The organism is Amycolatopsis sp. NPDC051373, from assembly GCF_040689465.1.
GTDB lineage: Bacteria > Actinomycetota > Actinomycetes > Mycobacteriales > Pseudonocardiaceae > Amycolatopsis.
In genome coordinates this window covers 1-45859 of sequence record NZ_JBFBAE010000023.1, presented here as the reverse complement: position 1 = coordinate 45859, position 45859 = coordinate 1, and the positions used below count along the sequence as shown (strand labels likewise).

At 70.1% G+C, this 45859-nt stretch carries 44 protein-coding genes and 5 pseudogenes; 21 read left to right on the top strand and 28 right to left on the bottom strand.

Translation table 11 applies throughout. The features are described 5' to 3' along the window. Positions 1-349: 349 nt before the first annotated feature. Positions 350-1534 carry a chromosome segregation protein gene (locus AB0383_RS35145; protein WP_364185323.1) on the bottom strand — a complete coding sequence of 395 codons (1185 nt, stop codon included), beginning with the start codon at positions 1532-1534 and terminating at the stop codon, positions 350-352. Between the two features lie 224 nt (positions 1535-1758). On the opposite strand from AB0383_RS35145, the gene AB0383_RS35140 reads away from it, so the two are divergent. Beyond that, complete coding sequence (locus AB0383_RS35140) at positions 1759-2127, top strand: SPW repeat protein (RefSeq protein ID WP_364185321.1); 369 nt, start codon at positions 1759-1761, stop codon at positions 2125-2127. 10 nt (positions 2128-2137) lie between these two features. After that, the gene (locus AB0383_RS35135; RefSeq protein WP_364185319.1) at positions 2138-2710 is read left to right on the top strand and encodes a TetR/AcrR family transcriptional regulator; all 573 of its coding nucleotides are present in this window, start codon (positions 2138-2140) and stop codon (positions 2708-2710) included. Here the strand turns inward: AB0383_RS35135 and mce are convergent. Then, positions 2707-3165: a methylmalonyl-CoA epimerase gene (gene mce, locus AB0383_RS35130; RefSeq protein WP_360591619.1), complete on the bottom strand. Its 459-nt coding sequence runs from the start codon at positions 3163-3165 to the stop codon at positions 2707-2709. The genes AB0383_RS35135 and mce overlap by 4 nt on opposite strands. Before the next feature lie 154 nt (positions 3166-3319). On the opposite strand from mce, the gene AB0383_RS35125 reads away from it, so the two are divergent. Beyond that, positions 3320-4510, top strand: coding sequence for an acetyl-CoA C-acetyltransferase (locus AB0383_RS35125; protein WP_366189589.1), 1191 nt, complete (start codon positions 3320-3322; stop codon positions 4508-4510). A 54-nt stretch (positions 4511-4564) separates the two neighbouring features. Here the strand turns inward: AB0383_RS35125 and AB0383_RS35120 are convergent, their stop codons facing one another. Next, the gene (locus AB0383_RS35120) at positions 4565-5569 is read right to left on the bottom strand and encodes a hypothetical protein (RefSeq protein WP_364185315.1); all 1005 of its coding nucleotides are present in this window, start codon (positions 5567-5569) and stop codon (positions 4565-4567) included. 124 nt (positions 5570-5693) lie between these two features. Here AB0383_RS35120 and AB0383_RS35115 point away from each other — a divergent pair. After that, a pseudogene (locus AB0383_RS35115) lies at positions 5694-6402 on the top strand (peptidylprolyl isomerase). A gap of 65 nt (positions 6403-6467) precedes the next feature. Here AB0383_RS35115 and AB0383_RS35110 read toward each other — a convergent pair. The 11 genes and pseudogenes from AB0383_RS35110 to AB0383_RS35060 form a co-directional block, all read right to left on the bottom strand. Continuing rightward, positions 6468-8099, bottom strand: coding sequence for a cation acetate symporter (locus AB0383_RS35110; RefSeq protein WP_364185314.1), 1632 nt, complete (start codon positions 8097-8099; stop codon positions 6468-6470). Continuing rightward, a complete protein-coding gene (locus AB0383_RS35105) occupies positions 8096-8455 on the bottom strand; it encodes a DUF485 domain-containing protein (RefSeq protein WP_364185312.1) in 360 nt (119 codons plus the stop codon). The genes AB0383_RS35110 and AB0383_RS35105 overlap by 4 nt, the downstream gene beginning before the upstream one ends. Before the next feature lie 71 nt (positions 8456-8526). Beyond that, positions 8527-10269, bottom strand: coding sequence for a cation acetate symporter (locus AB0383_RS35100; protein ID WP_364185310.1), 1743 nt, complete (start codon positions 10267-10269; stop codon positions 8527-8529). Then, entirely contained in the window at positions 10270-10617 is a 348-nt protein-coding gene (locus tag AB0383_RS35095) for a hypothetical protein (protein ID WP_364185308.1), read from the bottom strand. It lies immediately after the preceding gene. A gap of 37 nt (positions 10618-10654) precedes the next feature. Then, positions 10655-11410, bottom strand: a complete 756-nt coding sequence (locus tag AB0383_RS35090) for a LytTR family DNA-binding domain-containing protein (RefSeq protein ID WP_366189588.1) — start codon at positions 11408-11410, stop codon at positions 10655-10657. After that, entirely contained in the window at positions 11407-12465 is a 1059-nt protein-coding gene (locus AB0383_RS35085; RefSeq protein ID WP_366189587.1) for a histidine kinase, read from the bottom strand. Before AB0383_RS35085 ends, AB0383_RS35090 begins: the two co-directional genes overlap by 4 nt. Positions 12466-12572: 107 nt before the next feature. Beyond that, a pseudogene (locus AB0383_RS35080) lies at positions 12573-12795 on the bottom strand (sugar ABC transporter substrate-binding protein); the annotation flags it as partial. A gap of 75 nt (positions 12796-12870) precedes the next feature. Continuing rightward, a pseudogene (locus tag AB0383_RS35075) lies at positions 12871-13095 on the bottom strand (ABC transporter permease); the annotation flags it as partial. A 20-nt stretch (positions 13096-13115) separates the two neighbouring features. Then, a pseudogene (locus AB0383_RS35070) lies at positions 13116-13417 on the bottom strand (ATP-binding cassette domain-containing protein); the annotation flags it as partial. Positions 13418-13422: 5 nt separating this feature from the next. Next, positions 13423-14460: a class I mannose-6-phosphate isomerase gene (locus AB0383_RS35065; RefSeq protein ID WP_366189586.1), complete on the bottom strand. Its 1038-nt coding sequence runs from the start codon at positions 14458-14460 to the stop codon at positions 13423-13425. Next, positions 14457-15440, bottom strand: coding sequence for a LacI family DNA-binding transcriptional regulator (locus tag AB0383_RS35060; protein WP_220237528.1), 984 nt, complete (start codon positions 15438-15440; stop codon positions 14457-14459). Before AB0383_RS35060 ends, AB0383_RS35065 begins: the two co-directional genes overlap by 4 nt. 322 nt (positions 15441-15762) lie before the next feature. On the opposite strand from AB0383_RS35060, the gene AB0383_RS35055 reads away from it, so the two are divergent. The 3 genes from AB0383_RS35055 (at position 15763) to AB0383_RS35045 (ending at position 22148) form a co-directional block, all read left to right on the top strand. Then, positions 15763-18999 carry a GH92 family glycosyl hydrolase gene (locus AB0383_RS35055; protein WP_366189585.1) on the top strand — a complete coding sequence of 1079 codons (3237 nt, stop codon included), beginning with the start codon at positions 15763-15765 and terminating at the stop codon, positions 18997-18999. 76 nt (positions 19000-19075) lie between these two features. After that, positions 19076-21475: a GH92 family glycosyl hydrolase gene (locus AB0383_RS35050; protein WP_366189584.1), complete on the top strand. Its 2400-nt coding sequence runs from the start codon at positions 19076-19078 to the stop codon at positions 21473-21475. Positions 21476-21776: 301 nt separating this feature from the next. Continuing rightward, the gene (locus tag AB0383_RS35045) at positions 21777-22148 is read left to right on the top strand and encodes a DUF3817 domain-containing protein (protein WP_364185294.1); all 372 of its coding nucleotides are present in this window, start codon (positions 21777-21779) and stop codon (positions 22146-22148) included. 95 nt (positions 22149-22243) lie between these two features. On the opposite strand, the gene AB0383_RS35040 is transcribed toward AB0383_RS35045, so the two are convergent. Next, positions 22244-22744 carry a MarR family transcriptional regulator gene (locus AB0383_RS35040; protein ID WP_220237531.1) on the bottom strand — a complete coding sequence of 167 codons (501 nt, stop codon included), beginning with the start codon at positions 22742-22744 and terminating at the stop codon, positions 22244-22246. An 86-nt stretch (positions 22745-22830) separates the two neighbouring features. Here AB0383_RS35040 and AB0383_RS35035 point away from each other — a divergent pair, with 86 nt between their 5' ends. After that, the gene (locus AB0383_RS35035; protein ID WP_364185292.1) at positions 22831-23136 is read left to right on the top strand and encodes a thiamine-binding protein; all 306 of its coding nucleotides are present in this window, start codon (positions 22831-22833) and stop codon (positions 23134-23136) included. A gap of 4 nt (positions 23137-23140) precedes the next feature. On the opposite strand, the gene AB0383_RS35030 is transcribed toward AB0383_RS35035, so the two are convergent. Further along, the gene (locus AB0383_RS35030; RefSeq protein ID WP_366189583.1) at positions 23141-23545 is read right to left on the bottom strand and encodes a hypothetical protein; all 405 of its coding nucleotides are present in this window, start codon (positions 23543-23545) and stop codon (positions 23141-23143) included. A gap of 165 nt (positions 23546-23710) precedes the next feature. Between AB0383_RS35030 and AB0383_RS35025 the strand changes: the two genes are divergently transcribed. Continuing rightward, positions 23711-24640, top strand: coding sequence for a tetratricopeptide repeat protein (locus AB0383_RS35025; RefSeq protein WP_364185288.1), 930 nt, complete (start codon positions 23711-23713; stop codon positions 24638-24640). Between the two features lie 200 nt (positions 24641-24840). Further along, positions 24841-25077 carry a hypothetical protein gene (locus tag AB0383_RS35020; protein ID WP_364185286.1) on the top strand — a complete coding sequence of 79 codons (237 nt, stop codon included), beginning with the start codon at positions 24841-24843 and terminating at the stop codon, positions 25075-25077. An 85-nt stretch (positions 25078-25162) separates the two neighbouring features. On the opposite strand, the gene AB0383_RS35015 is transcribed toward AB0383_RS35020, so the two are convergent. Continuing rightward, positions 25163-26587 (bottom strand): neutral zinc metallopeptidase, encoded by a 1425-nt coding sequence (locus tag AB0383_RS35015; RefSeq protein ID WP_364185329.1) that lies wholly within the window; start codon positions 26585-26587, stop codon positions 25163-25165. 98 nt (positions 26588-26685) lie between these two features. Here AB0383_RS35015 and glgP point away from each other — a divergent pair, with 98 nt between their 5' ends. Together glgP and AB0383_RS35005 are read left to right on the top strand one after the other, a co-directional pair. Beyond that, on the top strand, positions 26686-29229 hold the full coding sequence (glgP, locus tag AB0383_RS35010; protein WP_366189582.1) for an alpha-glucan family phosphorylase: 2544 nt from the start codon (positions 26686-26688) through the stop codon (positions 29227-29229). Further along, positions 29229-29735, top strand: coding sequence for a GNAT family N-acetyltransferase (locus tag AB0383_RS35005; RefSeq protein ID WP_366189581.1), 507 nt, complete (start codon positions 29229-29231; stop codon positions 29733-29735). The genes glgP and AB0383_RS35005 overlap by 1 nt, the downstream gene beginning before the upstream one ends. 27 nt (positions 29736-29762) lie before the next feature. Here the strand turns inward: AB0383_RS35005 and AB0383_RS35000 are convergent, their stop codons facing one another. Next, complete coding sequence (locus AB0383_RS35000) at positions 29763-30158, bottom strand: rhodanese-like domain-containing protein (RefSeq protein WP_366189580.1); 396 nt, start codon at positions 30156-30158, stop codon at positions 29763-29765. Continuing rightward, entirely contained in the window at positions 30155-30700 is a 546-nt protein-coding gene (locus tag AB0383_RS34995) for a cysteine dioxygenase family protein (RefSeq protein WP_366189579.1), read from the bottom strand. The genes AB0383_RS35000 and AB0383_RS34995 overlap by 4 nt, the downstream gene beginning before the upstream one ends. A 327-nt stretch (positions 30701-31027) precedes the next feature. On the opposite strand from AB0383_RS34995, the gene AB0383_RS34990 reads away from it, so the two are divergent. Genes AB0383_RS34990 through AB0383_RS34970 form a run of 5 tightly spaced genes read left to right on the top strand, consistent with a single transcriptional unit; the run spans position 31028 to position 35652 of the window. Next, complete coding sequence (locus tag AB0383_RS34990) at positions 31028-31840, top strand: ABC transporter ATP-binding protein (RefSeq protein ID WP_364185276.1); 813 nt, start codon at positions 31028-31030, stop codon at positions 31838-31840. Between the two features lie 55 nt (positions 31841-31895). Then, positions 31896-32675: an enoyl-CoA hydratase-related protein gene (locus AB0383_RS34985; RefSeq protein WP_220237540.1), complete on the top strand. Its 780-nt coding sequence runs from the start codon at positions 31896-31898 to the stop codon at positions 32673-32675. Then, positions 32672-33637 carry a class I SAM-dependent methyltransferase gene (locus tag AB0383_RS34980; protein ID WP_364185274.1) on the top strand — a complete coding sequence of 322 codons (966 nt, stop codon included), beginning with the start codon at positions 32672-32674 and terminating at the stop codon, positions 33635-33637. Before AB0383_RS34985 ends, AB0383_RS34980 begins: the two co-directional genes overlap by 4 nt. A gap of 1 nt (position 33638) precedes the next feature. Further along, entirely contained in the window at positions 33639-34835 is a 1197-nt protein-coding gene (locus tag AB0383_RS34975; RefSeq protein WP_366189578.1) for a class I SAM-dependent methyltransferase, read from the top strand. Positions 34836-34890: 55 nt separating this feature from the next. Further along, entirely contained in the window at positions 34891-35652 is a 762-nt protein-coding gene (locus AB0383_RS34970; protein WP_366189577.1) for an HAD family acid phosphatase, read from the top strand. Positions 35653-35703: 51 nt separating this feature from the next. Here the strand turns inward: AB0383_RS34970 and AB0383_RS34965 are convergent, their stop codons facing one another. Further along, the gene (locus tag AB0383_RS34965) at positions 35704-36477 is read right to left on the bottom strand and encodes a chitinase (protein WP_366189576.1); all 774 of its coding nucleotides are present in this window, start codon (positions 36475-36477) and stop codon (positions 35704-35706) included. Between the two features lie 455 nt (positions 36478-36932). Beyond that, positions 36933-37543: pseudogene (locus tag AB0383_RS34960) on the bottom strand (transposase); the annotation flags it as partial. 179 nt (positions 37544-37722) lie between these two features. Between AB0383_RS34960 and AB0383_RS34955 the strand changes: the two are divergent. Continuing rightward, positions 37723-37941 (top strand): hypothetical protein, encoded by a 219-nt coding sequence (locus tag AB0383_RS34955; protein ID WP_364185266.1) that lies wholly within the window; start codon positions 37723-37725, stop codon positions 37939-37941. Between the two features lie 6 nt (positions 37942-37947). Here AB0383_RS34955 and AB0383_RS34950 read toward each other — a convergent pair whose 3' ends face one another. The 4 genes from AB0383_RS34950 to AB0383_RS34935 form a co-directional block, all read right to left on the bottom strand. Next, positions 37948-38958, bottom strand: a complete 1011-nt coding sequence (locus tag AB0383_RS34950; RefSeq protein WP_364185264.1) for an aldo/keto reductase — start codon at positions 38956-38958, stop codon at positions 37948-37950. Positions 38959-39531: 573 nt separating this feature from the next. Continuing rightward, a complete protein-coding gene (locus tag AB0383_RS34945) occupies positions 39532-39927 on the bottom strand; it encodes an MmcQ/YjbR family DNA-binding protein (RefSeq protein ID WP_366189575.1) in 396 nt (131 codons plus the stop codon). A 207-nt stretch (positions 39928-40134) separates the two neighbouring features. Continuing rightward, entirely contained in the window at positions 40135-40764 is a 630-nt protein-coding gene (locus AB0383_RS34940; protein ID WP_366189574.1) for a class I SAM-dependent methyltransferase, read from the bottom strand. Positions 40765-40766: 2 nt separating this feature from the next. After that, positions 40767-41771, bottom strand: a complete 1005-nt coding sequence (locus AB0383_RS34935) for an NAD(P)/FAD-dependent oxidoreductase (RefSeq protein ID WP_366189573.1) — start codon at positions 41769-41771, stop codon at positions 40767-40769. Between the two features lie 90 nt (positions 41772-41861). Here AB0383_RS34935 and AB0383_RS34930 point away from each other — a divergent pair, with 90 nt between their 5' ends. The 3 genes from AB0383_RS34930 to AB0383_RS34920 are packed head-to-tail and all read left to right on the top strand — an operon-like array spanning position 41862 to position 43339. Then, the gene (locus AB0383_RS34930; protein ID WP_364185256.1) at positions 41862-42455 is read left to right on the top strand and encodes a cupin domain-containing protein; all 594 of its coding nucleotides are present in this window, start codon (positions 41862-41864) and stop codon (positions 42453-42455) included. 31 nt (positions 42456-42486) lie between these two features. Next, positions 42487-42894 carry a metalloregulator ArsR/SmtB family transcription factor gene (locus AB0383_RS34925; RefSeq protein WP_366189572.1) on the top strand — a complete coding sequence of 136 codons (408 nt, stop codon included), beginning with the start codon at positions 42487-42489 and terminating at the stop codon, positions 42892-42894. Continuing rightward, the gene (locus AB0383_RS34920; protein ID WP_364185252.1) at positions 42845-43339 is read left to right on the top strand and encodes an SRPBCC family protein; all 495 of its coding nucleotides are present in this window, start codon (positions 42845-42847) and stop codon (positions 43337-43339) included. The genes AB0383_RS34925 and AB0383_RS34920 overlap by 50 nt, the downstream gene beginning before the upstream one ends. A 149-nt stretch (positions 43340-43488) precedes the next feature. On the opposite strand, the gene AB0383_RS34915 is transcribed toward AB0383_RS34920, so the two are convergent. The 3 genes from AB0383_RS34915 to AB0383_RS34905 all read right to left on the bottom strand — a co-directional run bounded on the left by AB0383_RS34915 (position 43489) and on the right by AB0383_RS34905 (position 45722). Further along, the gene (locus AB0383_RS34915) at positions 43489-44211 is read right to left on the bottom strand and encodes an SDR family oxidoreductase (RefSeq protein WP_366189571.1); all 723 of its coding nucleotides are present in this window, start codon (positions 44209-44211) and stop codon (positions 43489-43491) included. 116 nt (positions 44212-44327) lie between these two features. Then, on the bottom strand, positions 44328-45149 hold the full coding sequence (locus AB0383_RS34910) for a helix-turn-helix transcriptional regulator (protein ID WP_366189570.1): 822 nt from the start codon (positions 45147-45149) through the stop codon (positions 44328-44330). Between the two features lie 216 nt (positions 45150-45365). Then, positions 45366-45722, bottom strand: coding sequence for a GatB/YqeY domain-containing protein (locus AB0383_RS34905; RefSeq protein ID WP_366189569.1), 357 nt, complete (start codon positions 45720-45722; stop codon positions 45366-45368). Between the last annotated feature and the right edge of the window lie 137 nt (positions 45723-45859).

The following is a 45859-nucleotide window of genomic DNA, read 5'->3' as shown; positions in this document are numbered from 1 at the left end:
TTCGCCCCCGGCCCCCGCCGGGGCGGCGTCCCGCCCTTTCGCGCGGGTGGGGGTTTCGGCGGTCGGATCGGCCGGGGGCCGATCGCACCGCCCGATCCCCACACCGGCGCGATCTCGCGCTGTGGTTGCCTCCAGGGCCTTGGCCGTTCGATCTGTCGCGTCGGGTGCGGTCCGTCGCGTTGGGTGCGTGTCGGAGTGGCTTGCCGCTGAGGCCTTCGCTGGGTTGCGCGGGGCCCGGAGGCCCGGGCAAGTGCCAGAGGCTCGGGGAAGTGGGAGTGGTCTGGCCAGGACAGCGAGCAACCCGGGTCGGGGACCGGGGTTGCTGGAACAGACTCGCCTCGTTCGGAGGTCAGTCGCCGGTGGGTTTGCCGGCCCGGCTGGAGGTGGGCTGCGGCTGGGGCTTCGGGATGTCGCCGGTGCGGAGGCGGACCGTCTTCTCGACGTCGCCCTCGGCCGAACCCGAACCCGGACCGGCGGGAGCGGCAGCCGCGACCGGGGTCTTCGGCCCGGTGGAAGCCTTGATGTCCGCCGGCACCAGCGTGTCCGTCTCGCCGAGCACGTGGTGGGCCTCGGCCAGCACCGTGCGCGCCTGGCGCACCTGCTCGGCCAAGCTGGTCCGGACGTTGCGCAGCGCCTCGACGCGCTCGTTGGCCTGCGTGATGCGGCGGTTCGACTCGTCGGTGGCCGTGCGGACGCGGCGGCGGGCCTCGTCGGCGGCTTCGGCGAGGCGGGCGTTGGCCTCGGTGATCGAGTCCTGCTTGCGCTTGTTCGCGTCGGCGACGGACTCGCGCTGGCGGCGCTCGATGTCGCCGCGGGCCGCTGTTTCTTCTTCCAGCACCTTGGCGCGGATGGCGGCGGCGTCCTCGGCGGCTTCGCGCACGCGGCGCTCGGCTTCGGCCTTCGACGCGGCCTCTTGCTCGGCCAGCACGCGCATCGCCTCGGTGCGGCGGGCGGCCATGGCGATCTCGAAGTCCTCTTCGACCTGCGTGCGGCGGGCCTCGGACTCCGCGTCGAGCTTGTTGCGCTCGGCCTCGGCCTTGTCGGTGATCGACTTCGCCTCGGCGCGGGCGTCCTCGAGGACCTTGCGGTGCTCGGCTTCCATCTCCTTGCGGCGCAGGTCGAGCTCGGTGAGCAGCTGCTCGTACCGCGCGCGCATGGCGCTGGCGTCGGTCTCCGCCTTGGCGCGGATGTGGCCGGCCTCGGCCTCGGCGCGCGCCCGCGTGTCGGCGGACTCGTCCTGCGCCAGGCGCAGCATTCGCTGCAGCCGCTCGGACAGGCCCTCGACGCTCGTCGGCGGCTGCGCCAGCCGGTCGACCTGCCCGCGCAGGTCGGCGATCTCACCGCGCGCGATCTCCAGCTGCCGGGCGAGATCACCCGCCTGAGCGATGGCGGCGTCGCGGTCGCCGGTGAGCATCTTCAGGTCGGAGTCCAGCCGTTCCAGGTGTTCGTCGACCTGCGCTCGGCTGTAGCCGCGCTTCGCCACGTCGAAGCCGGCTCCCAGCGGCACAAGCTCCCGTTCCTCGCCAAGGCTCATGGCCCTACCGTAGCCGCTACGGGGTCACGGACGGGTGAGCACCCACGGTGTCCGGACGACCCTGCGCCGAGCGGCGGAACACAGTAGCCCGATGGCTGAAAACCACGCCGGAACCGGTTGTGCGCAACTGTGACCCACAGATCTTGACCGGCCGGCCAATCAAGGCGCATGATCGAAGCAGGGAAACATCCTGAACAGCAGGTTCTCTGCGGAGGTGAGCACGAATGAGTGAAGTCTCGACGCGCGCCTGGACCCGGCCCCACGACTGGGCCGAGGTCGTCATCGGTGTTGTCGCCGCTCTTTCACCCCTTTGGCTGAGCACGGACACGACGACGATGTGGACGATGGTGATCCTCGGTGCGCTGATCGCCATCGACGGCCTGGTGTCGCTCGCGGCGCCCGGTGCCGTCTACGGCGAGGGCATCCAGATCGTCCTCGGGGTGTTGCTGTTCGTCGCGCCGTGGGTGATGGGGTACACCGAGTTCAACGGGGCGTCCTGGACGTCCTGGGTCGCCGGTGTGCTCACGATCATCGCCGGTGCCGCCGCGATGCCGATGGCCACCGCCGCCCACCGGACGGCGATGCCGCACTGAAGGAGCTGACATGACGGATGACTCGGCGAAGGAGCGGATCCTCTGCGCGGCTGAAGCGCTCTTCGCCGAGTCAGGCTTCGACGCCACCCCGACGTCCCGCATCGCGGAGCGCGCCGGGGTGCCGAAGGGTCTTGTCCACTACTACTTCCGCCGCAAGTCGGACCTGCTGGCGGCGCTGGTCGCGCGGCTGCCCGACGAGAACATCGAGCCCGCCGCCGTGGTGGTGCCCGGTGACCTCGCCGGGTCGCTGCGCCGCCTCGTGTCGGAGCTCGACCGCCGCTTCACCGGCTCGCTCGGCCTGTCCCACCTGCTCTGGCGCGAAGCCGACACCCACTACGTGGTGCGGGACGCGCTGGGAGAACGCTTCCAGCACCTCGTGCGCCTGGTCCGCTCGGTGATCGTGGGCGCCACGGGCGGCCGCCTCGCCGTCGCCGACCTCGACAGCGCGTCGGGCCTGCTCGCCCGCGCCGTCAGCCACCGCCACGCCACCGCCCGCCACTCCGGCGACGACCGCCCCGCCGAGTTCGACGGCGAGCTCACCTTCCTGGCCAACGCGTTGTCGGCGAAGGCGAAAGAGTCCTAGCGCGCAGCCGGCTCCACCAGCTCCACGAGCACACCGCCGGCGTCCTTGGGGTGTACGAAGTTCACGCGGCTGTTCGATGTGCCGCGCTTGGCGTCGTCGTACAGCAGCCGCAGGCCCTGTTCGCGCAGGGCGGCCGCGGCGGCGTCCACATCGGACACCCGGAAGGCGAGCTGCTGGAGGCCGGGCCCGTTGCGGCCGAGGAACTTCGCGATGGTCGAGTCGTCGCGCAGGGGCGCGAGGAGCTGGATCATCGTCTCGGTGCCCGCGGTGCCAGGCGCGCGCAGCATCGCTTCGCGGACGCCCTGTTCCTCGTTCACCTCCTCGTGCGCGACCTCCAGGCCGAAGTGCTCCTTGTGGAACGCGATCGCTTCGTCGAGGTCGGGTACCGCGATCCCGACGTGGTCGATCGCGGTCACGAACGGGGTGAGCACGGCTTGGATGGACTCAGTGTTCATGGGGGCAGGATAAGGGCCACCGCCCTGGTGAAGCCCCCTGAAAACCACTGAGTCCATCCAAGACGTGCGCCCCCTCACACTGGCTCCATCAAGATGTCACGCGCCCGGGTATGGTCGAGAGACTGTCGGTGTTCAGAATTCTTGGGAGGACGACGTGTCCGGTTCCGTGATCCTGGGTGCGGCCCGTACCCCCATCGGTCGGCTGCTCGGCTCGCTGAAGGACTTCACCGGTGCGCAGCTGGGCGGCATTGCGATCAAGGCCGCGCTGGAGCAGGCCGGAGTTTCGCCGTCCGAAGTCGAGTACACGATCATGGGCCAGGTCCTCACCGCGGGCGCGGGCCAGATCCCGGCGCGCCAGGCCGCTGTCGCCGCGGGCATTTCGATGGACGTCCCGGCGCTCACGATCAACAAGGTGTGCCTCTCGGGCCTCGACGCCATCGCGCTCGCCGACCAGCTGATCCGCGCCGGCGAGTTCGACCTGATCGTGGCCGGCGGCCAGGAGTCGATGACGCAGGCGCCGCACCTGCTGCCGAAGTCCCGCGGCGGGTTCAAGTACGGCGACGTGACGATGCTCGACCACATGGCCTACGACGGCCTGTTCTGCGCCTTCGACCAGGTCGCCATGGGCGCGTCCACGGAGAAGCACAACACCCGCTACGGCATCACGCGCGAGCAGCAGGACGAGTTCTCCGCGCGCTCCCACCAGCGCGCCGCCGCCGCCATCGAGGCCGGTTTCTTCCGCGAGGAGATCGCGCCCGTCACCATCCCGCAGCGCAAGGGCGACCCGATCGTCTTCTCCACCGACGAGGGCGTCCGAGCCGACACCACGGTCGACGGCCTGGGCAAGCTCCGCCCCGCCTTCGCCTCCGACGGCACCATCACCGCCGGCTCGTCGTCGCAGATCTCCGATGGCGCCGCGGCCGTGATCGTCGCCAGCCCCGAGAAGGCCGCCCAGCTGGGCCTCACGCCGCTGGCCGAGATCGGCGCCCACGGCGTCGTCGCGGGCCCGGACGCGTCGCTGCACGAGCAGCCGTCCAACGCCATCCGCAAGGCCCTGGCGAAGGCCAAGCTCGACGTGAGCGACCTCGACCTGGTGGAGATCAACGAAGCCTTCGCAGCGGTCGGTGTGGTCGCCAGCGAGAAGCTCGGCCTGGACCCGACGAAGGTCAACGTCAACGGCGGCGCCATCGCCCTGGGCCACCCGATCGGCGCCTCGGGCGCCCGGCTGGCAGTGCACCTGATCCACGAGCTGCGCCGCCGCGGCGGCGGTCTGGGTGCCGCGGCCCTGTGCGGTGGTGGCGGCCAGGGTGACGCGCTGCTGCTGCGGGTTCCGGCGGCGAAGTAGCGTTTTCTCGACGAAAGGCCGGGCAAGCTGCCCGGCCTTTCGTCGTTCACTGAGTCAGGCGTGCTGAGCTGCTTCGAACAGCGGCTTCGTCACCGCCGTGCTGAACTGCGGACCCACCAGATACCGCGTGCACCCCGCGTCGCGCTCGCACGGCTTGCCCGCGGCGTCGAAGAAGCCCGCCTGCGTGTTGTCGCCGACGACCGTGCCGAGGCCGGTCTTCGCGTCGAAGTCGCGCAGGCGCGGGCCGCCGCTGGAGCCGCCGCCCATCACGCACGCCGTGCCCCACTGGTTCGGCGAGTCGGGGAAGTCCGGGGTGCCCGGCCACTCGCGCGCCGGGCCCGTGCAGAACGCCAGGCGCGCGCCCGTGTACTCCGGCAGGCCTTCGCGCGCGGGGTCGGCCGAGGCTCGCGGGTAGCCGAACTGGTAGACGTCGGCGCCGCCGGGACGGTCGAAGCCGATCTTCTGCGCCGCCCCCACCTTGTCCTGCACGGAAACGCCGTACTCGCCGCGGTTGAGGACCACGAAGGCCTGGTCGTGGATGTCGAACTTGGCGCTGTTCATCTGGTCGTTCGCGAGCCACGTGCTGTCCGCGACGCCGAAGCGGCCGACGAACTTCCCGTACGGCGCCAGCCCGTCGTGGTAGCCCGGGACGAACATCGAATGGGCGTTCCACTGGTTGTTCTCGCCGAGGAGGTCGGTGTTGTTCACGCAGTGCCCGGCCGTGACGACGGTGCTGCGGTTCGTGCTGCCGACCACGGTGGCCGTGCAACTGGAATCTTCGCCGTGGTCGGTGAAGAAGAGCCGGCCGACCGTCTTGGACACGGCGTTGCCGGTGGTCCAGGGCGCGCCGTCGGGGCCGCCCGTCGGCGGATTGTCCGACGACGGCTGCGTGAGTGCGATCATCCGTTCGGGGGTCCAGTAGTCGAGCACGGCCTGCAGTTCGGCCGCGGAGACGGCCAGGGGCTGCACAACCGGTCCGGTCGCGGCGGACGCGACCGCGGGAAGCGCGAACGCCACCGCGCCGGCCGCCACCACGCTGAGGAAGAGGCGAGTGATCATGACCAGGGACGCTAGGGAACAGTTGTCAGGAGCCCGTGAGCGTTTCGTGAGCGCCCGACTTCCGCGGGAAGCCGAATGGCCCGGACCGTTCGTATACTGCCGTTCTCACTGGGAGGGATACCGCATGAAGAGGCTCCTCGTCACCACACTGGCCATCGGTGCGCTGTGCGCCGCGTTCACCCCCGGCCGCGCAGGCCACCGAATCGCCGACCACCACCCACGGCGCCTGCCAGTACGCGGAAACGCCGGACGAGCCGGCCGCCCGTCCCGTGCCCCTGCCGCCCGACCCGCAGCACACCCCCGACCGCGGCAAGGTCGCCGTCCCCGTGATCACCAACCAGGGCCTGCTGCCGCTGACCCTCGACCGCGCTGAAGCCCCGTGCACGGTGCAGAGCTTCCTGCACCTGGCCCGCCACGGCTTCTTCAACCAGACCACCTGCCACCGCCTCACCGACTACTCGACGCTGAAGGTCCTGCAGTGCGGCGACCCCACGGCCACCGGCGAAGGCGGCCCGGGCTACAGCTTCCGCGACGAACTGCCCACCGACCTGCCGCCGTCCACCACCAACCCGGCCGCCCGCATCTACTCGCGCGGCCTCCTCGCCATGGCCAACGCCGGCCCGGACACCAACGGCAGCCAGTTCTTCCTCGTCTACGGCGATTCCACCCTGCGGCCCGACTACACGGTGTTCGGCACCGTCGGCCCGCTCGGCCTGCACACCCTCGACCGCGTCGCCGCCGGCGGCATCAAGCCCGACCCCGACGGCAGCCCGACCGACGGCGCCCCGGCCCGCAAGACCGACCTGGAGCTCGTGCTGCCGCTCGGCTTGTAGGAACGCCAGGACAAACGAAGCGGGCCGGGACACCTGAGTCCCGGCCCGCTCGCGTTGCACGAAACTCAGTGCTGCACAGCCTTCTCCGCATGCGCCCCCGTCAAGGACCGCACCTCCATCTCCGCGTACTTCTTCGCGTTGCGCTCCTTCGACAGCATCGTGCCGAGCCAGCCGAGGAAGAACGCGACCGGGATGGACACCAGGCCCGGGTTGTCGAGCGGGAACCAGTGGAAGTCGACGCCCTGCAGCATCGACGCGCTCTTGCCCGTCTTCGCGTCGATCGGCTTGCCCGACACCGCCGGCGAGAAGATGATCAGCACCAGCGAAACGATGAGCCCGCCGTAGATGCTGAACAGCGCGCCCTGGGTGTTGAACCGCTTCCAGAACAGCGAGTACAGGATCGTCGGCAGGTTGGCCGACGCCGCCACCGCGAAGGCGAGCGCCACGAGGAACGCGACGTTCTGGCCGTTGGCCAGGATGCCGCCGACGATCGCGACCGCGCCGATGACCACGGCGGTGATCCGTGCGACGCGCACCTCCGAACCCGGCGCCGGCTTGCCGCGCTTCACCACGTTCGCGTACACGTCGTGGGCGAAGGAGGCCGACGCGGTGATCGTCAGGCCCGCCACCACGGCGAGGATCGTGGCGAACGCGATCGCCGAGATCAGGCCCAGCAGCACCGGCCCGCCGAGGTTCAACGCCAGCAGCGGCGCCGCCGAGTTCACGCCGCCGGGGGCGGCCTTGATGTCGTCCGGGCCGACGAGCGCGCCGGCGCCGTAGCCGAGCACCAGCGTGAACAGGTAGAACACGCCGATCAGCACGATCGCCCAGACCACCGAGCGGCGAGCCTCGCGGGCGGTCGGCACGGTGTAGAAGCGCATCAGCACGTGGGGCAGGCCCGCCGTGCCGAGGACCAGCGCGATGCCGAGCGAGAAGAAGTCCAGTTTGGACGTTCCCGTCGCGCCGTACTGCTTGCCCGGCCCGAGCAGCGTCTCACCGGCCTTGCCCGCCTTGTCGACGGCGCCCTGCAGCAGCGCGGAGAAGTTGAAGCCGTACTTGCCGAGCACCCACAGCGTCATCGCGAGCGCGCCGACGATGAGCAGCACGGCCTTGATGATCTGCACCCACGTGGTGCCCTTCATGCCGCCGATGAGCACGTAGGCGATCATGATCACGCCGACCACGGCGATGACCACCGACTGCGCGGTCTTGCCCTCGATGCCCAACAGCAGCGCCACGAGGCCGCCGGCGCCGGTCATCTGGGCCAGCAGGTAGAAGAACGACACGATCAGCGTCGAGATCGCCGCCGCGGCCCGCACCGGACGCTGCCGCATGCGGAACGCCAGCACGTCGCCCATCGTGAACTTGCCCGTGTTGCGCAGCAGCTCGGCCACGAGCAGCAGCGCGACCAGCCAGGCCACGAGGAAGCCGATCGAGTACAGGAAGCCGTCGTAGCCGTACACCGCGATGGCGCCCGCGATACCGAGGAACGACGCGGCCGACAGGTAGTCACCGCTGATCGCGATGCCGTTCTGCGGGCCGGTGAACGCGCGCCCGGCGGCGTAGTAGTCGGAGGCCGTCTTCGTGTTGCGGCTCGCGCGGAACACGATCACGAGCGTGATCAGCACGAACACACCGAAGATGATGATGTTCAGCGTCGGGTTGCTGCCCTCGACGCCTGCCGCGAGGGTGTTCATTCGGACTCCTTCGCGGCAGGGTTCTCGATGTCTTCACGGATCCGCCCCGACAGCGGGTCGAGCTTCCGGTTGGCGTAGCGCACGTAGAGCCACGTGATGAGGAACGTCGACACGAACTGCAGCAGGCCGAACAGCAGGCCCACGGTGAAGTTGCCGGCGATCTTCGTGCTCATGAAGCCGTGGGCGTAGTCCGCCAGCAGCACGTACAGCAGGTACCAAGCCAGGAACAGCGCAGTCATCGGGAAGACGAAGCGGCGCAACCGGCCGCGCAGCTGCCTGAACTCGGCGCTCTCCTGTACGTGTTCCCAGTCCAAGTCCGGCGGGTCACCGGGCAGATCGGTGTCGGTGGGACTCATCGTCACTCCCTCGCGACGCTGCGAATTGTGGTCCGCGCCACAGTAGGGAGGCGAGCGCCCGCGAGGAAGCGTCAGCGGTTCAAACGCCGGGCGACACGACGAACGGTCGACGAGCGGTACGCGGGTGCGGACGAATGGGGCGGCTGCGGGCCGGGCGCTCGCTCGTCGAGGTGCAGGCGGAGCATCGCCGCACCGGCCCAGGACGGCGGGCGGCCGCGCAGGGAGACGGCCACCATCACGCCGAACGCGAGTGGTACCGACCAGGGTGCCGGTTGTGACACCAAGATCGCCACCCAGCCGTCGAGCCGCGGCCCGGCCAGCGCGAACAGGATCGAACCGGACGACGCGACCAGCCCCGTCACCACGCCGCTGATCGCGCCCGCGGCCGTGAGGCGCGGCCACCAGATGCCGAGCACGAGCAGCGGGCAGAACGTCGACGCGGCCACCGTGAAGCCCCACGTCACGAGCACCCCGGCGTCGAGCTGCGCGGACGGCAGCGCCAGCACCACCATCACGGCGGCGGCGAACACCACGGTCACGCGCAGGCGGCGCAGGCCCCCGGGCATGAGGTCGTAGGCGATGGCGCCGGACATCACCAGCAGCAGCCCCAGCGACGTCGCCAGGAACGCCGCGAACGCGCCCGCGGTGAGCAGCGCCGTGAACAGCTCGCCGGCCCAGCCGGTGTCCACTTGCGCCGGCAGCGCGACGACGACCGTGTCCGTGTCGCCGGAGAGGTAGATCTCGGGCACCAGCACGCGCCCGAGCACGCCGTAGACGCCGGGGAACAGGTAGAACACGCCCAGCAGTGCCACGGTGATCGCGGCGGTCCGGCGCGCGGCGCGGCCGTCCGGGCTGGTGTGGAAGCGCATCAGGACGTGGGGCAGGCCCATGGTGCCGAGCATCGTCGCGATGAGCACGGCCCACGTGCCCAGCAGCGGATAGCCCTTGTCGAGGTCGAGCAGTGGCCGCTGCCAGTCGGGGCCGCCGAGCGCGGCGCCGTCGCTGACGTCGGGCACCGGCGCGTTGGTGGCGAAGACCAACCGCTCTCCACTGTGGACGGTCAGCTCGCCCGGCGGGAGCGTGCGCGGCCCGGCCGCGGTGACGATGGTGGTGGGCTCGCGCAGGACCACGGTCACGTCGTGCTCGAAGTCCACCGGCGTCTCGTGCGTGAAGCGGGTGAACTCCACGGGCGTGAGCGCGGCGTCGCGGTCGGCGTCGCTCACGTGCAGCACGAGCCACAGCGCGGGCACGAGGAACAGCAGCAGCTTCAGAAAGAACTGGAACGCCTGCACGTACGTCGCCGCGCGCATGCCGCCGAGCGCGAGCGTGACGCTCACGGCCGTGCCCGCGATGACCACCCCGACCCAGTACGGCGTGCCGCCCACGGCCGTGAGCACTAGCCCGGCCGTGCGGAACTGCGGGACGACGTAGATCGTGCCGATCACCAGGATCACGACAGCCGCGATCCGGCGCAGCGCCGGGGAGGCCAGGCGCGCTTCGGCGAAGTCCGGCACCGTCAGCGCCCCGGACCGCCGCATGGGCGCCGCGACGAGCACGAGCATCGCGATGTACCCCGCCGTGAACCCGACCGGGTACCACAGCGCGCCGACGCCGTCCTTCACCACGAGCCCCGCCACCCCGAGGAACGACGCGGCCGACAGGTACTCCCCGGACACCGCAGCGGAGTTCACGAACGGCGAGATCCGCCGCGAGGCCACCAGGAAGTCCGACGTCGTGCGCATCGCCGCCACCCCGCGCACGCCGATGAGCAGCGTGATGAGCACGACGGGCGTCACGGCCAGCGCGAGGTCCATCTACCGCTCCTCGGCCTTCTCCGCGCGCCGCAGCTGCCAGCGCGCGAGCCCGGCCATCACGGGGTAGGGGAGCAGCGCGATCATCAACCAGGACAACGGAATGCCCCACACCCGCACCCCGTCCAGCCCCGGCGCCACGGCGAACACCACGGGCAGCCCGAGCACGAGCACGAACATGGCCACCAGCGCGGGGATGCCGCGTTTGCGCTGCGTCCGGTAGAGCACGGCGGCGCGTTCGGCGTCCGAGGCCCTCAGCCGCGGCATCCGCCAGCGCCCGCGCGCCTGCCTGCGGGAGCGGGCGAGACGCGTCTGCGGGCTCATCACGACGACCCGCCGGACCCGGCTCACGGGACCCTCACCAAGACGGCCCTCACCGAGCCGGCCCTCACCAAGACGACCCCAGCTGCCCCTGCTGCGCCGCCTCCAGCAACCGGTCTCGCAGCTCCCGCGCGTGCCGCCGGCTCACCGGAACGTCGCCGACGGGGGTGTGCGCCAGCAGCCCACCCGTGGTGTCGCTGCGCAGCTCCAGCACGGCGGACACCGACAGCAGATAACCGCGGTGCACCCGCGTGAATCCGGTGCCCTCCCAGTACTCCTCGAGCCGCGAGATCGGCATGCGCACCAGGTGCACCCCGGCGCGGGTGTGGAGACGGACGTAGTCCCCGTGGGCCTCGACGAACAACACGTCGTCGCGGCGGACGTAGCGCGTGCGCCCGCCCGCGTCGACCGGCAGGGCGGCCATCGCGTCGGGCACGGCGCGCTGGGCCTCCGAAGGCGCCATGCGCACGACCTTCGCCAGCGCCGCCGAAAGCCGTTCCGTCCGCACCGGCTTGAGCAGGTAGTCCACGGCACCGATGCCATACGCCGCCACGGCGTGACCGTCGTGCGCGGTCACGAACACGATCACCGGCGGCTCCGACAGGCGAGCCAGCAGCGTCGCCAGCTCCAGCCCGTCCAGACCCGGCATGGAGATGTCGAGGAACACCGCGTCGAAGTGGTCCGCTTGCAACAGCTTCAGCGCGCGCAGCGCATCGCCCGCGCCCACGACCTCGCCGACTTCCGGGGCCTCGCGCAGCATCCGGCACAGCTCGTCCAGCGCCGGCGCCAGGTCGTCGACGGCCAGCACCCGCAGCCCGCTCACGGCAGCACCCCCGGCTGGAACCGCGGCACTCGCACGACCACGCGCGTGCCGGCACCCACTTCCGTCTCCACAGTCAGGCCGTACCAGGCGCCGTAGACGTTGCGCAGTCGTCTGTCCACATTGGCCAAACCGAGGCCGCTGCCCTCGGCGACCCGGCCGGCGAGGATGTCGGCGGCCAGCTTCGGGTCCATGCCGACCCCGTCGTCCTCCACACTGATCACGCAGTCGTTCCCTTCCGCCTGCCCGTGGACCTGCACGAGCCCGGTGGTCGCGCGCGGCTCGATGCCGTGGCGGATGGCGTTCTCCACCAGCGGCTCCAGCACCAGGTACGGCACGGCCACCGCCAGCACCTCCGGCGCCACGCGCACCTGTACCTTCAGCCGCTCGCCCAGCACCGCGCGCTGCAGCGCCAGGTAGGTCTCCACCGCGCGGAACTCCTCGGCCACCACGGTGTACTCGCCGTGGCGCGCGAGGCTGTAGCGCGTGTAGTCGGCGAAGTCGAGCATCAGGTCCCGCGCCCGGTCCGGCTCCGAGCGCACCAGCGAAGCGATCACCGTCAGCGCGTTGTACACGAAGTGCGGTGACATCTCCGCCCGCAACGCCCGCAGCTCGGCCTGCGCCGCCTGGTCCGCCGACGCCTCGAGCCGGCCCCGTTCCAGTGCCTGCACCACGACGTCGGCCGCCTGCCGCACCACCTCCGAACCCCGCGCGCCCACCACGAGCAACGCGCCGGCCAGCTCGTCGTGGACGTGCAGTGGCACCGCTTCCACCACGTCGACGGAAGCGGGCTCCTCGCTGTGCAGCACCTCGTCGAGCACGTGCGCCACGATGGCGTCGGGTCCCGGCCGGCCCGACCACAGCAGCGAGCCCGACAGGTCCGTGAGCCCCAGCCCGGCCACGCCGAACAGCCGCCGCAGGCCGTGGGCCGCGCGCCGCGCGTGGGCGCCGGCCAGGCCGTCGATGAGGTCCTCGGTGATCTTGCGCGCCGCGGCCAGCACCGGCACCGGGTCGGCGCGCGCGGCGGCGCGCCACGGCAGCCGGACACCCTCGGTCATCGGCGGGCCTCCCCTCGGCGACGGAGTCTGGGGGAGTAGATCCTAGCCCCGAACGCGGCGAAGGGGACTTTCCGCGCGCGAAAGTCCCCTTCGAAAACCCGGGAAGGTCAGCAGCTCTGCTTGTAGAAGTACTGCGAGTTCGCGTCCATGTCGTCCTTGGTGATGGAGTGCAGCTGCGCGGTGAGCGTCCGCGTCACGGGCTTGCCTTCCAGCGCCGCCACTGCCTGCTGCACGCCCTGGGTGCCGATCGCGGCCGGGTCCTGGGCGATGAGGCCCTGGTACTCGCCCTTGCGACCGTCCACTTCGGACGGGATTCGTGTCGAAGCCGATGCCCGAGCGCCGCGCCGCCGCAGCGTCGGAGCCGTTGTTGAGAAGTAGGGCCGCGCCCAGTATGCCGAGGGTGACGATCAGCACGGACCCCGACCGACAGGTCGATGCCGGAGCTGATGATCACGAAGGCCATCCCCGCGGAGAGCACGAGCAGCACCGACGTCTCGATCAGCATCGTCCGCAGCGTGAACAGCGTCGCGAACTCGGCGGGCGTGAGCACCGTGAACACGATGTGAGCGCCACGAGCACCAGCGCGATCCAGAACGTGCTAGTGCCGATGAGCCACTTGCCGAGCGGCAACCCTCGCGGTGGATCTACCGGCCCAGGAACAGGTTCGCCGCCAAAGTTCAGCACGGGCGTGACGGCCAGGTCCTGCTGTACCGTCTCGATCCCGAGCCGCACAGTCACGGGGAGTCGGGTGCACCGCGGAGCTGTCGAGCGGGATCCTGCCGGACGTCGGCTGCCCGGCGCCGGAAAGGCACTTCCTGAGCGCGCCGGCACCGTTGTCGCCGATCAAAGCGGTGACCTCACCCACGCGGGCCTGGAAGGAAGCGCCGCGTAGCGCTTCCACCGAGCCGTAGTGCTTCGTGAGGTCCACCGCGTCCAGCAGGATCTCGCTCATCGGGCCTACCTCTTCTCGAGTGCGGGCGGGCGGCAGCGGATCGCGGTGAGCGAGCCCGCCGCCTCGACCTGCCCGGCGTCGAACGGCACCACGTAGGTCTCGCCCTTGGCCAGGGCGAACTCGCCGCCGTGTTCGGTGCGCAGGGTGCCCGAACCGTCGAGCACCACGAGCACCGAGAACGACGGGTCGAACGCCAGCGAGCCACCGGTCAGCTGCACTCGGTCGGCGCGGAAGAACTCGTCGGAACCCGCGGCCAGCAGGTCGACCGAGGCGCTCTTGTCCTCGGCCGTGTGCTTCACGATCGAGGTGAGCCGCTCGGCGTCCCAGCCCGAGGTGTCGAGCGTTTCGATCGCGGTGTCGAAGCCGATGCCGAGGTGGCCCTTCTCCGGCGAGGCCAGGAAGTCACGCCACTCCAGCGTCAGCGAGAAGTCGGTGGGCTGCTGCAGTTCCACCACGAACACGCCCTCGCCGATCGCGTGCGGCAGCCCGGCCGGGATGTACACGGTGTCGCCGGCCTGCACCGGCACGCTGTTGAGCGCGTCCAGCATGGTCGGCGCGTCCTGCTCGCGCGTCCACTCGGCGACGGTCGCCTTGCTCACCGTCTCCTTGAACCCCGGGTACACGCGCGGGTCGTCGCCGTAGGTGCCCACCACGATCCACGCTTCGGTCTTGCCGAAGTGCGAGTCGAAGTGCTGCTTGGCGAACTCGTCGGACGGGTGGAAGTGCACGGGCAGCCGCTGGCCCGCGTCGAGGAGCTTCACCAGCAGGCCGGTGGAGTCGCCGAGCTTGGCGACGTGCGCGGCACCCAGCCACGCCTCGGCGTTCTCACGCACGGCGTCGCGCAGCCAAACACCGCTGGGGAGCTTCGTGAGGCCGTTGGTGTCCTGGCCGAACATCGTGGTGACGGAGCCGACCCAGTCCTCCGGGCCGAACTTCGAGTCCGTACCGGTGGCACCGCGCAGCGCGGCGATCGCGTCGCCACCGCGGTAGAACTGCGGCGGCTGGTTGGCCGGGAGCCGGATCGGTTCGAGGTGCGTGCTCACGGGGCGACCTCACCGGAACCACGGGCTACGAGATGCACGGGCAGGACTACCTTTCTGGGTGCGGACTGATCCCCCTGGATCCGCGCGAACAGCAGCTCTGCCGCCGCGTGCCCCAGGGCGCTGACGTCGTGCGCGACGACCGTCACCGGCGGGTCCAGCAGGTCCGCCAGCTCGAAGTCGTCGAAGCTCACCATGGCGGGCCGGTGATCGGCGTGGGCCAGCGCGCGCAGCAGGTGCACGGCCACGCGGTTGTTGCCCGCGATCACCGCGGTCGCGGCCGACGGGCCCGTCAGCAGCGTCGCCACGGCGTGGGCGATCGTCTCCGGCGTCGGCGTGCGCATCACGACGAGGCTCTCGTCGTAGGAGACCCCGTTGCGCACGCAGCCCTCGCGGAAGCCGCGCAGACGCTCTGCCGCGGTGAAGATGTCGGGGCTGTCACCGAGGAACGCGATGCGGCGGTGGCCGTGCCGCACCAGGTGCGTGACCGCGTCGATCGTGCCGCCGAGGTTGTCCACGAGCACGGTGTCGGCCACGATGTCGCCGGCCGGGCGGTCGAGGAACACCACCGGCGTGCCCGCGCGCATTTCCGGTACGAGGTAGCCGTGCTGCATGCCGGCCGGGACCACGAGGATCCCGTCGACCCGGCGCGCGCAGAACTCCAGCGCCAGCTCGCGTTCGCGGTCGGAGTTCTCCTCCGACGAACCGGTGAGCACGTGGCGGCCGAACGACGTGGCGATGCGCTCCACCGCGCGGTTGAGCTCGGAGTAGAACGGGTTGCCGACGTCTTCGACGATGAGGCCGATCGTGCCCGTGGTGGAGCCGCGACGCAGGTTGCGGGCGCCGAGGTTGCGGCGGAACCCGAGCTGCTCGATGGCCGCCACCACGCGCTCGGCGGTGTCGGGGTGCACCGCGGGCTCGTCGTTGACCACCCGGGACACGGTCTTGATGCTGACGCCGGCGAGCCGGGCCACATCGCTCATCGTAGCCCGTCGGCTCGCCGGGCGGGGAAGCCCGTCCGCTTCCCGACCATGAGGAGACAACGTTGTCATAGTGGCGCAGATTGCACACCAAAGCCCGGGTCGCTGTCAATGCCCGCTTCGCGCCGAATGGGATTCAGCCTGCGAAAGTTGTGAGGCAGATGGCTGATCAGTGTGTCCTGAACCGGACAGGCTCTCACGGCAGACTTGACGTTTTCGTGAGGGATTGCCCAAGGTTGCCCGCATCGACGGTGTGCGCGACAAGGTTGTCATCCCACTCCTCCGCGGCCCTGACGGCCGAGTCGCGCCGACGACTGGAGAGGCGATGGCGATGGCGCGAGCGCGCTGGAGAGCCGGACTGATCTTCCTGACCACGGCGGTGGTGGCGGCGGTCGCGCCGGCCACCGCGGCGGTGGCCGCGAAAGCCCCGGACACTGATTTCGCGAAGTGGGTGAACCCCTTCGTCGGCACCCGGCCGGGCGGTGAGGACCACGGCACGGGTGGCGGTGCCGGCAACACGTTCCCGGGCGCGGTGGCGCCGTTCGGGATGGTGCAGTGGAGCCCGGACACGGTGAAGTCGCAGCCGGGCGGCTACTTTTACGACGACAACGCCCTCACGGGCTTCAGCCTCACGCACCTCTCGGGTGCGGGCTGCTCGACGTACGAAGACATCCCCTTCATCCCATACGTCGGCGAGGTCAGCACCTCGCCCGCGACGGACCCGGGCCATTACACGTCGAAGTTCAGCCACGACAACGAGCACGCCACCGCGGGCGAGTACGACGTCACCCTCGACAGCGGCGCGAAGGTCGAGCTGAGCGCGACGCAGCGCACCGGCTCCGCGCGCCTGACCTACCCCGCCGGCGCGTCCTCGACGCTGCTGGTCAACACGTCCGGCTCGGTCAACGGCACCGACGACGCGTCGATCACCATCGGCAAGGACACCATCAGCGGCTGGGCGACCAGCGGCCGCTTCTGCGGCGCGCAGAACACCTACCGCGTGTACTTCTCCGCGAAGTTCGACACCCCGTTCGCCTCGATCGGCACGTGGAAGAACGGCGCGGTGACGCCCGGCAAGACGTCGGAGACCGGCGGGGCCAAGGCGAAGGTGGCGCAGCCCAACGGCGTGAACGCCGCCATCGCGCGCCCGGCCAAGGCCAAGACGCAGGACACCACAGTGAGTGGCCCCGGCAGCGGCGGCTACGTGACCTTCGCGAACCTCAACGGTGCCCAGGTCAACGTGCAGGTGGGCCTGTCGTTCGTGTCCGTCGACGGCGCGAAGGCGAACCTGAAGGCCGAGAACAACGGCAAGAAGTCCTTCGACCAGATCGCGGCCGGCACGCGCAAGGCGTGGAACGACCAGTTCGGCAAGGTCGCCGTCAGCGGCGGGTCCGACGCCGACATGACGACCTTCTACACGTCGCTGTACCACTCGCTGATCCAGCCGAACGTGTTCTCCGATGTGGACGGTTCCTACCCCGGCTTCGACGGCCGGATCCACAAGGCCGACAAGGGCCACGCGATGTACACCAACTTCTCCGGTTGGGACATCTACCGCTCGGAGATCCCGCTGCTGGCCACGATCGACCCGGCCCAGACGTCGGACATCGTGCGCTCGATGATGGCCTACGCCGAGCAGGGCGGCTCGTGGGACCGCTGGACCGTGGCCAACGACTACACCGGTGTGATGAACGGCGACCCGTACCACATCATCGTCTCCAGCGCGTACGCCTTCGGCGCGCGTGACTTCGACGCCCAGAAGGCGTTGCTGCTGATGATCAAGGGTGCCACGCAACCCACGCAGGGCTACACCGAGCGGCCCGGCCTCGCGGACTACATGCGTCTCGGCTACGTGCCCGGCGCCGGCGCGGACACGCTGGAGTACACCAGCGCCGATTTCGCCATCGCGCAGTTCGCGAAGCGCCTTGGCGACAGCGCCACCTACACCACGTTCATGAAGCGCGCGCAGAACTGGCAGAACCTCTACAACCCGGGCACCGGCCACCTGCAGCCGCGTAACGCCGACGGCTCCTTCGCCGGCACGTACGACCCGGCCAGCTCGCAGGGCTGGGTCGAGGGCAACGGCGCGCAGTACGAGTGGATGGTTCCCTACGACCTCGGTGGCGTCGTCTCGGCGTTCGGCGGCGACACGGCGACCCAGTCGCGGCTGGACACCTTCTTCACGCAGCTGAACGCGGGCACGCAGGAGCCGTTCGCCTTCATGGGCAACGAGCCGAACTCCAACGCGCCCTACGTCTACTCGTACACGGGTGCCCCGGCCAAGACCCAGGCCATCGTGCACCGGTCGATGGACGAGCTCTACAACCCGCGTCCCGAGGGCCTGATCGGCAACGACGACCTCGGCCAGATGTCGGCCTGGTACGTGTGGTCCGCGCTGGGCGTCTACCCGGAGATCCCGGGCCGCGCCGAGGTGCTGCTGTCCACGCCGCGGTTCGAGCACGCCGTGCTCACGACCGGCGCGGGCAAGAAGATCACGATCAACGCGCCCGGCACCGGTGACTACGTCGGCTCGTTGAAGGTCAACGGCGGCGCGGCCTCGAAGTCGTGGCTGCCCGAGGCCCTGATCTCGACCGGCGGCACGCTCGACTTCACCCGCTCGGCCACGGCCACCCAGTGGGGTGCCGCGGCGGCCGACGCCCCGCCGTCGTTCCGCGAGCAGGAGAAGCCGAGCCTGGCGTTCGCCAACCCGGCCCGCGTGGTGACCCCGGCGGGCTCGACCGCGACGGCGAGCGTCGGTGTGCAGGATCTGTCCGGCACCGCGAAGACGTGGACCTACACCGCGGGCAGCGCCGACGGCATCACGCTCTCGCCCGCGTCGGGTTCGGTCGCGGTGCCGGCCAACGGCAAGGCACAGGCCACGGTCAACGTGACCGTCCCCGCGGGCACCGCCGACGGCGCCCGCCGTATCCCGGTCACGTTCTCCGCGCCGGGGCTGGCGAGCACCGAGGCCGTGCTCACGGTGCTCGTGGCGCAGCCGGGCAGCTGGCTGGCCACAGTGGACAACGCCGGCATCTCGCCCGACTCCGATTCGACGAAGGCCAACTTCGACGGCGGTGGCTGGAGCTACTCGGCCGACGCGCTGGCCGCGGCCGGCGCCAAGCCCGGCGGCACCGTGACCAGTGACGGCCTCAACTTCACGTGGCCGTCGTTCCCGGCGGGCGACCCGGACAACGTCGTGGCCAACGGCCAGAAGGTGACCGTGACCGGCTCGGGCCGGCTCGCGCTGCTCGGCGCCGGGTCCAACGGCAACGCGCAGGGCACGCTCACCATCACCTACACCGACGGCACCACGTCCACCGCCACGGTCGGTGTGTCCGACTGGACGCTGGGTGGCGGCGCCGCGCAGCCGTCGTTCGGCAACCGGATCGTGCTGTCCACGCCGTACCGCAACGCTTCGGGCACCGACCCGCAGCAGATTCGCACGATGGTGTTCGGCACCGCGCCGATCACCCTCGACGCCGGTAAGACGGTGGCGAGCGTGACGTTGCCGTCGAACGTCAGCGGTGGCGCCATGCACATCTTCGCCATCGCCGTCGGCTGATCTTCGCCAGTCCGTGATCCGTGGAGGGCTCCTCACGCGAGGGGCCCTCCACGGACCGTTTCCTTGAGGGAGCTCGATGAGGAGCAGAACACTGGCGGGCGCGGTCGCGCTCGCCGTCGTGGCGGCCGGCCTCACGCCGGTCACCGCCTCGGCCGGACCGGCCGACGCGCTGGAGTCCGTGAACACGTTCATCGGCACGCAGGACGAGGGCAACACGTTCCCCGGGGCCTCGGTGCCGTTCGGCATGACGCAGGTCAGTCCACAAACGACCCACTACGCCGGGTACCTCTACACCGACACCGCGATCCGCGGCTTCGGCCACTTCTTCCTCTCCGGCGCGGGCTGCTGGGAGCAGGGCGGCCTGGTGTCCACCCTGCCCACCACAGGCGATGTCGGTCCGGGAGCCGCGTTCGACACGACCAAGCCGGCCACCTTCGACAACGCCAACTACGCCGCGCCCTACACCCACGACGGCGAAGTCGGGAAACCCGGCTACTACAAGGTGCACCTGACCGGCTACGGCGGCGTCGACGTGGAGACCACGGCCTCGACCCGCAGCGGCGTCGAGCGCTACACGTTCGACAAGTCCGGTCCCGCCAACGTGTTCGTGAACGTCGGGCAGGCCAACGCCAAGGAACCCGTCACCGGCAGCAGCGTGCGGATCGTCGACGACCACACGATCTCCGGCACCGTCGAGTCGCAGGCCTTCTGCGGCGGCAAGGCCTACACGACGTACTTCACCACGAAGTTCGACAAGCCGTTCTCCAGTTACGGCACCTGGTCGCCGACCGGCGGCACGCCGTCGAGCAAGTCCTCGGCGGGCGGCGCGGGCCTGCGCGGCGCGTGGCTGACCTTCCCGAAGGGCGACCAGATCACCGCCACCACGTCGATCTCCCAGGTGGACGCCCACGGTGCCGACGTGAACCTCGCCGCCTCGCGGGTGCGCCCGTTCGATGCCGTGAAGGCCGACGCCCAGCGCACGTGGCGCCAGGAGCTGTCCAGCGTGGACATCACCGGCGGCACACCCGACGAGCGCACGGTGTTCTACACCTCGCTCTACCACGCCTTCCTGCAGCCGCTCACCGCGAACGACGCCGACGGCCGCTACTACGGCTTCGACAAGAAGATCCACCGCGCGATCGGCTGGACGTACTACGACTTCTTCTCGCTGTGGGACACCTACCGCAGCCAGAACCAGCTGCTTGCGCTGCTGAAGCCCGACCGGGCGCGCGACATCGCGAAGAGCATCCTCGCGATCCACGAGCAGGGCGGCTGGCTGCCGCGGTGGGCGTACGCGAGCCAGGAGACCAACACCATGACCGGCGACCCGGTCACACCGTTCCTGGTCGACCTGTGGCGCTACGGCGCGCTGAAGGGCGACGAAGTCGAGGCGTATGAGGCGCTGCTGCAGAATTCGCAGCAGATCCCGCCGGCGTCCTCGCCGTTCCAGGGCCGCTCGGGCAACGCGAGCTACCAGGCTGACGGGTTCGTGCAGTACGACCCGAACTTCCCGAAGAAGGGCCAGGACACCGACCCGAACCACGGCGCTTCGGCCACGCTCGAATACGCCCTCGGCGACTGCTCGCTCTCGACCATGGCCGCGGCGCTGGGCAAGAAGCAGGACGCGGCGGCGCTGGCCGCGAAGGGTCGCACCTACCAGACGCTGTGGGACCCGACCGTGACCGACCGCGGCTTCACGGGCTTCTTCCGCCCGAAGGTCGCCGGCGGTGACTGGTTCACGCCGGCGGGCCAGCCGTACAGCCCGCAGAGCCAGGACGGCTTCCACGAGGGCACCGCGTGGCAGTACCAGTGGCTCGTGCAGCAGGACGTGCCCGGGCTGATGAAGGCGATGGGCGGCGCCGACAACACCCACGCCCGCCTCGACGACTTCTTCGCCTACGACGACCTCGTGAAGGACCCGGCGAAGACCGTCCGGGAGGAATGGGTCGTGGGGCCGTACTCCTACTACAACCAGTTCCGCTACAACCCCAACAACGAACCCGACCTGCACTCGCCGTGGATGTACACGCTCACCGGCCAGCCGTGGAAGACCTCCGCGGTGGTGCGCGCGGCCCACACGCTGTTCACGAACGCCCCCAATGGCGTCACGGGCAACGACGACCTCGGCACCATGTCGGCGTGGTACGTCTTCAGCGCGCTCGGCCTCTACCCGGCCGTGCCCGGTACCGGTAACTTCGTGCTGAACGCGCCGCAGTTCGCCAAGTCCGTGCTGCACCTGCAGAACGGGCGTTCGGTCACCATCGAGGCGCCGGGTGCCGACGGGGCGAAGCTCCAGTACGTCCGCGGCCTGGAGGTGGGCGACGGGCGGCAGGCGCGGCCTTCGGACAAGTCCTACGTGAGCGTCGAGCAGTTGCGGCGCGGGACCACACTGGACTTCACCCTGACCGCCGACGCCACGCAGGCCACGTGGGCAACATCACCTTCGTCGGCACCGCCGTCACCTTGTGCCGGTTAGTGTCCGATTGAGAACTATCCGTGAAGGCTCTTTCCCGGAATGCGAGACCGGGAAGGGGCCTTCACGGTTTTCCGGGCATATCCCCACCGTTTCCCAAGTGGTCCAGACCATGTGGCGGCCGGGGTCGTGAGGATAGTCACGGGCCCCGGTGTTCCGGTGAGGGCCGTCACGCCTCACACTGGTGTCATACGCGTCCGACAGTGCTGTTGACGTCAAGTGGGTAGTCCCCCTTGGACAGTGCACCGGACGCGTTTTTGTGTGTGCAGGCAGCACGCACCCGTGTGACGCACAGGAGGAAGTCGTGTCCAGCAAGGCCGCTATCGTGTTCCGCGTGGCCGCAGTCGCCGAAGCCCTGTCCTGGGCCGGTTTGCTGATCGGCATGTTTCTCAAGTACGTCGTGCACTCCTCCGGTGAGGGCGGCGTGCCCGTCATCGGCATGGTCCACGGCGTGATCTTCGTGCTCTACGTCGTGGTCTCCCTGTCCGTCGCCAAGCCGCTCGGCTGGCGCCCGAAGACCCTGGTGCTCGCGCTGCTGTCCAGCATCCCGCCGCTGTTCACCTGGATCTTCGAGAAGTGGGCCCTGCGCAATGGCCGCCTCGACGGCCCGCAGCGCCTCACCCACGGCGGTGTCGGCCTGTTCGAATCCCGCGTGCGGGAGACCGTGAACGCCTGATTTCCCCGCTTTCGACGGGCCCGTACGACCTCGTGTCGTGCGGGCCCGTTCGCGTTTGCCCCGGCGTGTTCGCCGGGGCGTGTGCGGTTTCGGCGCTATTCGGTGAAGTCGCCCGAGGAGCGGCGGACCTTGGTGAGCAGGTCGGTGAGCTGTTCGACCTGCCGCTCGGTGAGCCCCGTGAGCCCGAAGTCGATGCCCGTCACCGCGGCCGTCGCGGCTTCGCGGCGCGCGCGGCCGTCGTCGGTGATCTCGACCAGCGTCGTGCGGCGGTCGGTGGGGTGCGGCACGCGCTTCACGAGCCCGTCGCGCTCGAGGCGGTCGACTATGTTGGTGACACTGGTGGGGTGCAACTGCAGCCGTTCACCCATCACCCGCATCGGCAGCCGCGAGTTGCGGGCGAAGGTGAGCAGCACGAGCGCCTCGTAGCGGGCGAAGGTGAGGCCGTGCGGCTTGAGCGAGCCGTCGACCGCCGACTGGATGATCTGTTGCACGCGCATCAACCCGGTGACAGCGGCCATGGTTCCGGCGGGACCGATCCGGTCCTCCCAGAGCTCGGCCGCACGGGCGATCGGGTCGAACGGCAACGGTCGGTTCATGACACGCGAAGTTACCAGCGGGTACCCGGAAGGCGGCGATCGCCCTGCTCAGCCGCCATTGTTTTCCTCTGACGAAAGGATCCGAGATGATCGTCGCGTTCAGTGTGAGCCCCTCCGGCGGCGACCCGGACGCCGGTGTGAGCGAAGCCGTCTCGCGCGCCGTGAAGGTCGTCCGCGACAGCGGGCTGCCCAACTCCACCAGCTCGATGTTCACGGAAATCGAGGGCGAGTGGGACGAGGTGATGGCCGTCGTGAAGCAGGCCGTGCTGGCCGCGGGGGAGGGCTCGCCGCGTGTCGGCCTCGTCCTCAAGGCCGACATCCGCCCGGGCTACGACACGGGCCAGCTCACCGCGAAGGTCGACCGAGTGGAAGCACACCTGCGCGAGGACTGAGCGCCTACGGCAGCGGCGGGGTGAACGCCACGGTCCACCGGCCTTCCTCCCTTGTAACCGCCAGGGAGTAGGTGAATCGCGACCCGTGCGTCACCCCGCTGACCACCGCGCGCGTGGGGGAGTGCTCGTCGGGAACGAGCTGCACGGCGATGTCGCGAACGTCCTCTTCGCCGAGCACGGCCACGTACTCGTCGGCGAAGTCGGAGGCGCCGGAGCCCGGGTAGTCGAGCAGGTCTTCGAGCTCGCCGGAGTCCCGGGCGACCAGGGCGCTGCGCAGCGAATCACGCAGGGCGACGGGCGAGGGCGCGCCCGGGTCCGGCTGGTTCGCGATGATCACCGTGATCGCCACGACCCACGCCACGCCCACCCCGACGGCCACCGCCACGGTGGCGTTGCGCCGGCTCAGCATCACAGCCTCCCTGATCTTTCCGCCGTGAGCATGCACGAGCCGGGCGCTCCTGCCAATCGTGGCGCGAGTGCGACACCCGGGCACCGGCGGTGAAATGTCCCGCCGCCCCGTGCCAGGATGGAGGGCGTGACACACCCACGCGGATCTGCAGCGAACTCAGCGGCCATGTCCGCCGCACTGTCCGGCGCGGTCGACCTGTCCGCGCTCAAGGCCCGGGCCGAAGCGTCCCGGAGCCAGCCCCCCGCGCCGCCTGCGGGTGCGGCGCCGGCCGGGGGCGGCGCGCCGCCGTCGGACGTCATCATGGATGTGACGGAAGCCACGTTCCAGACCGACGTCGTCGAGCGCTCACTCAACCAGCTCGTGCTCGTGGACCTGTGGGCCGACTGGTGCGGCCCGTGCAAGCAGCTCAGCCCGGTGCTGGAGCGCCTCGCCACCGAAGCGGCCGGTGCGTGGGTGCTCGCCCGCGTCGACGTGGACGCCAACCCGCGCATCGCGCAGCTGTTCGGCGCCCAGTCGATCCCGACCGTCGTCGCGATCGGCGGCGGCCAGCCCGTGGACGCGTTCTCCGGCGCCCTGCCGGAGCCCGAGATCCGCAAGTGGCTGGGCGCGCTGCTCGACGCCCTGCGCGACAAGCTCCCCGGCACCCGCGCCGCCGAGGAGGCCCGCGGCCCGATCGAGGAGCCCGAGGACCCGCGCTTCACCGAGGCCGAGGAAGCCTTCGAACAGGGCGACTTCGCCGCCGCGCAGGCCGCCTACGAGCGCATCCTCGACGCCGAGCCCGCCAACGAGCTCGCGAAGAATGCCCTGGCCCAGGTCAAGTTCACCGCCCGCGCCGAAGCGGCCGACCCGGACGCCCGCACCAAGGCCGACGCCGACCCGACGAACCTCGACGCCCAGCTCGCGGCCGCCGACCTGGAGATCGCGGAGCAGGACGTGGACGCCGCGTTCACGCGCCTGATCGACACCGTCCGCCGCACCGCCGGCGACGACCGCAACCGCGTCCGCGAACACCTGGTCGCGCTGTTCGACCTCTTCGACCCGGCCGACGAGCGCGTGATGAAGGCCCGCCGCAACCTGGCGAGCGCCCTGTTCTGAGCCGTTCCACCACGAAGGCCCTCGGTCCCCTGGCACTGTGAAGGGATCCGGGGGCCTTCGTCGTGATCATGAAGCGCCGGCCTCGGGGACAGGCGTATCTCCAGCCTGCGGGGCCAAACAGCCCTGGTGACGGGCGCCCGCCGGGGCCTTGGTCGCGCGGTCGCGCCGGCCTCTCCGGGCGCGGCGCCGAGGTCGTCCTCGTGGCCCGGTCGCAGGCCGAGCTCGCGGCCACCTCCGAGCTTGCCGCAGGCCTGCTCGGGGGCAACGCCTACATCACGGCCAAGGCCGCCGTCGAAGTTCACACCCGCAACCTCGCCGCGGAGCTCACGTACGAGAGCGGCGTCCTGATCTTCCCGGAGGCCTCCGCGGCCGGGTTGCTCGAGCACCTGCCGGCCGACGACAACGGGGTCACCTGGCCCGCGCCCGCGATCGGCTGAGCCTCGGCCGTCGCGTTTCCAGCATGCCTGGAAACTCCGTTCACGATGATTTTCCAGCCTGCGTGGAAAACCCGCCTCCAGATGCTCAGCCGTACTGCTTCGAGCAGACGGCGGAACCCTCGAGGTAGCCCCGTCGCAGCGACTCGACCCGGTCGAAACCGCTGTCCGGCCGCTTGCCGTTCACGTCCGCCGACACCAGGCCGTCGGGGCGCAGCAGGTCGGCGATCGCCTCGTCGAGGTCGCCGGCCGAGAGCCGCAGCGAGCCGGGCCGGTTCGTGAACGCCGCCCAGGCGCCCACCAGACACGACGTCCGCAGCCCCGCGTTCGGGTTGTCCAGCGACGCTCCCACGCCCTTCTGGATCCCCATCGCGTACCGCGACGCCACCTCCGCGAACGCCGCGAAGTCGCCCAGCCCCGTGCTCTGCCGCCCCGACGCGTCGGAGTCAGCGTCCACGGGCTGGGCCAGCTGGGTCAGCCGCGAAACGTCGATGTTCACCGTGTTGTCGGCCGGGCAGTAAGACGCGGGCGGGGTCGACGGCCCACCGGAGCAGCTGCCGCTGCCCGGCACGATCGTCGGCGCCTTCACCCCCGCGCCGCCGAACGCCGAGTCCAGGCTCGCCTTCAGCAGCGTCAGCGTCTGCTCGGAGATCTTCGCGTCGCCCTTGCCGGTGTCCAAGCTGTCGAACGGCCGCTCCGTGAGCCGCGCCTGCACGTTCTGCGCGTTCATGCCCGCGCACTCCTTCGGGCCCTTCTCGAACCCGGACTGGAACGCGAACGTCCGGTCGAACGCCGTGCCGTGGGCCTGCCGGTCGGTGGCGCTGGTGCCGGCCTGGTCTCGGATGAAGAACATCGCGGCCATGATCCGGTCGAGACCCTCGGCCGTGGACACCTGGTAGTACTTGCTCTTCCCCTCGGCCACCCAGCGGAAGTAGCTGCCCGCGAAGCAGTCGGCCTGCTGCTCCTTCACGACGCTCGGCGTGCTCTTCGTGATGCCGGCCTTCGGCCCGAGCCGGTACTGGATCGCGTGGCCGAACTCGTGCGCCAGCACGGTGACCACCGACATCGGCCCGAAGCGCTGGCGCAGCATCGGCAGCAGCACGCCGCGATCCCACGCCACCGAGTCGTCTGCGGAGCAGTAGAACGCGTTCACAAGCTTCTTCACACTGCCGCACGCCGTCTGCTCGGTGTCGGTGCGCGAGTCGTAGGACAGCAGCGACGTCACGGGCTTGAAGTCCTGCCCGAAGTCGGTCGGGAGTGCCTCGCCCCAGTAGGCCTCGACGTCGGCGATCGCGGCCGTGGCCAGCTGGTCGTCCTGGCCGCCCTCGGCGTTCTTCACGGTCAGGTTCGGCTTCGGCGCGCCGCTCTTCAGGCCGCTGTCGAAGTGGGTCACGGGCAGGCCCGCGACGTTGCCGGCCCCGGGCGTCACCGGTCCGGCCGAACCAGTTCCGCAGGCCGCCGCGCCCAGCGCCGCCACCATCGCGAGCGCCAGCAGCGCTCCCCCTCGCCTCATCACGCCCGGGACCCTACCCAGCGGGTGTGCCCGATGTGAGCGTTATTCTCGAACGGGTCGCGAGCGCCGGAACGGGCGGCCCGATATGGTCGCTGACCATGCGTGCTGTCCGCCGGTTCACCGTCCGAGCCAGCCTGCCGGAATCGCTCGCGGGCCTTGGTGCGCTCGCGACGAACCTGCGCTGGACGTGGCACCCACCGACCCGCGACCTGTTCGCGTCGATGGACGCCGAGCTCTTCAACGCCATCCGCGACCCGTTGCGGATGCTCACCGCGCTGCCGCCGGAGCGCCTGCGGGAGCTGTCCGTGGACGAGGACTTCCTGCGCCGCACCCACGAAGCCGCGGCAGGGCTGGAGCAGTACCTCACCGAGCCGCGCTGGTACCAGCGGCGCACCGATGAAGGCCTGCCCGCGGCCGTCGCGTACTTCTCGATGGAGTTCGGCGTCACCGAGGCCCTGCCCAACTACTCGGGCGGCCTCGGCGTGCTCGCGGGCGACCACCTGAAGGCGGCTTCGGATCTCGGCGTGCCGATGGTCGGCGTCGGGCTGCTCTACCGGTCGGGCTACTTCCGCCAGAGCCTGTCGCTCGACGGCTGGCAGGTCGAGCACTACCCGGTGATCGATCCCAACGCGTTCCCTCTGGAGCTGGTGACCGACGGCGCGCACGCGGTGCTCGTCGAGGTCGCCATGCCGGGCGGGCGCACGCTGCACGCGCAGATCTGGCGCGCCCGCGTGGGACGCATCCCGTTGCTGCTGCTCGACACCGACATCGAGGCCAACGACGAGGACCTGCGCCCCGTCACCGACCGGCTGTACGGCGGCGACGCCGACCACCGCATCCGCCAGGAGATCCTCGCCGGCATCGGCGGCTTCCGGGCCGTGCGGAAGTTCTGCGAGCTCACCGGCCACCCGCAGCCGAACGTCTTCCACACCAACGAGGGCCACGCCGGGTTCCTCGGTCTCGAGCGCGCCTGCGAGATCATCCAGGCCGACCGGCTCGGCTTCGACGAGGCGCTGCCGGCCGTGCGCGCGGGCACGGTCTTCACCACCCACACGCCGGTGAGCGCCGGCATCGACCGCTTCCCCGTGGACCTCGTGCAGCGCTACTTCTCCGACGGCCGGCTCGTGCCCGACATCGACGTGCGCCGCGTGCTGCAGCTGGGCGCGGAGGACAACCCGGGCCTGTTCAACATGGCCCACATGGGGCTGCGGCTCGCCCAGCGCGCCAACGGCGTCTCGGAGCTGCACGGCCGCGTCACCCGGCGCATGTTCTCCCGCCTGTGGCCCGGGTTCGACGACGACGAGGTGCCGGTCTCGTCCATCACCAACGGCGTGCACGGCCCCACGTGGGTCGCGCGCGAGCTGAGCGCGCTGCTGGGCGGCAATCACGACGAGTTCGGCCACGAGGGCCGCACGCCGGACAGCTCGCTGCGCGACGGAGTCACGGACCAGCAGCTGTGGGAGCTGCGCCGCGAGCTGCGGGGAAAGCTCGTGGGGGAGGTGCGCCGGCGCGTGCGGGCGGCGTGGATGCAGCGCGGCGCTTCGGCACTGGAGCTGGGCTGGACGGAGCGCGTGTTCGACCCGGACGTGCTGACCGTCGGCTTCGCCCGCCGCGTGCCCACGTACAAGCGCCTCACGCTGATGCTGCGCAACCCCGACCGCCTGCGTGCGCTTCTGCTCGACGAGAAGCGGCCGATCCAGATCGTGATCGGCGGCAAGTCGCACCCCGCCGACGAGAACGGCAAGCAGCTCATCCAGCAGATCGTGCGATTCGTCGACGACCCCGCCGTGCGCCACCGCATCGTCTTCCTGCCCGACTACGACATGTCCATGGCGCGCTACCTCTACCGCGGCTGTGACGTGTGGCTCAACAACCCCGTGCGGCCGCTGGAGGCGTGCGGCACCTCGGGCATGAAGTCGGCCCTCAACGGTGGCCTCAACCTCTCCATCCGCGACGGCTGGTGGGACGAGTGCTACGACGGCTCCAACGGCTGGGCCATCCCCACCGCCGACGGCGTCACGGATCCCTTGCGCCGCGACGACCTCGAGGCCGCCGCGCTCTACGACCTGCTCGGCCAGCAGATCGCGCCGCTCTACTACGACACCGACGCTTCGGGCGTCCCCTCCGGCTGGCTGTCCATGGTCTGGCACACCTTGGAGACGCTCGGCCCGCGCGTGCAGGCGTCGCGCATGGTCCGCGAGTACGTGGACTCCGGCTACCTGCCCGCGTCGCGCATGGTCGCCGCCGCGGTCGACGACGGTTACGCGGGCGCGTTGTCGCTGGCCGACTACCGCACCAAGCTCGAAGTCGCGTGGCCTCGCGTGCGGATCTTCGACTCGGAACTGCTCTACGACCACGCTTCGCGCTTGGTCGTCGGCACCGAGGTCACCGTCCGCGCCCGCATCGACCTCGCCGGACTGGACCCGTCCGAAGTGGACATCCAGGCCGTCGTCGGCCAGGTCGGCGACGGCGACGAACTCACCGACACCGTCACGGTCCCCATGCACGGCGACGGCATCGGCGCGTTCTCCGCCTCACTGCGCCTGCCCCGCGCCGGCTCGGTGGGCTACACGGTGCGGGTGCTGCCGAAGCACCCCCTGCTGGCGAGCCCGGCGGAACTGGCCCGGGTGGTGCTCGCGTAGTGCCGGCGCTGATCGGCCCCACGACCCGGCTGCACCGCGCCTGGCTCGACGCGCACGCCGAGTGGGGCCTTGGCAGCCACGAAGACGGTTTCGGGCTGGTGCCGGCCGACGAGGTCGGCTCGCCGACCGGGTTCGCTGCCTGGGTGGCGCGGCTGGCCGCCGAGTCGGATCGGGTGACGTACCGGTGGCTCGTCGAGGACGACCGCGTGCTCGGCGGAATCGCGCTGCGGCACGGGTTCGACGACTTCGTGCGTCAAGCTGGCCACATCGGCTTCGGCATCCGGCCGTCGGCAAGGCGTCGCGGGTTGGCCGCGTGGGCGCTGGGCCGGATGGTCGACGAGGCACGCGGGCTCGGAATCGACCGCGTCCTGCTCGTCTGCGAGGCCGGCAACGTCGCTTCGGCGCGAACGATCGAGCGCCTCGGCGGAGTCTTCGAAGAGCGCCGGGACACTGAACATGGTCCGGCGCTGCACTTCTGGATCCCCACCGGCGAATCCGGCACGTGATCCCGCGAACCGCACCCCGAACCGCCGTCACGGCACCGCGGGCGACCCACCCTCCACCACAGGCAACCCCTCAGCCGCCCACGCCCGGAACCCGCCCTCGAGATCCGTGGCGTTCTTCAACCCCAACCGCTGCAGATCCGCCGCGGCCAGGCTCGACGAGTATCCCTCGTTGCACACCACGATCGCCGTCGTGTCAGGAGTCACATCCGGCAGCCGCCAATCGCTGTCCGGGGCGAGCCGCCACTCCAGGTGGATCCGCTCGACGATCACGGCGCCGGGGATCTCACCCTCGGCGGCGCGGTTGGCGTGCGGCCGGATGTCCACGATCAGCGCGCCTTCGGCCTGCAGCGCGGCCGCGCGCGCCGGCGGAACCCGGTCCAGGGAGGACCGGGCGCCGGCGAGGAAGTCGTCGATCGAGCTCATCGGCCGAGTATGACCGGCAGCGGCGGGATTTCGCCGGGGACGTCGGCCAGCGTCGTGTATTCGCGCGTGGGCACCAGCGGCGGCGAGTACGCGTGGACGCTGGCGGCCGGCTCGTCGCCGAGGCCGGTGACCTGGTGCGCGCGCCCGGCGCCGAAGCCGATGCTCTCGCCCGCCTTGTGCGTGCGGCGCCGGATCGGACCGCCGGGATAGCGGTATTCCTCACCCAGTTCGCCCTGCAGCACGGTGAACGAGCCGGCCGCGCCGCCGTGGTCGTGGGGTTTCGTCTGCTGGCCGGGCAGCCACGACAGCAGCCACAGCTCCAGCCCGTCGGTCAGCGCGAGCCGCGCCCACCAGCGGCCTTCCTCGTCGAAGCGCAGCACGTCGCGCAGGCTGGAGGTGAGCTCGGTGGTCACGGTCTTGGTGAGGTCGGCCAGCTCACGTGGCGTCCACAGCAGGCGCTCGGGCTGCAGCAGCCGCGCCAGCAGGGGATCGGTCAGACGGGGGTGGATCTCGAAGTCGGGACGGGTGATCGACGTGGTCAACGGGGGTGCTCCTCAAGCAGGGGTGACGGCTGGCAAGACGGCACAGCGCGGCACGAAACCCGCGTTCAGCAGGCGTGCCGCGCTCGCGTACACCCGCACGAGGCCACGAGGAGCAGGTCGATCGTGCGCCGGCGCCAGAACGAGCCCCGGGCTGCGGGGACGGCGGCGGACGCGGACCTGGACACGTCACCGATCGTGCCACAGCTCGCACTTTGTACGCTGCTTCGTCCCATCCGCTGGACGCCGTCGCGGGGGCACACGCGCGCGGGTGCGTTGTCAACCCCGGGCGGGTGCGAACGCGCGTGCGTGGACGGCCACAATGGGCTCGTGAGCGAGCCGATCCTGCCCAGCGACCTTGACGACCTCGTGGTGCGGATGTCCGGTGTCGGCGTCCGCCGCAGCGGAAACGACCTTCTCGCGGACCTCGACTGGAGCGTCGAACTCGACGAACGGTGGGTCGTGCTCGGACCCAACGGCGCGGGCAAGACGACCTTGCTGCGGCTGGCCGCCGCGGAGCTGCACCCCACGGCCGGCACCGTCGACCTGCTCGGCGACCGCATCGGCCGCGTGAACATCTTCGACCTGCGCCCCCGCATCGGGTTCACCTCCGCCGCCATCGCCCAGCGCATCCCCGGAGACGAGCGCGTGGAAGACGTGGTGGTGAGCGCCGGCTACGCCGTGATGGGCCGCTGGCGCGAGGCCTACGACAGCCTCGACCTCAACCGTGCCGCCGAGCTGCTGGGCACGCTCGGCATCGCGCACATGGCGAAGCGCACCTTCGGCACGCTGTCCGAAGGCGAGCGCAAGCGCGTGCTGATCGCGCGTTCGCTGATGACCGACCCGGAGCTGCTGCTGCTCGACGAGCCGGCCGCCGGTCTCGACCTGGGCGGGCGCGAGGACCTCGTGGCGCGGCTGTCCGACCTCGCGATGGACCCGGACGCACCGGCCATGGTCCTCGTCACGCACCACGTCGAGGAGATCCCGCCGGGCTTCACCCACGCGTTGCTGCTGCGCGACGGGCACGCCGTGGTCGGGGGTCTGATGGACGACGTGATCACGAGCGAGAACCTGTCGAAGACGTTCGACCAGGACCTGGTGCTGCAGCGTTCGGGCGAGCGGTTCTTCGCCCGGCGCCGGTAAGTTCGGGCGTACCGGCCGGTAGCCTGCCGGCATCCGTCAACGAGGAGGAAGTCGCGTGGGAGAGTTCGTAAACCTCGAGGTCGAGGACGGGGTCGGCACGATCCGGCTGAACCGGCCGCCGGTCAACGCGATCAACAACCAGCTGCAGACCGAGCTGGCTGAGGCCGCCCGCGAGGCTTCGAACCGCGCAGACGTGCGTGCGGTGATCCTGTACGGCGGCGAGAAGACCTTCGCCGGCGGCGCGGACATCAAGGAGATGGGCGACCGCACCTACCCGGAGATTTCGAAGTTCGGGGCCGAGCTCACCGCGTCCTGCTCGCTCGTCGCGGCCATCCCGAAGCCGGTCGTCGCCGCGATCACCGGTTACGCCCTCGGCGGCGGCCTGGAGCTGGCGCTCACCGCCGACTGGCGCGTGGCGGGCGACAACGTGAAGGTCGGCCAGCCGGAGATCCAGCTCGGCATCATCCCGGGCGCCGGCGGCACGCAGCGGCTTTCGCGCCTGATCGGCCCGAGCAAGGCCAAGGACCTCATCTACACCGGCCGGTTCGTGAAGGCCGACGAAGCGCTGAAGCTCGGCATCGTCGACGAGGTTGTCGCGCCGGACGACGTGTACGCCGCCGCGCACAAGTGGGCCGCGCAGTTCGTGAACGGTCCCGCCGTGGCGCTCAAGGCCGCGAAGGCCGCCATCGACTCGGGACTCGACGTCGACCTGGCCACCGGCCTGAAGATCGAGACGCAGCTGTTCACGGCGCTGTGGGCCACCGAGGACCAGAAGAACGGGATGAAGTCCTTCGTCGAGAACGGCCCCGGCAAGGCCACTTTCGAGGGGAAGTGACGGCCGTGGCCGACCCGGCCCCGAACCCGCACGCCACGGCCGACGAGGTCAAGGCGGCCTACGACGACCCGAAGCTCGCCAACGTGCTCTACCACGACTGGGAAGCCGGGACGTACGACGAGAAGTGGTCGATCTCGTACGACGAGCGCTGCATCTCCTACGCCACCGACGTGTTCAACGCCGTCGCGGGCGAGGACGGCCAGCCCTACACCCACGCGATGGAGCTGGGCAGCGGCACCGGGTTCTTCCTGCTGAACCTCATGCAGGGCGGCGTCGCGAAGAAGGGCTCCGTCACGGACCTCTCGCCCGGCATGGTTCAGGTGGCCCTGCGCAATGCGGAGAAGCTGGGCCTCGACGTCGACGGCCGTGTGGCCGACGCGGAGCGGATCCCGTACGAGGACAACACTTTCGACCTCGTGGTGGGCCACGCCGTGCTGCACCACATCCCGGACGTGCGCCAGGCGTTCGGCGAGGTGCTGCGCGTGCTGAAGCCCGGCGGGCGCTTCGTCTTCGCGGGCGAGCCGACCAAGGTCGGCGACTTCTACGCGCGCAAGCTGGGCCAGATCACCTGGTACCTCACCACGCGCGTCACGAAGCTGCCCGCGTTGAACGGCTGGCGGCGCCCGCAGTCCGAACTGGACGAATCCTCGCGCGCGGCGGCCCTGGAAGCCGTGGTGGACATCCACACCTTCGACCCGTCGGAGCTCGAGGGGATGGCGCGCGGCGCTGGTGCCCAGGACGTGCGCGCGGTGACGGACGAGTTCTCGGCCGCGCTGGCCGGGTGGCCGATCCGGACGTTCGAGGCCGCGGTGCCTCAGGAGAAGCTCACGGTGCGGTGGCGCCTGTTCGCCTACCACCTGTGGCTGCGGCTGTCCGCTTTGGACAAGAAGGTGCTCTCGAAGGTGCTGCCGCGCGAGCTGTTCTACAACGTGATGATCACCGGGACCAAGCGGCCTTCCTGAGTTGGCTTACGGGTTCTCGCTCGACGACGTCGCCTTCCTGCGCTCCGCCGCGGGACGGGCGGCGCTCGCCGACTGTGCGGCACTGCCACTGACGGACGCTTCCCGCATCGCCGACGTCGCCGCCGTGCGCCGCTCGGTGGGGGAGCGCTTCGCCGCGGCGGTGCTGGAAACGGTGGTGCTGCGGCGGAAATCGGCCCTGAAGCTGTCTCAAGCGGCCTCGTGGCTGTTCACCGGTGACGCGCTGCAGCAGGCGAGCGCGACGGCCGTGGCGCGGCACCGGGCATCCCGCTTGGCCGGCCGCGATGTGCACGACGTGACGTGCTCCGTCGGCGCCGACCTGGTGGAGCTGGCGCGCGTCGCCTCGCGGGCGCTGGGGTCCGATGTGGACCGGGTTCGGCTGGAAATGGCGCGGCACAACGCTTCCGCCGCTTCGGTTTCGGCCGGCGTGGTGCAGGCCGACGCGCTGCGCCCGGTCAGCCGGGACACGGTTGTGGTCGCCGATCCGGCCCGCCGCGACTCGGCCGGACGGCGTACGTGGAAACCGGCGGACTTCCTGCCGCCGCTGGACGAGCTCGTCTCCGCGTATGCGGGACGTCCGCTGTCCGTGAAATGCGCGCCGGGCCTGGACTTCGCCATCGCGCCGTGGGCTTCGGAAGTTGAAGTGGTCTCGCTCGACGGCGCGGTGCGTGAGGCCTGCCTCTGGCGCGGCCTCGACGGGGGCGTCTCCCGCCGGGCCACGGTGTTGCGTTCGGACGGTACTCAGTGGACGGTCACCGACACCGAACCCGACGACCTGCCTGGGTTGCCGCCGGGGGAGTGGATCATCGACCCGGACGGCGCCGTCGTCCGCGCCGGCCTTGTCCGCCACTATGCCGCTCGCCACGGCTTGTGGCAGCTGGACGAACGCATCGCGTACCTGACCGGTGACACACCGCCGCCGGGTGTGCGCGCCTTCCGCGTGCTGGAACACGGGCCGTACAGCGAAAAAGCCTTGCGGGCCACGCTGAAACGCCGCGACGTCGGCCGTCTCGAGATCCTCGTCCGCGGTCTGGACATCGACCCGGACGCCTTGCGTCGCCGTCTGAAACCTCGTGGCGGCGCCGAGTCCTCTGTGGTGCTCACGCGCATCGGCCAGTCGCCGGTGGCCTTCGTCTGCCGCGCCGAACGCATCCCTTCGGAGGGTTCTCCTGGCGCCTGAGGTGGCGTAGATTTCGGGCGCAGTTTACCCGAAGTTCACTCTGGAGGGGTTCGCCGTGTCCCGTTTTCCCACCTTGCTCAAGCTCGCCGCCGCCGCGGCGATCGGCGCCACCGTCGCGAGTGGTGCGACCGCGCTGGCCGGCTCCGACGCCGTCACCGCCGCCCACGGTCGGGAGCCGGCGAACATCGGCCAGGTCAAGAACGACGTGAAGGCCTACTACGGCGACTACCTCGACGCGTCGGGCAAGCACCAGTACTCCGACTCGAGCCGGTTCGTCACCGACACCAAGCGTGTCGTCGCTGACGCGAAGCGCTACCTCACGCAGAAGCTCGGCAAGGTGAAGAACCCGGCGATCGTCCTCGACGTCGACGACACGTCCGAGGTCACCTACGGGTGGGAGGCCGACAACGACTTCGGGTTCGACCCGGTCAAGCAGCAGCAGGCGATCGACAACGGCACGTTCGTGGCCAACAGGCCCGTGCTGGAGCTGGCGAACTGGGCCGCGCAGCGCGGCGTGAAGATCTACTTCCTCACCGGCCGCAGCACCCCGCAGGGTCCGCAGTCGCTGAAGAACCTGGCCAACGAGGGCTACCCGGCCCCGGCGGGCGCGTTCTTCAAGCCGGCCGGCACGGCGCCCGACTACCTGCCGTGTGGTCGGACCTGCACCACGATCCAGTACAAGTCGGGCACCCGCGCCCACATCCAGGCGACGGGTGCCCACATTGTGCTCAACCTGGGGGACCAGTTCAGTGACCTCGAGGGCGGCTACGCCGACCACCCGGTGAAGCTGCCGAACCCGATGTACTACCTGCCCTGACGGCGTTGCCCGGCCCGGCGTCCTGATTGGACACCCGGGTCGGGCCTCCGGTCAGCCGTTGTACCCGGAGAAGATCTTCGAGAACTCGTACGGCTGCTGGGAAACGTTGGTGCAGCGGTAAAGCGCGCCGTTGCACGCGTTCGCGTCGCGGCCGGCCTCCCAGAACGACAGCATGCCGAGGTGCACGCTCTTCGCGAAGTTCACCACCGCGGTGGCGTCCTTTTGGTAGAAGATCTCGTTCTGCGAGTCGTTCACGCCCAGCATCGGTGTCAGCCCGACCTTCTTCCACGCGGCGGCGTCCGAGAGGCCGAAGATGGACTTGAGCTGCGCCTGCGTCGCCTTGGCGGCTGAGATTGCCTTCGCACCCTGGTCGCCGGCGCCCTGGTAGTAGTCCATGGCCATAACGTTGACCAGGTCCAGGTTCACACCCGCGGCCTTGGCGGCGTTGACGACACCGAGGCCGTTGCTGTCGAGCCCGTTGGGCAGCACCGGCAGCGTCAGCGAGATCTTCAGCCCGGGATTGTTGCTCTGCACGGTCTTCAGGGCCTGCGACCGCCGCTGAATCGACGCCGTATCCGCCACGGCGGCACCCTCGATGTCGAGGTCGATGTACTTCAGCCCGTACGCCTTCACCACCGCGTCGTACTCCGCCGCGAGCGACGACACGCTGCTGCACGCCTGCGCCAGCTCAATCCCCGACGCACCCCCGAAGGACACCTTCACATCACCCCCACCCGACCGGATCTTCGCGATTTCACTCGCCTGCCACGCCGATCGCGGGTCATACGCGTTGAACCAGCTGGCCTTACACCCGGCGCCCGTCACGAACCCGAGCGTGAATCCTTTGACACCACCCTTCGCCGCCATCGTCGACAACACCGGCGTCGGCCACGCCCCCATATCCACATACGGCGCCACAGGCACCGGCGACCCAGCCGCCGCAGCCGCCACACCCCCCGGCGCAACCAACCCGGCGGCCACAGCCGCCAATCCACCCAACGCAGCGATCAACTTCCGGGGAGAGGCGAGCCTCATGGTGAAACCTCCACAGCGGGGACCTGAAGATCGGGGAAACCTTGTCAAATGGTATAGACCAATAATGTGACTCGTGCCATACGCCATTCGGATGCCACCCCGTCCCGATCACCGGCAACGATGCTGCTGACCTGCGTTTTCACTTCGGGCCAACCTTCTTCACACTTCCGCCGCGACTAAGAGATTCCGCAGTAGAGGACAAGGCGTCATGGTCGGCGGGCTGGCTGTGGGCCAGCGTTGGCTGGTCGGATCACGATGATCGCGGTCATCAACGCGAGCAGTGCGTTGATGACGACCGCTCGACGTTCCGTGCAGGAAAGGGTGAAGTTGAAGCTGCGGCTGTACCAGGAGTCGGTGCGCTCGCCGACCCAGCGGCGAGTGTGGTTGATCGGGATCACGACGCCCTTGGGCCGGATTCGCCACTCACAGCCGAGATCGGTCAGCAGTTTGCGGGTGACCGTGGAGTCGTAGCCCGCGTCAAGGTGCACCGTGATCTGCTCAGGCAACGCGAGCTCGAAATGCCCGAGCTTCTCTGGCGTCGGGCGCAGAAACGGGGAGTCGTGCCGCTTCGCGCCGGTCACGACACAGCTCAGCGGGATCCCGCGTCCGTCGGTCATCCGCGACCACTTGATCCCGAGTTTCCCCGGTCAATCGGTGATTTCCCGGCGATCTGCTCCAGCCCTGCGAAGACACCGGCCGCGATCCACTCGTCGCGTCGGGTTCTCGTCGTGGTTGCCGAGCACGATTGATCGGCGTGCTTCTCGTACGAGCCACCGAAGACGAGTTTCGCGACGAGCTTGTCGAACACGATCCGGTCCGGGATCCGTGGGTTGTGACAGCCCCCCGGACGTGTCTCGAGATGCGAATTGCAGCAGGGCCTCGAACTGGACCCGCAAGGGCTCGATCGCCCTGCTTCGACGGCGGGCACCGGTGCTCCGTTTTCAGATGTAGAGATGTCGAAGTCCCACGTCAAAACGGATCCCGGTGCCCGCGTCACATCAGCCTGACGCCCCTACCCGCGAAATCTCTTACCAATTGACCAAACTCAGCCGGTGGACGCGCTCCTTCGGTGCCCACGGGCACGCTCCGCTGCGCGTGGCCCTGCTGCTGGCCGCGGTGGCGGGCCTCCTACTCACCGGGCTGTCGGGCAACGCGCGGATCATGCAGTTGCGCGCGACCGCCCGCAAGCACCGCCGGGCCGACCACAGGGCTGTGAAGGCCGAGGCCAAGGACTCGCCGAAGGCCCGGCGGTAGCCCGGACTACCGGGAGCCCGGCACAGGGTGCGGCTTGTAGAAGGACTCCTCCAGGTAGGCGGCCTCGTGCGGCTGGTAGGGCTCCTCCAGGTAAGCGGCCTCGTCTTCGTCGAGTTCGACGTCCACCGCGGCGACCGCGTCGGCCAGCTGAGCCGGCTTGGTGACCCCGACGATGGGCGAGGTCACCGCCGGGTTGCGCATGGCCCAGGCCAGGGCGACCTGGGCCGGGGACAGACCCCGCTTGCCCGCGATCTCGTGGACGCGCTCGGCCACTGCCTGGTCCCCGTCGCGGTAGAGGATCTTGCCGCCCTCGTCGGTCTCGGCACGCGCCGTGGCGGTGTCCCGGGCCCGCGTCAGCCTGCCCCGCGCCAGCGGACTCCACGGGATCACGCCGATGCCCTGGTCGGCGCAGAGCGGGAACATCTCCCGCTCTGCCTCTCGGTGGATGAGGTTGTAGTGGTCCTGCATCGACACGAACCGGGTCCAGCCGTTCAGATCAGCCAGGAACAGGGCCTTGGCGAACTGCCAGGCGTGCATGGAAGAGGCTCCGATGTAGCGGACCTTCCCGGACTTGACCGCGTCGTGCAGCGCCTCGAGGGTTTCCTCGATCGGGGTGTCGTAGTCCCAGCGGTGGATCTGGTACAGGTCGATGTACTCGGTCCCCAGTCGCTTCAGGGACGCGTCGAGCTCGGCGAAGATCGCCTTGCGGGACAGCCCGGCGCCGTTCGGGCCGGGGCGCATCCGCATCCAGACCTTGGTGGAGAGAACGACCTCCTCCCGCCGGGTGAAGTCCCTGACCGCCTGGCCGACGATCTCCTCGCTGCTTCCGGCGCTGTACCCATTGGCCGTGTCGAGGAAGTTGACGCCGCCTTCGAGGGCCTGCTTGATGATGTCCCGGCTGGCGTCCGCGCCCAGCGACCAGGGCTCGCCGCCCCGGTCCGGCTCACCGAAGCTCATGCAGCCGAGGGTGATGGCGGAGACTTCCAGTCCGGTCGTTCCGAGTTTGATGTATCGCATGCGGCCGAACCTAGGAGTTGGAGTGCGCTCTAACGCAATACCTCTCGGTCCGGAATTCGGAGGCGTGGGGCATGAGTGCCCCTGTCAGGTTTCGACCGTTTCGGCCAGAAGTACCAGAGAAAGCGGTGGTAGCGAGTAACAAACTGTCAATTCTCGGCCGAGCGCGTGTGGCACTACCGTCCTCGCGGGTCCGTCGCCACGACCGATCATCGCTCGATCACTAAGGGATTCCGACGGTCCGGGCGGCGGTATCGCGGCGCTCGCGACGGCGCCCCTACCCGCGGGATCTCTAAGTAGGCACCCCGCCGCAGCTCCGTCCGACCTCTCTCCACCAACTCGGCTCGACAGCCTTCGCCCGCCAACTCGCGCCCGATTGGTGCCTTCACCAACGAGCTCTGCGTCCGCCCGGCGGCTTTCGCGTGCCGGCTTCGCACCGGCCCGGCGGCCTTTGCTTGCCAACTCGCGCCCGCCTGGCGCCTTCACCAAGGAGCTGTGCGTCCACCCAGCCGCTTTCGCGTGCCAACACGCGCCCGCTCAGCGATCTGACGAATCGTTAAGAAAAGCTGGAAAATGTCAGGCGGTGCCGCACTCCTCCAGGTATTGTTTCCCGATCTTCTTCGGCACCCGGCAGAGCCACCCCTCGACGAGCGCCTCTTCAAGCGTTGGCAGATCAATCTCGGCCAGCCGCACGAGCACGGCCGGGTAGCCGTCGAAGTGCGGCGTGGTGAAGAAGACGCCCGGCTCGTCCGCCAGCAACGCCTCCTTCGCCCCGATATCCGGCACCCGAACCGCCAGCACGTCGCCCTCCGGTGCCGCGTCCCCGAGCGCGTCCAAATCGGTTTTGCGCAAGGGCCGCTCCCACGCGTATGCCTTGCCCTTAACGTCCCACGACCGCGTATCCCTCTTGACGACCAGCTCCGTCCCCGGCAGCTGCGCCCCCAGTCGCGCCACGTCTTCCCACGTCGCCATACCGCCCAGGCTAACCCGGCTTCCCCCTCGCGGCGCCGTTTTTCGCTCGTCCACCAGCCGATCGCCACTGAACGGCGAACGCCGTCGCCACTGAACGGCGAACGACGCGAGCCATCGCCACTGAACGGTGACAACCTTCAGTCACCGGGAAAACCCCGGCCGGACACCCGTCGCCGCCAAACGGCAACAGGCGCCCGGCCAAGAGAATCATCGCTTCCGCGCCACCAACACAGCGTCGCGAATGGACACTTCGTGCCCTTCGATCACGTGCGCCCGCTCGCGTGCATCGGTCACCACGGACTCCCACGACTCGTCCAACGTCGCCGCCACGTCCTCCGCCAGGAAGAACATGTCCGGCACGTTCGGCCGGTGCGCGGCGCCCTCCACGTCCGTCGGGTGGTGGCCGACGATGAGCAACGTCCCGCCCGGCGCCACCGCGTCCGCGAGCCGCGCGAAGATCGGCACGCGCTGGGCGGTCGGCAGGTGCAGGAAGTGCGACGTGACGAGGTCGTACTTCTCGTCCGGCACCCACGTCATGAGGTCGGTCGTCAGCCACCGGATCCGGTCGCCCAGGCCCAGCTCGGCCGCCTGCGCCGCACCCCGGTCGAGGGCGGTGGCCGCGAAGTCCGCCGCCGTCACGCGCCAGCCGTTCTGTGCGAGCCACAGCGCGTCGCCGCCTTCGCCGGACCCGGCGTCGAGCGCGCTGCCCGGGCGCAGGTCGGCGGCCTCCGTCACGAGCTGCGCGTTGGGCCGCCCGCTCCAGATCGCGGGCTTCGAGCGGTACCGCTCGTCCCAGGAGTCCTGATCGAACGGGACTTCTTCGTGCTGCTCGGGCATCGTCACACCCCGTGCTTCGTCGAGCCGCCGACCAGCGCGGCAACCTGTCGTTCCATTTCGTGCGCGAAAGGCTCCCGCGCGCGTCGTACGTCCTCGGCCACAAGATCGCCGTTGATGACCGCGCCGGCCGTCAGCCCGGCCGCCGCGGATACGACGACCTGCGACTTCATGTCGGTCACGTTCCCGGCCACCCACACCCCGGGCACCGAGGTGGCGCCGTTCGCGTCGGCCGGCACCGAGCTGCCGATCACGTGCCCGTCGACCTCGAGCTCCACCGGCTCCAGCCCCAGCGACACGAGCACGTCGGCCCGCGCCGTGAACCGTGGCGCGACCACCACGGCCTCCCGGGCCACCATCTCACCCGAGCGCAGCACGACTCCGGTGAGCGCGTCGTCCTCCACGCGAAGCGCCGCCACCTCGCCGTCGACGACGCGGATCCCGCGCGCGGTCAGCTGCGCGAGCTGCTCCTCGTCGAACGCGGCCGTGTGCCGGAAAACGACGATGTCGTCCGACAGCTGCCGCCACATCAGCGCCTGGTGGACGGCCATCGGGTTCGTCGCCAGCACGCCGATCGCCTGGTCACGCACCTCCCAGCCGTGGCAGTACGGGCAGTGCAGCACGTCGCGGCCCCATCGCTCGGCGACGCCCGGGACGTCCGGCAGCTCGTCGACGAGCCCCGTCGCCACCAGGAGGCGACGCGCCCGCGTGGTCCTCCCATCGGCGAGAGTCACGGCGAACCCGCCGCCGTCCAGTGCGACGGCCGAGGTCACCGCGCCGGCCACGATCTCGCCCCCGTACCCGATGACCTCTTCGCGCCCGGCCGCCAGCAGCTCGCCGGGCGGCGTGCTCTCGCGGGCGAGGTAGTTGTGCACGTGGCCGGCAGGCGCGTTGCGCGGCTCGCCGGCGTCCACCACCAGCACGGAACGCCGTGAGCGCGCAAGCGCCACCGCCCCGCTGAGGCCCGCGGCGCCGCCGCCGACCACCACGACGTCGTAGTTCTCGTTCACCTGGTCCTCCTGTAGTTCGTCCCTCCCCTCGGACTATCCGCAGATCTCGCCGGCTTGACAAATGAGTTTGCCGAAGTAGCAAATGGAGACATGGACGGTGAACTCCCGGACGTCGACGGCGTCCTCGAATCGGTGGGCCCGCGGCTGCGCGCGCTCCGCCAGCAGAACAACGCCACGCTCGCCCAGCTGTCGGAGACCACCGGCATCTCGGTGAGCACGCTCTCGCGCCTCGAATCCGGCCGGCGCAAGCCGACGCTCGAGCTCCTGCTCGCTCTCGCCCGCGCCCACCAGGTGCCGCTCGACGAGCTCGTCGGCACCGCGCCGACCAGTGACCCGCGGCTGCACGCGAACTCCTTCGTGCGCCACGGCATCACGTTTTTCCCGCTCACTCGCCGGCCCGGCGGGTTGCGCGCGTACAAGCAGATCTTCCCGCCGCACTGGCCCGACACGGACCCCGATCCGCGTGTGCACGAGGGGTACGAATGGGCCTATGTCCTTTCCGGACAGTTGCGGCTCATCCTCGGCGAGCACGACGTGATCCTCAAACCGGGTGAAGTCGTGGAGTTCGACACGCACGTTCCGCATTGGTTCGGCAACCCCGGCGACGTGCCGTGCGAGGTTCTCGCCCTTTTCGGGCCACAGGGGGAGCGGTTCCACGTCCGCGCTCGGCCGGCGTCCTCTTGACACATACCCATATGGGAATACGATAGTGGGCGTGGCACGAGCAGCGACGACGACCGACGTGTTCAACGCCGTGGCCGAACCGCGGCGACGGGAGATCCTCGATGTGCTCGCCGGTGGCGAGTACCCCGTCAACGACCTCGTCCGGCTGCTCGGCATGGGGCAGCCGCAGGTGTCGAAACACCTGCGTGTGCTGCGCGAAGTGGGCGCGGTCGACGTCCGGGACGAAGGACGTCAGCGCTTGTACCGGCTCAACGGCCGTGCCCTGAAGCCGATCCACGACTGGGTGCGGCAGTTCGAGCGCTCTTGGGAGGAGCGGTTCGAGCTGCTGGATTCCGTGCTGGAGGAACTCGAACGCACCGACGACCGATCCACGGGCGAGGAGAACGACCATGACCGAGACGACAACGGGCACGGCGAAGGTGACCCTGCCGGCCGATGACCAGATCCTGATCACCCGCGAGTTCGCCGCCCCGCGGCACCTCGTCTACCGCGCGTGGACCACGCCCGAGCTGGTCAAACGCTTCTGGGCGGGCCACCGCGGCACTATGCGTTCCGTCGAGATCGACCTGCGTGTCGGCGGCCGGTGGCGCTACGTCCTCGACGCCAACGGCGGCTTCGAGGTCGCGTTCCACGGCGAGTACCGCGAGATCGTCCCGAACGAACGCATCGTCAGCAGTGAGGTCTACGAAACCCCTGGCGCGTCCGACGAGGACGCCGCCGTCACCACCACGACCTTCGCCGGCTCGGGCGACCGCACCAGCCTGTCGATCCTCATGGAGACGGGCAGCCGCGAAGTCCGCGACGCCATCATCGAGTCCGGTATGGAGGGTGGCATGCAGGAGCAGATGGACCTGCTGGAGGAGCTGGCCGCCTCGCTGGCCTGACTCGCGGATCTGTTCTGCGGCACCGGATTCTGCCCGCGCGGAGTCCGGTGTCGCGAAGGGACCCGCCGTGTCGAAAACGGACACGATGGGTCTCGCCACGCCGGGTCGGCACGACGGGTCCCGCCGCGCCTGAGCGGGCTCGCGACGGCTCAGGTCTGGGCCGTCGGCCGCACCACGATCTCGTTCACGTCCACCGCCGCCGGCTGGCTCACGGCGTAAGCGATTGCGTCCGCGACGGCCGAAGCCGGGATGCCCAGCTGCTCGCTCGCCGCCCGCGCCGCCGCCTGTGTCTCGGGGTCGCCGCCCTGGTCGGCGAGCTCCGAGTGCGTGAAGCCCGGGCTGACGATGGTGACGCGGATGTTCGTGTTCTCCTGGCGCAGGCCTTCGGAAAGGGCCCGCACCCCGAACTTCGTCGCGCAGTACACGGCCGCCGTCGGGTCCACTCGCAGGCCGGACGTCGACGCGACGTTCACGATGTGCCCCCCGGTTTCGCCCATCAGCGGCAACACGGCGGCGATCCCGTGCAGCGTGCCGCGCAGGTTCACGTCGATCATGCGGTTCCAGTCATCGACGCGAAGCTTGTCCAGAGTGGACAGCGGCATCACGCCGGCGTTGTTCACGAGCACGTCCACTCGGCCGTGGGTCTCGTGCGCGGCCGTCACGAACGCGCGCACGCTCTCCATGCTGGTCACGTCCAGTGGCCGGAAGTCGGCATCGCCGCCGTTCGCGCGGATCTTCTCCGTCAGCGCCGCGAGCCGGTCGGTGCGGCGCGCGCCCAGGACGACGTGGTGTCCGTCGGCGGCCAGGCGCAGTGCGGTGGCCTCCCCGATGCCGCTGCTCGCACCCGTGATCAGCGCGATTTTGCCGTTCATGCGTACTCCTCGTGAGGTCTGCGCGGTCGTGGGGACCGTCGTGACCTCGAGGCTGCCCGCGGCGAAACGCCTCCGGAAGGACGCCGTTGCCTAGGAGTGGCACACCCTGGCCGGGCTCAGCGCGGCTGGTCGGCCACCGCGTGCAACGACCCCAGCAACGCCAGCGCGTCGGCACTCGCGCTGTTCGGCTCCGCGATGCCCACCAGCAGGTACTGGCCGGACGCGTCGCGCACGTCGAAGGTCTGGTAGTCCAGCACGATCCGCCCGACGGCCGGGTGGTGGAACGTCTTGCGCGTCCCGGCGAGCCCCTTCACGCCGTGGTTTCGCCACAGAACGGCGAATTCCTCGCTCGTGACCAGCAGCTCGTCTACGAGCTCGCCGACCTCCTCGCGGTCGTAGCCGCTCGCGAGCCGCAACGCGTCGACGGCGCTGGCCGCGATGTCGTCCCACTCCACGAACAGCTCGCGCGCCGCCGGGTCGCGGAACAGCGTGCGCACCATGTTCGCCGGCTTGCCGACGGGGGACAAGAGCGCGTCGGCAAGCGCGTTGGTCGCCAGCAGGTCGAGGCGCCGATTGGTGACGTACGCGACCGCGTTGGGGAAGGTGTCCATGAGCCGCAGCAGCTCGGGGGAGACGTCGTCGCGCCGGTGCTCCGGCACCCGCGGCACGAGTCCGGCGAGGCGGTAGGCGTGCCAGAGGCCATCGGCGTTCAGCCGCAGCGCCCGCCCGATCGCGTCCAGCACCGGCCCGGACGGGTTGCGCTCGCGCCCCTGTTCGAGGCGCGCGTAGTAGTCTGCGCTGACGCCCGCCAGCACTGCGACCTCCTCGCGCCGAAGTCCGCTCACCCTCCTCGGGTGATGACTGGCCACGCCCGCGTCCTCGGGCGCCCGCCGGGCCCGCTGCGCGCGCAGGAACTCTCCCAGCTCATTGCCGCTCACGTCACCACGGTACCGGGCGCTCCGGCTTCCCGACGGTGCTGTCCACGCGGTATCACCACAGGCAGGACGGGCCTTGGATCTGGCGAAACTCCGCAAGGCGAAGGGGAATCCGACCTCATCGGCAAGCGGCTGGTGCCTCGCCGAGATCGTTGCCGAAAAACGGCGACACCGAGGTCAGCGCCGATTTCCGGCCCGAGGGCATCGCCGGATCCGACCTCAGGAGGACGGCTCCAGGTGCTGCCTCAGCACGTCGGCTTCCGCGCGCAGCCGCTCCGCGGCCTCGGTCCGGCCGAGCCTCTCGTACTCATCCGCGGCAGTCGTTCGCTCCAGCGCCTCGTTCTCGACGATCGCGCGCACATCGGCTTCCGTCAGATCACGACGCTCGGCCTCCGCGGCGCCGACACCCAGCGCCGCACCCACGACGTGTTCCGTCCCGGTCGCCGTGGACAGCTGATCGACGGGCACGGCCTCGGCGTTGTCGATCGCCGCCAGTGCCGAGCGCAGGGCGGTGGTGGTGACGCGGTCGCGGTTCTTGAGTGCCGTCTTCAGGCCGGCACGAAGGCTGGCGCGCATAGTGGGAATTCCATCCGGGAGTCGGAACAAACGATTCCGACGCTAAGGGATGTCTCGTAACCCGGTGTGGGTCTGGTTGCCTAGATAGTTGATCATGTTGTGGTGCAGGTGATCTCGGCGTCGCGGTCGGAGTGGAT

Excerpts from the sequence above, each read along its gene's own strand:
- AB0383_RS34945 (WP_366189575.1), bottom strand. The coding sequence starts at position 39,927 with ATGGCGACGTGGGAAGACGTGGCGCGACTGGGGGCGCAGCTGCCGGGG.
- AB0383_RS34930 (WP_364185256.1), top strand. The coding sequence starts at position 41,862 with ATGGACGGTGAACTCCCGGACGTCGACGGCGTCCTCGAATCGGTGGGC.
- AB0383_RS35085 (WP_366189587.1), bottom strand. The coding sequence starts at position 12,465 with ATGACCGAGGGTGTCCGGCTGCCGTGGCGCGCCGCCGCGCGCGCCGAC.
- AB0383_RS35060 (WP_220237528.1), bottom strand. The coding sequence starts at position 15,440 with ATGAGCGATGTGGCCCGGCTCGCCGGCGTCAGCATCAAGACCGTGTCC.
- AB0383_RS35120 (WP_364185315.1), bottom strand. The coding sequence starts at position 5,569 with ATGATCACTCGCCTCTTCCTCAGCGTGGTGGCGGCCGGCGCGGTGGCG.
- AB0383_RS34940 (WP_366189574.1), bottom strand. The coding sequence starts at position 40,764 with ATGCCCGAGCAGCACGAAGAAGTCCCGTTCGATCAGGACTCCTGGGAC.
- AB0383_RS34905 (WP_366189569.1), bottom strand. The coding sequence starts at position 45,722 with ATGCGCGCCAGCCTTCGTGCCGGCCTGAAGACGGCACTCAAGAACCGC.
- mce (WP_360591619.1), bottom strand. The coding sequence starts at position 3,165 with ATGAACACTGAGTCCATCCAAGCCGTGCTCACCCCGTTCGTGACCGCG.
- AB0383_RS35140 (WP_364185321.1), top strand. The coding sequence starts at position 1,759 with ATGAGTGAAGTCTCGACGCGCGCCTGGACCCGGCCCCACGACTGGGCC.
- glgP (WP_366189582.1), top strand. The coding sequence starts at position 26,686 with ATGCGTGCTGTCCGCCGGTTCACCGTCCGAGCCAGCCTGCCGGAATCG.
- AB0383_RS35000 (WP_366189580.1), bottom strand. The coding sequence starts at position 30,158 with ATGAGCTCGATCGACGACTTCCTCGCCGGCGCCCGGTCCTCCCTGGAC.
- AB0383_RS35100 (WP_364185310.1), bottom strand. The coding sequence starts at position 10,269 with ATGGACCTCGCGCTGGCCGTGACGCCCGTCGTGCTCATCACGCTGCTC.
- AB0383_RS35105 (WP_364185312.1), bottom strand. The coding sequence starts at position 8,455 with ATGAGTCCCACCGACACCGATCTGCCCGGTGACCCGCCGGACTTGGAC.
- AB0383_RS34950 (WP_364185264.1), bottom strand. The coding sequence starts at position 38,958 with ATGCGATACATCAAACTCGGAACGACCGGACTGGAAGTCTCCGCCATC.
- AB0383_RS34920 (WP_364185252.1), top strand. The coding sequence starts at position 42,845 with ATGACCGAGACGACAACGGGCACGGCGAAGGTGACCCTGCCGGCCGAT.
- AB0383_RS35135 (WP_364185319.1), top strand. The coding sequence starts at position 2,138 with ATGACGGATGACTCGGCGAAGGAGCGGATCCTCTGCGCGGCTGAAGCG.
- AB0383_RS35110 (WP_364185314.1), bottom strand. The coding sequence starts at position 8,099 with ATGAACACCCTCGCGGCAGGCGTCGAGGGCAGCAACCCGACGCTGAAC.
- AB0383_RS35025 (WP_364185288.1), top strand. The coding sequence starts at position 23,711 with ATGTCCGCCGCACTGTCCGGCGCGGTCGACCTGTCCGCGCTCAAGGCC.
- AB0383_RS34915 (WP_366189571.1), bottom strand. The coding sequence starts at position 44,211 with ATGAACGGCAAAATCGCGCTGATCACGGGTGCGAGCAGCGGCATCGGG.
- AB0383_RS35145 (WP_364185323.1), bottom strand. The coding sequence starts at position 1,534 with ATGAGCCTTGGCGAGGAACGGGAGCTTGTGCCGCTGGGAGCCGGCTTC.
- AB0383_RS35015 (WP_364185329.1), bottom strand. The coding sequence starts at position 26,587 with ATGAGGCGAGGGGGAGCGCTGCTGGCGCTCGCGATGGTGGCGGCGCTG.
- AB0383_RS35035 (WP_364185292.1), top strand. The coding sequence starts at position 22,831 with ATGATCGTCGCGTTCAGTGTGAGCCCCTCCGGCGGCGACCCGGACGCC.
- AB0383_RS35030 (WP_366189583.1), bottom strand. The coding sequence starts at position 23,545 with ATGCTGAGCCGGCGCAACGCCACCGTGGCGGTGGCCGTCGGGGTGGGC.
- AB0383_RS35050 (WP_366189584.1), top strand. The coding sequence starts at position 19,076 with ATGAGGAGCAGAACACTGGCGGGCGCGGTCGCGCTCGCCGTCGTGGCG.
- AB0383_RS35055 (WP_366189585.1), top strand. The coding sequence starts at position 15,763 with ATGGCGATGGCGCGAGCGCGCTGGAGAGCCGGACTGATCTTCCTGACC.
- AB0383_RS35040 (WP_220237531.1), bottom strand. The coding sequence starts at position 22,744 with ATGAACCGACCGTTGCCGTTCGACCCGATCGCCCGTGCGGCCGAGCTC.